Genomic DNA, 57,671 nt, shown 5'->3' on the forward strand with positions numbered 1-57,671 from the left:
AAATAAGATTTTTGTTATGGGAGATAATCGCTTAATAAGTAAAGATAGTAGAAATGGTTTAGGTTTTATTGATAGAGAAGATGTGTTAGGAAAGTTAGCAGGCATTTATTATCCGTTTGAACATATGAAAATAATAAAGTAAAAAACCAAGCAAGTTTTAGTTTGCTTGGTTTTTTTGGTTAAACAGTAGGAGATTCGTTTGATACAAAAATATCTTCATGTTTCTTTGTAGTACTTAAAACGAATTTATGTTGTAGCAATTGTAGTTTAAATAACGCCAAAGGATCATGATATGTTTCTGGATTGCTTCTTAGCGTTGCTAATGTTTGCTCGTCTTCCTTTATCTCAAGTTGAGCTGCATCTACATTTTGTTTCAATATATTAAGTGGATCTTTGAAGAACATCATGATATCACGTTCTAATGCACCTTCAAATACTTCAAATTGAAGGAAGAATTGTTTTGAAATTGTGTGAGCAATTTCTGTATAGTCTTCTGTTTCAATATATTGTTTATATTTGTTGGCGAGCATAGATTGGTTTTTTTGCATATTACCAAATAATTTTCCGGCACTTTTTAAGAAAAACTGTGTCGGTGTAAAGCGTAATAAAATATTGATGTTCGTTACTGTAATTCGATTTGTCATTCGTACAACATCTCGATTCCAATCATCTAATAATTTGAAATCGCAAGGAAGTTTCATACGTTCTTCTTTATATAATTTATTAAACGTTTCACTCATTTCATCTAAATAAGCTTGAGCTTGAATAAATTCATTATGTGCTGTTTCAATCCATTCTTGAATAGACCCAGTAAATTTAGGAAGAAGTACCTGTTGTACATGCTTTTGAACTCGTTCATTCATTGCAGCATTTAATTCTTCATGAACTAATTTGAAATCACTATCTTCTTGAACAAGATCAGAGCAGCTCTGTAATAATTCAGGAATTTGAGAATGTATATCTCGTGTAATTTCTTCTTTCGTTAAAAGATAGGATTCGGTAATAGAACGAATTTTATCTTTTTCAAGAGCAGTAAGGTTATTAATAAATCCAGTAAGTTTCACTGAGATGTGTTTATTCCAGCGTACGGATTTTACTAATGTATTTTCTAATTCCACACGTTCATTTATGAGATAAGCAATTGTCTTTTGCGTAAACCATATTAGCTTTTCTATACGTTCTTTTTCTATATCGCGTTTTGCAAGATTAGAAAGAATAGATTCTGTTACATCTCCAAGTTGCTGGCTACTCTCTTGCGAAGGAGAGTATGGGAAGAATTGTGCATCTGGAAAATGTACTTTAAGTTTACTAATTAGTTTTTCATCAGTAGTCGTATTATTTGTGTGTGATACGAAGTGAATTTGTAAGTTTGGTACTTGTTCACGTAAATAAATTAACGTATCAATTTCTTGACTATGCAATGGTGAAGAAGAATTTAATACGTATACAAGGCTATCTGCTGCTTGTAAGTATTCAAAGTGTGCATTGTTTTTATCCAATTGTCCTTGAATAGATGGTGTAATAAGAAATGTAAACTTATTTTTTCTTAAAAACCTACTTGGTAGCTTAATTTCTATACATTTTTTCTCAAGTTCTGACTGAGCAGATGTAGCCGTTATTTGATGGAATTCATCAAGGTTAGGGATATTTCTTATATCTAACTCGGTAAATTCTGTTATTTCAGTTTGACTAGCGTCTTTAAATAGAATAGGAGTTGTTAAAGTTTCAGTTAAGATGTTCTCTCCCAATATTGAATTAACAAATGATGTTTTATCATGGTCACTAGTTCCAGCTATTAGTATTGGTGTGACATTTAAATCACATAGTTCATGGACGAGTAGCGTAAATTGATGACTTAAATCTACATCATTTTTCTCAGCCCATACAGCGATTGTTTCGAATAAATGAGAAACTGTTTCCATATTTACATCTGCTTCAGCTGATGTATTAGAAAGTAAGGATCCAGCACTTTTTACGAGTAATGATTCTAAAGTTGTAGGTGAGACTTCATTCCATGCTAACACTGCTGCAGAGACAACTAGAGAATCTTTTGCTTTCGTTAAACTGAACCAATTTGTTAATAAATTTGGTACAAGTCCGTTTAATTCATGCATAAAATGATTTCCGGTAATTAATGCAAAGTATGTTTCTTGGTAGCGAGTAGAGATTTCATTCCAATCGTCATTATTGTCTGTTTCAATATGCAAGAATAAATGATTAATACTTTGAATCCAAGGAAGGTATAAGGATTCATGTTGATAGCTATTCCAAAGAGCAATAACAAGTTCTTTAAATTGAGCTTGATCAACAGCATATAGAGCTTTTAAAGACTCATAGAAATATTCAGGCTTAATATTTTTAGTAAATCCTTTGTTTATGTAATTTATTAATGTATCAAACCAGTGTAAAGATTGTGTTCGAATACCTTCTTGAACAGCTAGTTCGATAGCGTTGTTCCAATCTTCTTGTTTTTCATAGAAAGAACGTGCAATTGCAGTAATATTTGGGTAATCCGGTTGGAATGCAACAGCTTCACTAATCGTCTTAAAAGCAAGTCCTAAACGATCTTGTTCGATATAAAGAGAAAGAAGTTGTAATGAAACTTCCATCGTAAGAGTTGTATCTTCTGTTTGAATAGATTGATAAATTTCTTCTGCCTTTGGTAGGAATCCTAGTTCAAAATAAGCATCTGCAATATTTTTTGTTGCCCAAAGTGCAAGAGTATTATTAACTTTTTCCCATTTAAATATAGCTGCTTCAAAATCTTTATTTTGATAATAAAATTCACCTTGAGCAAATCGAATATTAGAAATGTTGGAGAATTCATTTTTAGATTCATTTATATATGCTTCACCGAGTACTTCCGATGCAGGAGTAGAAGTTTCTTCTGTTAAAAATGTTTTATAGTAAACTTTTTGAATAAATTGATTTTCAATGGTCATGTTCGTTCCCCCCTGTATAATTTAGAAAAATGATGTTGTATGTAAAAGGGTTCATGTTCTTTTAATAGGTAGAAGTTGTATTATATAGACCAAACTATGTTTTTGCTAGATATATCATTTTTCTTGAGAGTTAAACCGTTGCGAAAAGTAACTTTCCTTTATTGTAACAAAAAAACACGCATATGAATTTTTATTTTTTATCAGGACATTTGCAGGCAGTAAGAATCTAATCTCAAAATTAGTGAATGTAAGTGAGTTATGTGGGAGTCGGGATGTCTGTAGAAGCAAGATTGGCATAGGTTAATAATTACAAAACTCCCACTGATTAAAGTTTCACTTTATCTCTGTTAAAGGAAAGAATAGAAGTAGAGTTCATTATAAAAACAATGTATAGTGAATATGTATACCATGTTTGCCTTAAAGATAGAAAGGGTACAATGTGGAATAACGACCGTGCATAGGATGTGTCTTCCGAATGGAACAACATATTGGCGAGTTAATCGCGCATTATGGCTATTTTGGAATTGTTATAGCTTTGGCTGGTGGGATTGTTGGATTACCGATACCAGACGAGTTTTTATTGACCTTTGTTGGTTATAATGTTTCAAAAGGAGTTATGTCAGGAACTGCTGCTTTTTTAAGTGGGCTGGCTGGTGCGATGTTAGGGATCACGTTAAGCTACATATTAGGTTTAAAACTTGGGCTCCCTGTTTTAAAGAAATATGGGCCGAAAATTAGAATTAAAGAACATCATATTGAAAAAACACATATTTTATTTGAAAAATATGGGCCATTTCTTTTAATGATTGGTTATTTTATACCGGGCGTACGTCATTTAACAGCATATTTTGCTGGGGTATCAAATTTGACACTTTGGCGTTTTTGTTTGTACGCTTACGGTGGTGCGCTCATTTGGATAAGTGTTTTTATTGGGCTTGGCTGGAAGTTAGGCGAGAAGTGGCGCTTCGTTGAGTATAGTTTACATCATTATGGAATATGGATTTTATTAATTTCAGCAGTTGTTACATGTTTTGTATGGTTGTACATAAAGAAAAAGAAAAACCGCTAATAGCGGTTTTTTTAGCTGAAAGCAATAAATAATACACCAGCTGTAATAAAGACTACACCAACACCGGTCATAAAGTTTAACTTTTCACCGAGGATAATCATAGCGAGAATGATAGAAAATACGACGCTTAATTTATCGACAGGAGCTACTTGTGAAACCTTTCCTGTTTTGAGGGCAAGAAAATAAAATAGCCATGAAGAAGCACCTGCAATCCCACTTAATGTGATAAATAGCAGTGCTTTTTTATTTAGCAGTACGTCGCCGATATTTTGAAATTTACCTTGTATGATAATAACGCCTATCATAAATAATGCCATAATAATAGATCGAATTGTTGTTGCAACGTTTGCATCGATGCCGTCTAAACCAAACTTTCCAAAAATCGATACAAGGGCAGCAGCAATTGCTGATAATAGTGCAAATAAGAGCCACGAACTCATAGTAAAATTCCTCCAATCTTACAGTATTATACATGAAAATGATTCTCATGTATAAAGTTGAAGCAATTGAGCTTATAGGAAGCACGACTTCAACTTAACTTCTTGCTCCACCTGAATTTTAAGGTGGGAGTTTTACTGCCTGTAAATAGTGGGCTAAATAGCGAAATAATCCCCACCTTATATTTTTAATAAGGTGGGGATTATTATACTACTCTGCAATTTCCTCATATAAAAAGTACGTTACATTATAAATATGTTCTACTTCATCGTCTGTCATAAACAGTAATTCGTCACGCTCAATCCCTTTTTTCTTTTCAATAAACTCAATCATGTTTTTGCGTTCTTCTCTCTTCATCAATTTTATTTCTCCTCTCAATCTGTTTTAATACAGTTTATTTAAGTTAATGCTATTATATAACAGAATCTTTAGAAAATTCCACCTATTTTATTGTTTTTTTCAAAAGAACTTTTCGACAAAACAAGCCCACCTAAGGGGGGCTTGTTTTATTTTATAGTCGTAAAAACTCAGGCTCCGTCGTACCGGCACCATCGATGTAATAAATTGTGTCGGGGTTGATTTTTATCAATACGTAATTAGGGTCTTCAGGGCCGAGTAACCAACGTTTTAAGCTATTATTCCAAAACTTGTTTTTTAATGTCGAGTCTTCCTCAATTGAAGCCAATCCTTCAACTTCAATATAATCTTCATCTAATTTTTTCCCTTCTCGTCCGAGTAGTACATGGACATTAGGATTTTGTTCAATATCTGTTATCTTTTTTGATTGTCGATCTGTTGCAACATACAGTACAAAATCTTCATGGAAAAACATCATAAAGGCGCTATGAGGTTTCTCATTTCGTACTGTAGATAATACACCAGTACGTTGACCTTGAATAATAGTTGCGATTTTTTCTTTTAAGTGCATAATTTTAACCCCTTTTCACAATTTATAATTCTGTCTGTTTAAACAAGATAATTTAAATATCTTTCATACTGTTTTCTTCAATCCGATTTTTTAAACGTAATTGTGATGAAATCGGACAAGTTAGGAGAAGAATAATAATAATATTGAGGAGAAATACATACGATGGAAGGATGAAAAACATGTTTAATAAAATATTTCTTATAGTAGCGCTTATAGGTGTACCACTATCTGTACTTGGAAAAACACTTCATTGGCCAGAAACAATTATGTTCGCTGTGTATTGTGTTACGATTATCGCATTAGCTGGTTTTATGGGTAGAGCAACAGAGAGTCTAGCAATTGTTTCTGGTCCTAGAATAGGCGGATTATTAAATGCTACTTTCGGTAATGCTGTTGAACTTATCATTTCAATTTTTGCACTTCAAGCAGGGTTAATTGAAGTGGTGTTAGCTTCTTTAACGGGATCTGTACTTGGAAATTTATTATTAGTAGGAGGGTTATCCTTCTTTGTTGGAGGTCTTAAATACAAAAGACAAAGTTTTAATGTATATGATGCAAGGCATAATTCAGCTTTATTAATATTTGCTGTTGTTGTGGCCTTTGTTATTCCAGAGATCTTTTCAATGAAGATGGACGCTGGCAAGACGTATCAATTAAGTATAGGTGTTTCTATTATTATGATTATCATGTACCTTGCTGCATTACTATTTAAGTTAGTTACGCACCGTGGTGTATATCAACATAAAAGTGACGAAGTAGCGCATGAAGAAGAGCCAGAGTGGTCGAAAGGGAAGGCGCTACTTATTTTAGCGATAGCAACACTAGCGGTAGCTTATGTGTCAGAGGCACTCGTGCATACTTTTGAAACTGTTGCAAAGTCATTTGGCTGGTCAGAGTTATTTATAGGGGTTATTATCGTTGCAATTGTTGGGAATGCAGCGGAACATGCGTCTGCAATTATTATGGCTTATAAAAATAAAGTAAATATTGCAGTTGAAATTGCAATAGGCTCTACATTACAAATCGCCATGTTTGTTGCTCCTGTATTAGTATTACTATCTATGTTCTTCGCGCAAAGGATGCCTTTAGTATTTACCATACCAGAACTTGTGTCTATGATTACAGCCGTTTTCTTAACGATTGCGATTTCCAATGATGGAGATACAAACTGGTTTGAAGGAGGCACTTTACTAGCGGCGTATGTCATTATGGGAATTGGTTTTTATTTATTATGAAAAATAGGCATAACAATTGCGCTCAGAGAAAACAATAAACGAAGTAGTATATATACCTACATAGGAAGGAGCCAGACAGGTGAAACGAGTATACAGCATATGTCTTTCAACTATGGTCTCGTTTATTTTATTATTTCCTAACATGAGTTTTGCAAAGACAACAGTAGGAACAAAAATGCCTTCATCTGTTTTAAATATTTCAAAAGACAATACATTTCCAAATGATGCGCAAGATTTGCCACGTTTACAACCAAGTAAATTTGCTCAAGAGCTATTGAAAACGGCTAATATTAAAATTGAAAATCCAGACTTAATTCGGATGTTTAATGAAACGACAATTTCAAATGCGCCACTTGCAGTAGGGTATCGGGCAAAAATTTATTTAGGTCAATGGGCCTTACATTATGAATCAGTAGACACATCGATTAATTGGGAATATAAACAAGTGAATCGAAATGTGTATGATAATCGCGGAGGAGACCGTTTATATCCACTTCGCTATAAGCAAGAAACACAAAAGACGGTTGAAGGCGATTTAACAGCAGATATGAAAGATGCTGCAGATGTGAAAAAAATGATGCTTCTCAAAGCACTTGAAAAAGTACAATTACCTCTTTCGTTTAAGACAACTATTGGTTATGGTACTGGACATGAGCGTGTGTATAATATTAGTCCGAGTCAACTTGGATATTTATACGCTTATACACCAGCAGTAAATGAAAAGGGAAAAGTAACATTTGGAGAAGTGTATCTTGTATTAAAGGGAAATCAAAAAAGACTTGTTGTGAAAAATATTACTTCTCAAGGAATTGGAGCGGCAATTCCAATTCATGATCATTTGTTTTTTAAATTTATTTCTTCTTCTCACTCGCAATAACATAAAAAACGTCAGCTTATAAGCTGACGTTTTTTTTCAGAGTGTTGGGAAACCCTTTAGGGTTCCCAACACTCTGGAATCTTTTTTGATTTTAGCGAATAAAAACAACATAAAATAATAGAATTTTAAAAAATAGCCCTCCACCTGACCCTTTTTGGTCAGGTGGAGGGCTATTTTTTTCATGTTTTGACAAGCTGCGGTGAGATAAGCTTGCATTTGGACAGACTTCAGCCCTCGAAACCGGGCATAGCGGTAGCCATGTAGTTCTTTGGCGTCTGCAAAGCTTCGCTCTATAGTGGAACAGCGTACTTTATACAACCTTTTCCCTGTAGCTGTTAGCTTGTTTTTTCTAGCAATATCCTTATATTTCTCCCACACATGATGAGTGATAACTTTTTGTTTTTGTTTCTTTGAAAAGCACACCTCACGTAACGGACAAACAGCGCAGTCTTCTGGATTCGATTTGTATTGACGGTATCCTTCACGATCAGTTGTTACATATTCTAGAATACATCCCATCGGACAAGCGAAAACATTCATTTCTTCTACATATTTAAATTGGCTTTTCGGTACTTCTTTATTCCGTTTTCCAAATCGGCGATACCCCATCACCATAAATATATTCCGTTCTGATAGTTTCTTACAGATATATCCTGTAAAATAGCCAGCATCAAGGGCAACAGCTTCTACTTTGAAGTCGAATTTATCAATCTGAGCTTGGAGGCGTGCTAAATACGGCTCGGAATCTGCCATATTTCCAGCCGTTACATAGGTATCTGTAATAATATTGTACTTCGCATCAGTCGTACGATGATCCAAGAAATGAAAACCATTTGGTTTTCCATCTCTCATTAAAAATCCACTATCTGGATCCGTTGTACTTATACGAGTTTTTTTGGTAGGGGTATCACTTTCCTTTCTAGGTTTTAATTCTTTTTTCCATGTACCTCACGATCTTCGATTACCGCAGCTTCTAGCTCGTCTATATAAAACTTTGCTTTTTCTTTTTTATATTTATGTACAAATTTATTTTTATTGGCATTGGCCTTAATATGTGTAGAATCTGTCATCAGTGCACGTCCTCCTACCATCCGGTGCTCCGTCGCTTGTCTCACAATCTCATCAAAAATTTCTTCGAAAATATTTGTATGAATAAAACGAGTACGACGATTCCAACTGATTGTAGAGTGATCCGGAATAGTATCCGATAGAGAAAACCCTAAAAACCAACGGTAGGCAATATTCGTTTTAATTTCCTTTTCCAATTGACGCTCAGAACGAATACCGTAAAAATATCCAATAAACATCATCTTAAATAAAACAATAGGATGAATGGACGGGCGTCCATTGTTTTCACAGTAATAAGGGCGTAACTTCTCTTCAATAAAATCAAAACTAATTGTCGCTTCAATTGCACGAAGGAAATGATCTTGTGGAACCAACTCTTCTACAGAAACAGATACACGCTCATCACGATGATTTTTTAAAGCACCCATCATAAAAAATCTCTCCTTTTCCTCTTTTTTATCAGTGTTGACACATAAAAAGAGGTTCAGACACAAAAACAGGCTGTGGAGAAGACTTTCTCCACAGCCTGATAAAAAACGTCAGCTTATAAGCTGACGTTTTTTTTATAATGTAATGTTTGCTGTTTTTGATAAGAAATCTTCTGTCGGATAGTAGCTGTTTTTTACAAGAACATTTGGTCCAAGACATTTTACTGCAGGACAGTGGCAGCTTAATGATTTTGCTGTTTTTGAAGTGCTCCATTTTTCATACGCTTCTTGTAATGTGTGTGTTTGTATGTTTCCTAGAAGTGGAACATCACCAAAGTCCGTTACAATAATATTTCCATCGAAAATATTTACATTTAAACGAGAACGGCCATCTGGATCATTACGAACAGTTACATTTTTGCTCTCTTGCAATTTTTTAAATGTAGCTATGTCTTTTTCGTCATCGCTACAAGCATAGAAAGGTAAAGTTCCAAATAGCATCCATACATTTTCATCGCGAATTTCTAGTAAATGTTCAATCGCATCACGAATTTCAGCTTTTGTTAAAATCTCTAGATTACTCGCGAAGTCACTTGGATACATTGGATGAACTTCATGACGTTTACAGCCCATCTCTTCGACGATTTGGCGGTGAATATGTTCAATATGTGGTAGAGTTCTTTTGTTTAGCATTGTTTCGGCCGATACAAGTACACCTGCATCTGATAGAGCCTTACTATTTGTAATCATTCTTTCAAATAATTTTGCACGTTGTTCGTAAGTAGGCTTACGCTCCATCATTGCAAATCCGCCTTCAACGAAGTCATCAATTGTTCCCCAGTTATGAGATATATGCAATACGTCTAAATAAGGAATAATCTGTTCGTAACGTGCTAAATCTATAGTTAAGTTAGAGTTGATTTGAGTGCGAACGCCTCGTTCATGGGCATATTTTAAGAGTGGTGTTACATAGTTGTCGACGGATTTTTTTGAAAGCATAGGTTCGCCGCCAGTAATACTTAAAGAACGTAAATGAGGAATCTCATCTAATCGTTTTAATAAAAGATCCATCGGAAGCGGATTTGGGTCTTTCGGCTGTAACGTGTAACCAACAGCGCAATGCTCACAGCGCATGTTGCATAACGTCGTCGTTGTAAATTCAACATTTGTTAATAGTAGTTTGCCGTACTCTTCAAGGTCCATATACGCTTCCCATGGATCGTAAGAAGGAGTAATCGGCTTCATTTTTTGTGATATCGTCATATGAAATACTCCTTTGACTATTGAAATAACAATTTGTCCATTCTCTATAATAGAAGAATATGTGCTTTTTATAAAGTGAAACTTTTTAGCATGGAAAGAGAGAGGGCTTACATTATAGTGGATGACTGTGACAAAATTGATGAAATTTCATGCCCATAGCAATCGTTTTTGCGGTATAATAAAAGCAACTCGAATTAAAAGGAGAGTGCCTTCATGGGAAAAGCAATTCAAGATAAAGATACACAATTAGTATATTTAAAAGAACGTTTAAATATGTTCATTGAAGTAATTGATACAATTGAACCTGAAGAAGTTGAATTAGAAGATGTAGATCGTCTTCTTGCAATGTTAGATGAATTAGAATTAAAATGTGAGCAATTTAAAAAAGACGAATAATATATTAAAAAGGCTACCAATTCCAATTTGGTAGCCTTTTTCTGTTCGGGTAATAGAAGGACGATAGAAAAAGAGGTATAATCAAGTTGTGAAAAATTTCATTTATGCTCTAATAGCGTGAAACAAATAAATAGCTAAAGAGCATAACAATTGAATTTTCAGCTCATAACGTTTTGGTAGCGTTCACAATTGAGGGGGAAGTAACAATGGAAAAGCTTCAAGAAAGCATGTATCAACTAATTGTTGAAACGTCAACGAACTTACCGAAAGATGTTCGTCGTGCGATTCAACAAGCGAAAGAGCGAGAAAATGCAGGGACTCGTTCTGCGATGGCACTTGGCACAATTACAAATAATATTAAAATGGCTGATGATAACATCTCGCCGATTTGCCAAGATACAGGGATGCCAACGTTTAAAATTTATACACCAGTTGGTGTGAATCAATTAAAGTTGAAGGAAGCTATCTATAATGCGCTTGAGCGGGCGACAAAAGATGGTAAACTTCGTCCCAATTCTGTTGATTCTCTTTTTGGAGATAATAGTGGAAATAATTTAGGACCAGGTACACCGGTGATTAAGTTTGAACAATGGGAAAAAGATTATATTGATGCACGTTTAATCCTAAAAGGTGGTGGCTGTGAGAATAAAAATATTCAATATAGCTTACCGTGTGAACTAGAAGGACTTGGACGAGCTGGCCGTGATTTAGAAGGGATTCGTAAATGCCTTCTTCATGCAGTATATCAAGCACAAGGGCAAGGATGTAGCGCTGGTGTAATTGGTGTTGGTATCGGGGGAGACCGCACATCAGGTTATGAATTGGCAAAAAATCAATTATTCCGTACATTAGATGATGTCAATCCAGTACCAGAGTTACAACATCTTGAAGAGTACGTATTAGAAAATGCGAATAAGCTTGGCATTGGTACGATGGGATTTGGCGGAGAAACAACTTTACTTGGTTGTAAAATTGGCGTCTATAATCGTTTGCCAGCTAGTTTCTATGTATCTGTTGCGTATAATTGCTGGGCATATCGTCGCCTTGGTGTGAAAATCCATCCTGAAACAGGAGACATTATGGATTGGCTATATCAAGAAGGTGAAGATACACTTCAGCATGAAGTACAAGAAAAAACAGAGCAACGTGAGATTGTATTACAAGCACCAATTACAGAAGAGCAAATTCGTGAACTTCGCGTTGGTGATGTTGTAACAATTAATGGCATGATGTATACAGGTCGTGACGCAATCCATAAGCATTTAATGGATAATGATTGTCCAGTAGATTTAAATGGACAAATTATTTACCACTGTGGTCCAGTTGTTGTGAAAGATGAAAATGACAATTGGCAAATTAAAGCGGCAGGTCCAACGACAAGTATTCGTGAAGAACCGTACCAAGGCGATATTATGAAGAAATTTGGTATTCGCGCTGTCATTGGAAAAGGCGGTATGGGTGCGAAAACATTAGCGGCTTTAGAAGAACACGGCGGTGTATATTTAAACGCAATCGGTGGTGCAGCGCAATATTATGCTGAATGTATTAAAGAAGTGAAAGATGTTGATTTCTTACAATTTGGTATTCCAGAAGCAATGTGGCATTTACGTATCGACGGGTTTAAAGCAGTTGTAACGATGGACTCGCATGGTAATAGCTTACATGCAGATGTTGATAAAACATCACTTGAAAAATTAGCTAGCTTTAAAGAGCCAGTATTTAAGTAAATAAAAAATGCATCTCGAATGATTCGAGATGCATTTTTTTGGTATATATAGAAAAACATGTTCAGCATGAAAGAATGCGTAGCAACAGAAACTACAAGTACGATTATATATGGAAAGGAGACTATTTATGAAATATAAATGGTTATATATCGGTCTCATTTTTTCAATTATGATGGCACTTGTTCCAGTTTCAGCACTGGCTTATACAAATACTCCACATAACTGGGGAATCCCGCGTCCTAAAAATGAAACAGTACCAGATGCAGGAAAGTTATATACAGATTTACTACAAAAAAATGGCGGGTTTTATTTAGGAGATACGAAGAAAAAAGATATTTATTTAACATTTGATAATGGATATGAGAATGGATACACAGGGAAAATATTAGATGTATTAAAAGAGAAAAAAGTACCAGCAACTTTCTTTGTAACGGGGCATTACATTAAAACACAAAAAGATTTATTGTTAAGAATGAAGGATGAAGGACATATTATTGGAAACCATTCTTGGAGTCATCCTGATTTTACAGCGGTAAATGATGAGAAACTTCGTGAAGAATTAACAAGTGTAACGGAAGAAATTAAAAAAGTAACTGGGCAAAAAGAAGTGAAATATGTACGTCCTCCGCGCGGTGTATTTAGTGAAAGAACGTTAGCTCTTACGAAAGAAATGGGCTATTATAATGTATTTTGGTCACTTGCATTTTTGGATTGGAAAGTGGATCAGCAAAGAGGATGGCAATATGCGCATAATAATGTTATGACGATGATTCATCCAGGATCTATTTTATTACTTCATGCAATATCAAAAGATAATGCAGAAGCACTTGCGAAAATCATTGATGATTTGCGCGAGAAAGGGTATCATTTTAAAAGTCTAGATGACTTAGTAAAAGGCAATCAACCGTAAGCATGTATGCTTACGGTTTTCTCATGCTATAATGATGTGTAAAAAGGATGGGGAAACGTATGTGGAGCGAACATGTTACGTTAGAGTATCCGTATCATTTTGAAGAAGTATTAAAACGTTTATCTTTTGATCCTCTTAACGTCATTCAATTAGATGAGAAAGTTATTTATATCCCGCTTTGTATAGACGAGGAACAGGTTGTTGTTCGCTTACAAGGGATTGGTACTGTTCAAAATCCACAGTTTTGGATTTCTAGTCAGACAGGAGATCCAGAGAAAGTCATGAAACGAATGAGGGCCATTTTTCATTGGAATGAACCGTTTCAAGATATACAAAATCATTTTTTAAACACATCATTACGTCCACTATTTGAAACATATGCTTATACTCCAATTATTTTAGAATTTGATTATTTTGCTTGTCTGCTTCGCTGTATCATTCACCAACAAATAAATTTGAAATTTGCTACTGTGTTAACAGAACAATTTGTGAAACGGTATGGAACAGAGAAGAACGGTGTATTCTTTTTCCCCACTCCGGAAATAGTAGCAAATATTTCAATAGAAGAATTGAGAGAGCAGAAGTTTAGTCAGCGAAAGGCTGAATATATAGTAGGATTAGGTCGAAGTATTGTCAGTGGTACATTAAATTTAGCGAGTATAGAAAATGGGACGGAAGAAGACATTTCAGCACAATTGTTGCCAATTAGGGGAATTGGTGCATGGACAGTGCAAAACTTTTTAATGTTTGGGCTTGGACGGAAAAATATGTTCCCGAAAGCGGACATTGGGATTCAGCGTGCAGTGCAAGGTATATTTCAATTAGATGATAAACCTGATGATGCATTTTTAGAAAAAGTGAAACAAGAGTGTGAACCATACTGCAGTTATGCAGCGTTATATTTATGGAAAAGTATAGAGTAGAGGTGTAATAATGATACAAAAGCAACATGAGAGTAAGTTGGAAGTTGGTCAAACGTTTCCTGTGACAATTAAACGTCTTGGGATTAACGGAGAAGGCGTTGGTTATTTTAAGAGACAAGTTGTTTTTATTCCAGGGGCATTACCAGGAGAAGAAGTTGTTGCAGAAACAACGAAAATTCAGCGTGGCTTCGCTGAAGCGAAAGTGAAAAAAGTTCGTAAAGCTTCACCGCATCGTGTGAAAGCACCGTGTCCAGTATATGAGGAGTGTGGCGGTTGTCAGCTGCAACATTTAGATTATAAAGAACAATTGAATCAAAAGCGTGATATCGTTGTACAAGCATTTGAGAAGTACATGAAAAATAGTATGGAAGAGAAAATTCGCCCAACGCTTGGCATGGAAAATCCATGGCATTATCGTAATAAGAGTCAATTACAAGTGGGGCGTAAAGACGAAAAGGTTATTACAGGGCTGTATAAACAAAACTCACATCAGTTAATTGATATCGCTCACTGTATGATTCAACATAAAGCAACGAATGAAGCGACAAAAGTTGTAAGACGTATTTTAGAAAAATTAAATGTTTCTATTTACAATGAGAAAAAGCAAAAAGGTTTAGTACGCACAATTGTAACACGTACTGCAGTTCAAACAGGGGAAGTACAAGTTACACTTATTACAACAAAAGAAGAATTACCAAATAAAGAACAATTTATTGCAGAAGTACAAAAACAGATGCCAGCGGTTAAATCAATTATGCAAAATGTAAACTGGCGTAAAACATCTGTTATTTTTGGCGACAAAACATTTAAATTAGCTGGAAAAGAAGTCATTCAAGAAACACTTGGCGATTTATCATTTGAATTATCAGCACGTGCATTCTTCCAGTTGAATCCAGAGCAAACAGTTGTTTTGTATAATGAAGCGAAAAAAGCAGCTGCGTTAACAGGAAACGAGAAGATTGTGGATGCGTACTGTGGTGTCGGTACAATCGGTCTTTGGCTTGCAAATGATGCAGCGGAAGTACGTGGTATGGATGTAATTCCAGAAGCAATTGCAGATGCAAGAAAAAATGCAAAGCGTCACGGATTTACAAATACGAAATATGAAGCAGGTAAAGCTGAACAATGGTTACCGAAATGGGTAAAAGAAGGATGGCGTCCAGATGTAATTGTTGTCGACCCACCACGTACAGGTTGCGATGATAAATTACTGGAAACAATTTTAAAAGTGAAGCCGAAACAAGTTGTGTACGTGTCTTGTAATCCTTCTTCATTAGCACGTGATGTACAAGCATTAATGAAGAGCTATGAAGTGGAGTATGTGCAACCAGTTGATATGTTCCCGCATACAGCTCACGTAGAAAATGTAGTGAAGCTTGTTAGAAAGTAAAGTTTATTAATATTCCCTCATGGTATGAGGGAATATTTTCTATGAAGGAGAATATTATGCATAATTATAAATTAACGATTCAGTACGACGGCGCACGTTTTAAAGGATGGCAACGTCTTGGTAATAACGATAATACAATTCAAGGAAAAATCGAAAGTGTCATATCTGAAATGGTCGGAAAAGAAATTGAAATTATCGGTTGTAGTAGAACAGACGCTGGTGTACATGCTTTGAATCAAGTTGCTAACTTTCAAAGTGATGAGAAGTTAGTGGAACATAAAGTGAAAAAATATTTAAATCAATATTTACCTAACGATATTAGCATTACGAATGTGGAAGAAGTACATGATCGTTTCCATGCTCGTTACAATTCTAAAGCAAAAACATATCTGTATAAAATTTGGAATGAAGAGCATACAAATCCATTTATGCGTAAATACAGCATGCATGTGAATAAAAAATTAAATGTGAAAAGCATGAAAGCAGCTGCAAAACATTTAGTTGGTTCACATGACTTTACTGCTTTTTCAAATGCGAAATCAAAGAAAAAATCTATGGTTCGAGAAGTATATACACTTGATGTGATGGAAGAGGCAGGGTTTGTACAAATTAGAGTAAGTGGTAACGGCTTCCTTCATAATATGGTAAGAAAAATTGTCGGGGCATTAATTGAAGTTGGATTAGGACAATTAGATGCTGAAGCAATTCCAAACATTTTAGAGGAAAAGCAGCGCAATCAAATTAATTGTCTTGCTGAGGCAAGTGGGTTGTATTTAGAGAATGTTGAGTTTTAATGGCAAATAAAAAAATCGGGCTAAGTAGCTCGATTTTTTTAGTATTAAGAAGATTTTTCGTTTTTTATACGTATCTTCAAATTCCAAAAAGCAGCAAGCATAATAGCTGCAAAGGAGCCAAAAATTGTTCCTAATAGCTTTGCATAAGGAGAGCTGCTTACATCGGCATTAATGAATAACATCATACAGAGCATGGCAGGGAAAAAGTATAAGTATTGTAATAACTTTAATTTTTTATCATTACTCATATATATAGCCCCTTTCTAGCATGTTATATGTTTATTATAACATATTTTACCAAGTAATTTTTACACTTGGAGACATGTTTATTTCATATGTGTAAATGCAGTTTTTTAATTCGATATTGTAAGTTTTGCCTACTTAATCCTAAAAATTTTGCAGCTTGTGAGATGTTGCCATGATTCTCTTTAAGAATTTGGTTAATGTAGTTCTTTTCCATTTTTTCTATTGTGTGTTTTAAAGTTTTAGGTGCATCAGTATTGTGAGTAGTTAGTGCATGTTGCATATTGAATTCTGTTTTTATTCGTTCGCGAAAGCGAGTAGGAAGATGAAACGCTGTAATGATGGTTTCATCTTCTATCAAGTTCATGGAACCTTCAATTATATGTTCCAACTCCCGTACGTTTCCAGGCCAATCGTAGGCATAGAAAAATTCTCTTACATTTACATCTACATCGGTTACGTTGAGCCCGAATTGAGTATTATATTTTTCAATAAAGTGCTGAACAAGAGCTGGAATATCTTCTTTTCTTTCACGTAAAGGCGGAAGACATAAAGTAACGACGCTTAATCGGTAATATAAGTCTTCTCTTAATCGATTATGTGCGATGGCTTCAAAGGGATCTTCATTGATAGTTGCTATAATGCGAACATCAATTTCTTTTTCGTGTGTACCTCCGATTCTTCGTATTGTTTTTTCTTGTATAGCCCGCAGCAACTTAGCTTGAAGTATTGGGCTTAATGAATTGATTTCATCTAATAACAAAGTTCCTCCGTTTGCTTCTTCGAATAAGCCTGATTTATCTATTGCTCCTGTAAAGGCACCTCGATTTGTGCCAAATAGTAGGCTTTCCATTAAGGTATCAGGTATAGCGGCACAGTTTTGTGAAATAAAGGGTTTTGTTGAACGCTGACTTTCATTATGGATGCTTTGTGCAAATAGTTCTTTACCAGTGCCTGTTTCTCCTACTAGAAGTATGGAGGAAGATGTACGAATTACTCTTTTTCCTTCTGTAATGATTGATTGAATGGCTTCAGAATCACCAATTATGTGATCAAAGGTAAATTTAGTACTTTGTTTTCGAGAAGGACCTATTTTTATCGTTTGCTTTAAGTTACTAATTTCTTTTGATATTTCAATAGCGCCTTTAATTTTTCCATGTTCTATTATAGGGAAAGTATCGTTAATCGTTGTAATTTCTTGTCCTTTATTGTTAAAATACGTTTGTTTTATATTTTTCTTTGTTTTTCCAAATTTTAATGCCTCTATAAGAGTACTATTTTTATTTTCCTCAAATGCGAATACTTCTAAAGGACTTTTATATAGCACATCTGAGCGCTCCATTGATTCAATTTCCATCATTTTGCGGTTATAGATAATCGTCTTACTTTCCTCGTTAATAATATGAATTCCGATGTCGAGTTCATTGAGTAAAGTTTCATATAGCATATTCATTTCAATGATCTGTTTTAAATTAATTTCTTCTGTACGCATAGATTATCTTCTCCTCATTCCACCCTATGAAGACTGACTTTTTATAATTTTATTAAAATTCTTATAAAATCGCAAAAATTTTTTGCTATTTTCCTTTTAAAATCTCTGAAATGATAGAAAAATTTTGCGGTTATGAAGTTTTTTTTGAGAAACCTTCATTTTAAATAGGAATTGGAGATTGGTACGCATTTTGCATAAATAATAATTGATATATCTAAAGGAGGGATATGCAACGTTTCAGTACCAACTAATAAGAAGGAGGAGTGTATAAAGTGAAGACGGTTATAGAATGCGTGTATAGTCCTTGTTACGGGAAAGTAGAGAAGTTATTTGTTACGGAAAGTTCTTACGTATACGAGTGGGAGAAATTAGCATTAATTGAAACAATAGATAAACAGAAAGTAGAAATTAAGATAGGGATCAGTGGTTATATTGAATCATTAGAAGTAGTAGAAGGACAAGCTATTGCTGATCAAAAGTTATTAATAACAGTAAGGGATGACCTTTTAGTAACAGGCAGTGATTAATGTAAGTGACGTGTATTTTTGCTCTTTTAAATCATTATTTTTACGGTGAATAATTTTAAAAACGCTTACATTAAATGGGTTTACAAAGTGAAAAGGGGAATTAGCGATGAATCCAGAAGTTTCGCAGTTGTTAAAACAAATAGATTCAAGGAAAGAGGAATTGTTAGAACTTACAAAAACATTAATTCGTTTTGAAACACCAGCACCGCCGGCGAGAAATACAAATGAGGCACAACAATTTGTTGCAGAGTTTCTAAGAGAACAAAATTTTAGTGTTGATAAATGGGATGTATATCCTAATGATCCGAACGTTGTTGGTGTGAAAAAAGGGGCAAAAAGTGACTCATATAAAAGTCTTATTATTAATGGACATATGGATGTAGCTGAAGTATCGGCAGATGAGGCGTGGGAAACAAATCCGTTTGAGCCATTTATAAAAGATGGTTGGTTAGTTGGACGTGGTGCAGCTGATATGAAAGGGGGACTAGCCGGAGCGCTATTTGCTATTCAGCTATTACAAGAAGCTGGTATTGAATTATCTGGAGATTTAATCTTTCAATCCGTAATTGGAGAAGAAGTTGGAGAAGCTGGTACACTTCAATGCTGCAAAAGAGGTTATGATGCTGATTTTGCAGTCGTAGTGGATACGAGTAATTTACATATGCAAGGACAGGGCGGCGTAATTACTGGCTGGATTACTGTGAAAAGCCCTCAAACGTTTCATGATGCAACGCGTAGGCAAATGATTCATGCTGGAGGACGTTTATTTGGAGCGAGTGCAATTGAAAAAATGATGAAAATTGTGCAAAGTTTACAAGAATTAGAGCGTCATTGGGCAGTTATGAAAACATATGAAGGCTATCCGTCTGGAACAACAACAATTAATCCAGCTGTTATTGAGGGTGGAAGACATGCAGCTTTTATTGCGGATGAGTGCCGGTTATGGATAACAGTGCACTTTTATCCGAATGAAACACATGAACAAATAATAAAAGAAATTGAAGAGTATATCGTTAAAGTAGCAGCTGCCGATCCATGGCTAAGTGAAAATCCACCACAATTTAAGTGGGGCGGAGAATCAATGATTGTGGATCGTGGCGAAATTTTCCCTTCTTTAGAAATAGATAGTGAACATACAGCTGTAAAAACGCTTAGCTCAGTACATGAATCAATTCTTTCTAAAAACGCAATTTTAGATATGTCTGCAACGGTAACGGATGGTGGTTGGTTTAGTGAATTTCATATTCCGGCTGTTATTTACGGACCAGGCACATTAGAGGAAGCTCATTCAATAAATGAGAAAGTAGAAGTAGAGCAGTTAATTGAATTTACAAAAGTAATAACAGCATTTATATATGAATGGTGTCATATGAAAAAATAGATTAGTATGTTGAAATCGTACAGGTATGTATACTTGTACGATTTTTTAGTGAACTATTTCAGAGTTAAATAGAAACAACTGAAATAGTTCTTTATTTTTCTATGTCTTTCGTTTTAGTTCCATTAATTTCTCTTTTGCTAATTCAACAGCAATCGCATCATCTAAATAGCCAATTGGAAAGAGATAGTCGGGAATAATATCTGTCGATAAAATGAAATACAGTAATGCGCCACCAAGAACTGCACGCTCTTCTTTTGGAATCGTTTCATTGCAAAATTGTTGATACATATCTGTTAATTGTTCAATGAAAGGGCCAGCACTATCAATTTGTTCTAACTTGCTCGCGAAACTTTCATGAATGCGCTTTTCACCTTCTGTTGTTTGAGCATATCGTTCATAGTTTTCAAGTTCTTGTTTTACGCGGGTTGTTGTGTAGTCGAAATCGAATAAGTTAGAGGATTGCAGAGTTTGCTGAATGGTATCAAGAGATGTGTACATATCCGTCTTTTCTTTATTAATGTGAGGAGAATCAGGATACATTTCATCAAATAACAATTGGGGTGGAACTTGCAGACATTCTGCGAATTTTTGTAGGTGTTTTTGTTTTGGCGGTTGTTTACCATTCATAATTCTTGAGATTGTTGCGGGATCAATATTTGTAAGCATTCCGAGTTGGCGCATAGATAAGGCACGTTCTTTTAAAAGTTTTTTTATTAATCTACTAAGCCGCTCATTTGGATTTTCTTTAGGCATAGCGAAGGCACTCCTTTTTATTGTTGAAAAAATGTTGAGCATTTATTACATGTATATGAAACAGACAGGCACAGTTGCTCAACATTTTCATAAGATGCATGGAAAAGTGAGGAAAAGGGGTGGCTATTTATGAGTACGGCAGGTCTATTTTCAATTTTTTTAATCGGGATTGCTTCTAATTTAGATAATGCAGGTGTTGGGATTGCATATGGCATTCGTAAAATTAGAATTTCGTGGTTCAACAATTTTATCATCGCATTTTTGGGGTTTTTATTTACTTTATTAGCTGGATTTTTTGGGAACTGGATTGCGTTATTTATTTCAGAGTTTACAGCAAACCTGATTGGAGCGATAGTTTTAGGGATAATCGGGGTGTTTATTTTGTGCCAGCCTTTCTTGGGGCAAAGAAATACCGTAGGCTCTAAAGATGGTAATGTACTTATGGGAATTTTACGTGATCCAGAAAAAGCAGATTTTGATGGTTCTAAAACAATTAGTTTTTCAGAAGCAATTGTATTAGGGATTGCGTTGTCTATTAATAATATTGCAGGTGGATTTGATGCTGGGATAACAAATTTAAATCTTTGGCTTACAGCGACTATTTCTGGGGTGTTTAGTTTTATTTGTATTAGTGGTTTTGCGTATGTAGGAAAACGATTTTTAGCAGAATACTTAGGGAAATGGGCGACAATTATCGCAGGAGTATTATTAATTCTTATTGGGATCGATCAGTTGTTGTAAGGAGAGTAGAAAACAAGGTTCGAGTATTTCCTTGGAAATACAGCAAGGGATTGCATATATCGACGTACTTTTCTCCATACTAATACGGATTTCTTTTAAGAAAGGGGGATTTGTATGGGACGCGGGAAAGCATTTGATCATAAGAAAAAAGGGCATGATCATCAACCACCTAAAGGTGCGTTCATTCATAAAGATGTAAATGAACATACTTTGGAAGAGGAAGAGCTACCAGTAAATATTGAGGCGTATAAAAATAGTTTAAAAAAACATTAAAAGCACCTACATAGGTGCTTTTTTACCGTATATCTTCAATTAATTGTTCCGATTCTTCATGCATACTGTACTCACTTAATACTTGAATGCAAAGCCATTTTAATTCCTCAATCGTATGCTCAAGTTCTTCAGGAAGCACGTGATAAATGTCTTCAAGTCCCATCCCGAAATGAATAAGTTCAAGTACTTGATCATCGATGTTCCGATCCATTAATAATTCAAGTACTTCTAAATTGAATATGTATCGGTGAGCTTCGTCGAGTGAAACAACTTTTAACTTCAAGCTTTCTACAATACTCAATATAAAAAGAAGGATTGTTTTTTCAAGAACAGGTTGTTTTCCCATTTGAAATATTAGTTTCATCTTTCACACCTCCACATATAGCGCTAGGTTGTACTATATTATTCAGGAGGGGGGAACAAATATGCATGATATAGAGAAACTTTCAGCACTGTTTTTATAAGAAGATTGATAACTCACAAAAGTGAGGTTTTGGCGAAATAAAAAATCCTGCTAGTATAGCAGGATAACTCGCGATTAAAAAATGCTCCAACCTTCTTGAGCAGAAAGAAGTTCAAGAATTTTAAAACCAGCAATACTATTTCCGTTTGCATCTAAAGCTGGTCCGAAAATACCGATTCCCATGTCGCCTTTTACGCAGCCAAAAATACCACCGGCTACACCGCTTTTTGCAGGAATACCAACACGAATTGCAAATTCACCAGATTCGTTATACATACCACATGTGACCATAAATGTTTTGCAAATTTTTGTAATATGTTTAGGGATGATTTGTTTCTTTTTATATGGATCATATCCATCCATTGCAAAAATTAAGCCGATACGTGCTAAATCGATGCAGTTTACTTCAACTGCGCATTGACGAGTATATAAATCCATAAGTTCTTCAATATCACAATCGATAATTCCGTTTTGTTTCATATAATAACAAAGTGAACGGTTTAGGTAAGCTGTCTCTAGTTCTGAATCGGCAACTTTAGAGGAATAATTAATAGTAGGATTATCTGTTATTTCACGTACAAAATGAAGAATACGTTCCATTTTTTCTTCGTTATCTTTTCCTGCTAACATGCTTGTAATAGCTAATGCTCCTGCATTTATCATTGGATTAAGGGGTTTGGACGGACTTGTTGTTTCTAACTTAATAATAGAATTAAATGGGTCACCCGTTGGTTCCATTCCAACTTTAGAAAATACATATTCTTCACCACGGTCTAAAAGGGCAAGGGCAAGTGTAATTACCTTGGAAATACTTTGAAGAGTAAATAGTGTTTGTGAGTTGCCTGCATGGATATATTCTGTTTCTTTATGGAAAATGGCAATCCCTAAATCGTCTGGATTTGCATTTCCTAGTTGGGGGATATAAGTAGCAAGTTTTCCTTTTTTTGTATATGGTTTTACTTGTTCTAACAACTGTTGTAAGTTGTTTGTTTCAATGCACTGCATAGTACCAACGCTCCTATTTTGAATTAACTAAGTTTACTTTTCCCGATATGCTCGGAAATAAATAATAACATGAAAAAGTGGAATGATAAAACGAAAGTTCAATGTGATATAATAGGTCTTTCGTTTCGAGTATTCTGTATTTTAAAAAGGAGAATTTTCCTTTTATATAACAGTTTGGAAATAGGAGATTTATCCATAAAAAGTTCAGAAATAAAAACTACACATCTATACAACTATATGTTATTATGCTTATGTAATAGAAAGCGTTTTCTAAAGCGTACTTATAATGATAACGATTTCATAAATTTAATTAGGGGGAATTAAAATGTTGCAGTTTTTACAACGTATTGGTAAAGCTTTAATGCTTCCGATCGCAGTACTACCAGCAGCAGGATTATTGCTTCGTTTAGGGCAACCAGATGTATTTGATATTCCTGTTATGGCACAGGCCGGCGCAGCAGTTTTTGATAACTTAGCACTTATTTTTGCAATTGGTATTGCAATCGGTCTTTCAGTGGATGGTAGTGGTGCAGCAGGTCTTGCAGGTGCAATTGGTTATCTTGTTATGAAAAATAGTATTGATGCACTTAGCAAAGGGTATTCAACTGCTGAATTACAAGGTAAATTAGGTAAAGTCCAAGATTTAATAGGTAATAGCGCAAATGTAGATCCATCTAAGCTTGCAGATACAATGACACAAGTATCTAAGGCTGCTGAATTATCGACTAAAGTAGATATGAAAGTTTTAGGTGGTATTATTGTTGGTGTTATAGCAGGACTTCTTTATAATAAATTCCATAAGATTAAACTTCCAGAATGGTTAGGTTTCTTTGCTGGAAAACGTTTCGTTCCAATTGTTACATCAGTTGTGATGCTGATATTAGGAATTCTATTTGCACAAATTTGGCCAACAATTCAAAATGGTATTGATGCATTAGCTCATGGAATTGTTAATTTAGGTGCAATTGGTTCAGGATTATTTGGTTTATTAAACCGTTTATTAATCCCAATTGGTTTACACCACGTAATGAACACATACTTCTGGTTTGTATTTGGGGACTTTACAAATGCAGCAGGTAATGTTGTTAATGGTGATATTGCTCGTTTCCTTGCAGGTGACAAAACAGCAGGTATGTTTATGACTGGTTTCTTCCCAGTTATGATGTTCGGTTTACCAGCAGCATGTTTCGCAATGATTGCAGCTGCTAAACCAGAAAAGCGTAAAGCAGTTACTGGTATGTTAGCTGGTCTAGCATTAACTTCATTCTTAACTGGTATTACAGAGCCTATTGAATTCTCATTCATGTTCTTATCACCAGTATTATATGGTATTCATGCTGTACTAACAGGTCTTTCTTTATTCATTACAACATCACTTGGCATTCATGATGGTTTCTCATTTAGTGCCGGTGCAATTGATTATGCTTTAAACTTCGGTATTGCAACAAAACCAGTCTTACTAGCAGGTATCGGTTTAATTTACGCAGCAATTTATTTCATAGTATTCTACTTCTTAATTAAGAAGTTCGATTTAAAAACTCCTGGTCGTGAAGATGACGATGAGTTAGTTGAAGATGGTGATGCACCAGTTGCAGGTTCAATTGGTGAAACTTACGTAGCAGCTTTAGGCGGAAAAGAAAACTTAACAGTTATTGATAACTGTGCAACACGTCTACGCTTACAAGTAAAAGATGCTGGTCAAGTAAATGAAGCAGCATTAAAACGTGCTGGTGCAAAAGGTGTTATGAAATTAAGTAATACTAGTGTACAAGTTATCGTAGGTACAAATGTTGAATCTGTTGCCGATGATATGAAAAAACACGTATAAATAATGAGATAAGAGGATGTCCCAAAAGATTGATAACATCAATTTTTTAGAGGATATCCTCTTTTTTTTGTTAATAATTTAACGGGAATCTTACTTTTGTAAATTTTCTTTTTCTTTTTTGTACATATAGGTTGGTAATATGTGCAGTGCGTGATAAAGTAGGGATGATATAGAATGGATTATCCATAATCTACTAAAACGAATCTTTAGTAGAGGAATTAAATTATTGGTGAGTAAGGGGAAAAAAGCAATTATGGATCAGGAAAAAAATAATGCGAATGGGAAAGCACATCGGCCGATTGTATACATAAAAAGAACAATCATTCTCGTCTTACTATTATCACTTGTATATTTCATGTATACAAAAATTGTTGCGCATAATAAGAAAGAAGAAACTTTAAAAGCGGCAGCAGAAATGAAGAAACAAGAAGAGTTAAAAAAGAAAGAAGAAAAAAAGAAACAAGAAGTACAGAAGCAAAAACAAAAAGAGCAGGAAGAACAAATGAAGCAAGCGCAAGCAGCGGAGAAACCTGCTGAAGGACCACCTCAAGAAATTAATGAAAACGCTCAATTGGACCAGTATTTACAAAACGCAGGATTTAGCGGGACAGCTGTTATTGTGAAGAACGGAAAAGTTCTTCTGAATAAAGGGTACGGTATGGCAAATAAAGAGCAGCAAGTACCGAATAATTCAGAGACGACTTTTTATATTGGTTCTATTTCAAAGGCGTTTGTAGCAACTGCTATTATGCAATTGAAAGATCAAAATAAATTACAAGTAGAAGATACTGTTGCGAAGTATATTCCAGATTTTCCACAAGGTAATAATATTCAGCTAAAACATCTATTAACACATACATCAGGGATTCCCGAATATGAGCAGGGAAAAGAAGATATTTCTCATGAAGAACTGATAAAGCGGATAGGAAATCAAAAGCGTATTGGTGGTCCGGGAGAGAAGTGGAAGTATTCTGACTCGAACTACTCTATACTTGCTTATATTGCAGAGAAGGTAAGTGGGCAGTCACTCGAAGAATATATTAAACAACATATTTTTGCTACTGCGGGTATGAAACATTCTGGCTTTGACACAGCGTTAGAACAAACAAGATTCCCATCAACGGGTTATAAAATAGTAAATAATAATATGACAACACCTAATATTCCAAGCATGTCACAACTTTATGGTTGTGGTGATATATATACGAGTGCACATGATTTATATTTATTTAATGAGGCGTTATACTCTGGAAAATTAATTTCAAAAGAGAGTTACGATCAAATGTTTACGGGTGGAAAAAAGGATTACGGGTTTGGATGGTACGTAGACCCAGGAAGCTATTCGAATCATGGTGTAATGCCAGGTTGGAATTGCTTAAACGGATTTAGTAAAAATGGCAGTGTATATGTTGTTTTATTATCTAACATTCAAAATAATATTAAATCATTTGGTAAAGTGAATAATGACATTTATTCGATATTGCGGAATATTGAAGTGTAAGAAACTATCCTTTTGGATAGTTTTTTTTATGCTCTGAAACAAATATTTCTTTTAGAAAATGTATGTCTTACCTATCACAAAAATATCCATTTTGTATACATTAAGATGTATGGATGTAAAATTTTATAATCTAAAAATAATAGGAGGAGAAGTGTATGTGTCTGTTCAGAAAATATTGGCATAAATTATCAAGATTGTTTAATAGACAATTAGATTATTTTTTAGATAATAAGTTATTGCCTGCTGTGGAAAGACTTTTATTTTCACAAAACTTCGCGAGATTTATTCAAAGAAACTCTAAGCAAGCTACGGAAGAAGTTATTGAATCAAGTAGATTTCAATCTATTATTTGTAACATTTTAAAAGAATGCAATACATCACCTTTTAAAGAAATTGCAAAGCAGTATTTAGGTAAAAACGTAGAAATTACGGTGACAGTTGGACAATTAACAGGTGTTATTGTAGCAGTTGGTGATGACTTCTTAACATTGCAAGAAGGAATAGGAACAGAGGTTTTATTACCATTTATAAGTATTATATCAATTAAAGAAGCGTAAGAAAGGAGACTTATATATGTTATTTACTGATGAATTACGTAACCATGTTGGCGAACTAGTGCAAGTTGTGACAGCTGTAGAAATCATTGCAGGCGTTCTTTTATCTGTGACGGATGGGGCAGTAATTGTTCGTACTTCTCCTTCTTATGGACCACCAGAAGATGTAGTTGTGCGTATTCCTATTATTGCTTATGTTCGCTTGGAAGGGTAAGAGTGATACAAGTATGAGAGTGTCAGTTGTTATTCCAGTGCATAATGAAGCAAGTACTTTATCAAAAGTTTTAGTAGAGGTAAGAAAACTCGAACCATATGAAGTTATCATAGTAGATAATGGATCTACAGATGGGACGAAGGAAATAGCATTACAGCATAATTGCCGTGTGATTTATTATAGAGATTCTCTTGGTAATGATGTGGGACGGGCAATTGGTGCTAGAGAAGCAAAAGGTGAGATTGTTTTGTTTTTAGATGGTGATATCGTCATGAAAAGTGAAGAATTATACAATTTTATTAAAGGAATACGACAAGGGCATGAGATTGTTTTAAATAATTTAACATGGTCCGTTTACTTGAAGATGAGACCGCATTATACGACGGTTGGAAAATATATGTTAAATCGTTATTTGAACAAGAAAGAGTTTGTTGTAGGATCTTTAATTGCAATACCACATGCGATAAGTCGTAAAGTGATTGAAAAACTGGGGTGGTGGAATTTAGCAGATCCAGCATTATTTCAAGCGATGGCGATGTCTAGAGGAGTAGATATTTCTGATATGGCTTCAGTTGATGTCATCTACACAAATAAAGTTCGACCTGTGCATACTGGTACATCACCTGGCTCTCCTTATCCGAAAGCGACTAGTCGTATTATGGGTGATCATTTGCGAGCTTTACAATACGTAATCGAAACATATGGTAAACGCGGTGGTTTTTCAGAGAACAATAGAGATAGAGAGTTTGTAGGAAAGTATAAACCAGTTTTATTACAAAAGAATAAAGCGAAATATAGTGCCATTATCCCAGTATCAGAAGAGAAAATAACCATAAGGTCTGTTATAAAAGAAGTGAAAGAAGCAGGTGTAGATGAAATTATAGTTGTCGCGAATGGAGCAGATGTTGAGACTGTTAAACAGGCAAAGCTAGAGAATGTTATTGTTGTTGAATTTACGAAGGCGCTTGGACATAATGTAGCAAGAGCAATAGGTGCCATGCATGCTACGGCAGATATTTGTTTATTCGTTGATAGTGATCTTGTTATTCCAGCAAAAAAACTCACTCTATTTTTACATGCTGTTGAAGATGGAAATGACGTGGTGTTAAATGATTTACAATGCTTATTAGATATGTTTCATCCAGCAGATCCAATTAGTATGGGAAAATACTTTGTGAATTTGATAGCGAAACGACCAGATTTATGGAATAACTCACTAACTGCTGTACCACATGCCATTCATAAGAAGGTAATAGAGAAAATAGGATATGATTCCCTTATCATTCCGCCATTAGCACAAGTGAAAGCTATTTTAGAAGGATTCTCTATTACAACAGTAGAGTTAGTAGATGTTATAAAAACAAATCGCGTACGTCCAGAGCAACACGAATTTGTAAATGGGCGTATTTCAGCATTTGATCGTATTTTCGGTGATCAACTTGAAGCGGTTGCGTATTTATTACAATGTACGGACGAACGTGGTGGTTTTACAGATGGAGATAGAGATAGAGATGTAATTCAACAATTGAGAAGGGAAGAAGAGAATACAAATGAATAGTAGTAAAGTAGCTATTATTGGGCTAGGGTATGTTGGCCTTCCTTTAGCGGTACATTTTGCAGAAAGAGGGCATACAGTACTTGGATTAGATAAAGATATTAGAAAAATAGACTCAATTATAAAAGGAGAAAGTTATATTCCGGATGTTTCTTCTAAAGAGTTACAAAGTTTATTGACGAAAAAAAAATTAACAGTAAATACACCGGATCAAGGCATTGCTGATTTTCAAAATAGTGATTATGTTATTGTCACTGTCCCGACTCCAATTAATGAACAAAGAGAACCAGACTTAAGTGCCCTCATTTCAGCTTCGCATTATATACAACAAAACCTTCAAAAAGGACAAACCTTCATTTTTGAAAGCTCCACATATCCAGGCACACTTGAAGAAGTCATCCTACCTATTATTTCTCAAAATGGTAAAAAGGTAGGGGAAGATTTCTATATCGGATATTCCCCTGAGAGAATTGATCCAGCAAATAGTCAATATTCAGTTCAAGCTATTCCAAAAGTTATTAGTGGACAAACAGAAAAGTGTAAACAAAAGGTAAAGGATTTATATAGTACCATTTTTGACGAAGTTGTACCTGTTAGCTCTCCGAAAGTAGCAGAGATGTGCAAGCTATTTGAAAATATTCAGCGCTTAGTTAACATTTCTTTAGTAAATGAACTAAACACACTATGTGAAAGTTTAGGCATTGATTTTTATGAGGCCATTGAAGCGGCATCTACAAAACCATTTGGGTTTACTCCGTATTGGCCAGGGCCAGGGATAGGGGGACACTGTATTCCCGTAGACCCTTTATATTTTCAATGGAGAATAAAAAAGAATGGGGCAATTAGTCAATTAATTGAGGCTGCACATATAATTAATGAAGAAATGCCAGAGAAAATGGTCCGCAAAGTAAAAAGTGTGGTGCAATCACCCGCAACGGTGTTAATTGTAGGGATTGCGTATAAAAAAGATGTAAATGATTTGAGAGAATCACCAGCGTTACCGATTATTCAATTATTAAGAAATCAAGGATACGAGATAGAATATCATGATCCTTATATTTCTTTCGCGGAAATTGGAGATAAGGTGTACCAATCTGTTTCTTTAGATGAAGAAAAAGTTAAAAAAGCGGATTGTATTTTAATTTTAACGGATCATTCTAATATTGATTGGAAGCTTTTTAAAGGAATGGATCGAGTAATAGATACACGCGGGATTGTAAAGAAGGTGAGTAAATGAGTAAGAAATGTTTAATTACAGGTGGGGCCGGATTTATCGGGTCGCATTTAGCTGAAGAGTTGATGAGAAGAGGTTATGAGGTCACTGTTGTGGATAACTTTTATAAAGGTAAAAATAAGTACCATAAAGAGTTAATGAAAGAAATCCGTGTTATTCCAATAAGTGTTTTAGATAAAAATTCTATTTATGAATTAGTAGATCAGCATGATGTCGTGTTTCATTTAGCAGCAATTTTAGGTGTGAAAACAACAATGGAAAAAAGTATAGAGCTCATAGAAACGAATTTTGATGGGACAAGAAATGTTTTACAAGCAGCGTTAAAAGGAAAGAAGAAAGTAGTTTTTGCTTCTACTTCAGAAGTATATGGTAAGGCCAAGCCGCCTTTCTCTGAAGAGGGAGATCGATTGTACGGGGCAACTTCTAAAATTCGTTGGAGTTATGCAGTTTGTAAAACGTTGGAAGAGACATTATGTTTAGGGTACGCATTAGAAGGTTTACCAGTAACGATTGTTCGATACTTTAATATTTATGGTCCAAGAGCGAAAGATGGTCCATATGCAGGAGTAATCCCGCGATTTATCCGCGCGGCACTGCAAGGAGAAGACATTCTCGTATATGGAGATGGAAAGCAGACACGTTGTTTTACGTATGTAAGTGATGCGGTAGAGGCAACAATTCGGGCAATGGATGAGAAGGTAAATGGTGAGATTATTAATATAGGTTCTGAGAATGAAAAGAGCATAAAAGAAGTAGCAGAAGTAATTAAAAAATTAACGAATTCTTCTTCGAAGATTGTCCAAGTGCCTTTTGAAGAAGTATATCCTCATGGTTTTGAAGAAATTCCAAATAGAAGACCAGATGTAACAAAATTAAAAGAGCTTGTTCAATTTCAGGCGAAAGTAACGTGGGAAAACGGATTGAAGGAAACGATTAAGTGGTTTCGTGAACAAAACAATGGCTAAGTCATTATCTGTTATTATTCCTGCATGTAATGAGGTCGATACGATTTCAGACGTTATTCAATCGGTAAGACCATTAAATCCAGTAGAAATCATTGTAGTAGCAAACGGTTGTAATGATGGAACAGAAGATGTTGCAGATCGTTTAGGGTGTAAAGTAATCAAGCATACAGAGCTACTAGGGAACGATGTTGTACGTGCAGTCGGCGCAAAACATGCGATAGGTGATGTATTACTATTTATAGATGGTGATTTTGCTATTCCAACTTCAAAATTAAAATTATTCCTTAATCCGATTTTATACGATCAGGCAGATGTAGTTTTAAATAATTTGGATGCATTATTTTTAAAAAGGCAAAAAACCACTTCTATTACAGTATGGCGCCAAATATTAAATGCAATGTTAGAGCGTGAAGAATTAAAAATGAATTCTTTATTAGATGTACCTCATGCGCTGACGAAAGAAGTCGTTCAAAGCATCGGATATGAATGTTTTGTTAATCCTATTGTGGCTCATTTACGCCTAGTTCAAAGTAAATGGAGAATTAGTCGTCATTGTGCTATTGACGTTATTACGCCGAATAAATTTCGTCCATTCCAGCATGCTGCATATGGGACAAATCTTTCCCAATCTGAAAAAAGAATGATAGGTGATCATATAGAAGCAGTAGCAGAACGGATATTAAGCAGTGATGAGCGCGGAGGATATTATGATGGAAATAGGAAAAGGGATAGTGTCTATCATACTTTAAGTTTTGAAGAGTTTTATCAAGGGTGGGGTGTTACATCTGATTTCTATAAAGGAAAGCAACTATCGGTTGTTATTCCCGTACAAGATGAAGAGAAAACAATTGGAAACGTTATAGAAGAGCTTCGCAAAATTGAACCCTTCGAAATTATCGTTGTCGTAAATGGTTCGTCAGATAAAACGAAAAAAATTGCAAAAGACAAAGGGGCAACGACAATTGTATATAAAGAAGCACTCGGAAATGATGTGGGGCGCTCACTTGGAACGTATTTTGCAAAAGGAGAAATTGTGTTATTTATAGATGGCGATTTTGTTATTCCAGCGAGTGAGCTATATCCTTTTGCGAAAGCTATTGCAGATGGAACAGATGTTGCATTAAATGATCTAAATCATTATTTAGATTTAAGAGTACCGCTTCATCTTGTAACTGCATTTAAATATGCATTAAATTTAGCTTGTGATAGAAAAGATCTAGGCGTAGGCTCTCTTATCGCTGTACCGAATGCGTTTAGCCGTAAGTGTTTGAAAGAAATTGGGTATAGATCTTTACTGGCGCCGTGTGTAGCCCAAGTGAAAGCTATTCTTTCAGGATTTGAAGTTGCATGTGTAAGTCGTGTTGAGGTCGATAAGATGAACCGTATTCGTCCCAGTGAACATTTTGCTAAAATAGGTCATCCACCAGCTGTACTTCGAATTATAGGTGATCATATAGAAGGACTAGATCAAATAATTGCATTAACAGACAATCGTGGCGGATTCTATGATGGCAATAGAAAAAGAGATGTTTTATAGAAGTAACAAAAAAAGTGTACAACATGTGTACACTTTTTTGTTCTGTTATAAAAACTATAACAGATTAGGAGATAAGAGTGTTACAGCTCTACAATGGGTATTGTTCTTATATTACAAAATAGGACTCGTATATAAGGATACCAAAAAAATACAATTAAGGAAAGGGTTAATTTTAAAGACTTTTAAATGAAGTTAACACTATATATATAGTAGTTTGCTCAACATTTCACAAACATGTCACAACTATTTCGTTCACTTTCGTAAAAAAGTAGTATTCTAAGTGTGTAAGCTGTTATATAAAAAATCTTAGTCCTGTACTAATCAAAAATGGAGGAGATTAGGATGACTCAAGTATTAGAAAATGTTAAAAACGCATGGGAAAACTTTAAAGGTGAAAAATGGAAAGCAGAGATTGATGTTCGCGATTTCATTTTAAATAATGTAAACGTTTTCGAAGGGGACGAATCTTTCTTAGCAGAAGCAACTGAAGCAACGAAACAACTTTGGGATCAAGTAATGGATTTAACAACGAAAGAACGTGAAAACGGTGGCGTTCTTGATATGGATACAAAAATTGTTTCTTCTATTACATCACATGACCCAGGATACTTAAATAAAGATATTGAAAAAGTAGTCGGTTTCCAAACTGATAAACCATTTAAACGTTCTTTACAACCATATGGTGGTATTCGTATGGCAGAACAAGCTTGTGAATCTTATGGATACGAAATGGATAAAGAACTTAGTCGTATTTTTAGAGAGTGGAGAAAAACTCATAACCAAGGTGTATTTGATGCATACACACCAGAAATGAGAAATGCACGTAAATCAGGTGTTATTACTGGTCTTCCAGATGCATACGGACGTGGACGTATTATCGGTGACTATCGCCGAGTAGCGTTATATGGTATTGATCATTTAATTGAAGCGAAAAAAGCTGATTTGAATTTAACTGGTGGTGTAATGAGCGAAGATACAATGCGTTTACGCGAAGAGTTATCCGAGCAAATGCGTGCACTTCAAGAGTTAAAAGAAATGGCTGCTTCTCATGGCTTCGATATTTCTAAGCCAGCAACAAATGCACAAGAAGCATTCCAATGGTTATACTTCGCATACCTTGCAGCGATTAAAGAACAAAACGGAGCTGCAATGAGTCTTGGACGTACTTCTACATTCTTAGATATTTACATTGAAAGAGATTTAGCAAATGGTACTTTAACAGAAGAAGAAGTACAAGAAATTGTCGATCACTTCATTATGAAATTACGTCTTGTGAAATTCGCAAGAACACCTGATTATAATGAATTATTCTCTGGTGACCCAACTTGGGTAACTGAATCTATCGGTGGTATGGCATTAGATGGTCGTCCATTAGTAACAAAGAACTCATTCCGTTTCTTGCATACATTAGATAATTTAGGACCAGCTCCAGAACCAAACTTAACTGTTCTTTGGTCTAAACAATTACCAGAGAACTTTAAAAACTACTGTGCGAAAATGTCTATTAAAACATCAGCAATTCAATATGAGAATGATGACATTATGCGTCCTGAATACGGCGATGATTACGGTATTGCATGTTGCGTATCTGCAATGAGAATCGGTAAACAAATGCAGTTCTTCGGAGCTCGTGCAAACTTAGCCAAAGCATTATTATATGCGATTAACGGTGGCAAAGATGAAAAGTCAAAAGCACAAGTTGGTCCTGAGTACGCACCAATTACTTCTGAAGTATTAAATTATGAAGAAGTTATGCATAAGTTTGATATGACAATGGAATGGTTAGCGGGTCTATATTTAAACACATTAAATGTTATCCATTACATGCATGATAAATATAGCTATGAACGTATTGAAATGGCACTTCATGATACAAACGTTCTTCGTACAATGGCAACAGGTATCGCTGGTCTATCTGTAGTAGCAGATTCATTAAGTGCAATTAAATACGCAAAAGTAAAACCAATTCGTGATGAAAATGGTATTGCAGTTGACTTCGAGATTGAAGGAGATTTCCCTAAATACGGTAACAATGATGATCGTGTAGATGAGATTGCTGTAAATCTTGTAAAAACATTTATGAATAAACTTCGTAAACATAAAACATACAGAAACTCTGTTCATACAATGTCAATCTTAACAATCACATCTAACGTTGTTTACGGTAAGAAAACTGGTAATACTCCAGATGGCCGCCGTACAGGAGAACCATTTGCACCAGGTGCGAACCCAATGCATGGACGCGATACAAAAGGTGCATTAGCTTCATTATTATCTGTGGCTAAATTACCATATGAAGATGCACAAGATGGTATTTCTAATACATTCTCTATTATTCCGAAAGCACTTGGTAAAGAAGATGATGTACAAGTACGTAATTTAGTATCAATGCTTGATGGCTATGCAGTAAAAGAAGGGCACCACTTAAATATTAACGTATTTAACCGTGAAACATTAATGGATGCAATGGAACATCCTGAGAAGTATCCACAATTAACAATTCGTGTATCTGGTTATGCTGTAAACTTTATTAAATTAACTCGTGAACAACAAATTGATGTAATTAACCGTACAATGCATGAAAGCATGTAAATGAAAAAAGGTGTCCCTTCGCTCTTAATATATAGCGAAGGGAGGCTGTTTCAATAAAGGAGGAAGTAACATGGTAAAAGGAAGAATACATTCTGTAGAGTCTTGTGGTACTGTTGATGGCCCGGGGATTCGTTATGTCATATTTACACAAGGGTGTTTATTACGTTGTCAATATTGTCATAATGCTGATACGTGGGAAATCGGTAAAGGTAAAGAAATAACAGTTGAAGAAGTGATGCAGGATGTGACATGTTACCTTCCATTTATTGAAGCTTCCGGAGGCGGTATAACAGTTAGCGGTGGAGAGCCATTATTACAGCTAGACTTTTTAATTGAGTTGTTTAAAAAGTGTAAAGCGGCTGGTATCCATACAACAATCGATTCTTCTGGTGGTTGTTATTCTGAGGAACCAGAATTCCAAAATAAGCTAGATATTTTAATGGATTATACAGATTTAGTTTTATTGGATCTGAAACATATCGATTCCAAAAAGCATCGTAAATTAACAGGGAAACCAAATGAACATATTTTACAATTTGCTCGTTATTTATCGGATAAGAATAAACCGATTTGGGTACGACACGTATTAGTTCCTGGTGTTACGGATAATGAAGAGGATCTACAAAAACTATCTAGCTTTATTCAAAGTCTGTCTAATGTTCAAAAAGTTGAAGTGTTACCATATCATAAGCTTGGTGTATATAAATGGGAGGCGCTTGGACACAAGTATCCACTCGCAAATGTAGAACCACCTACTGAGAAAAATGTAGAACATGCTAAATATATTTTACAAGCGGTCTAATCCAAATATTGGATTAGGCTTTTTGCTTTCTTTACAATAAAATCTAGAGTATATATTGATAAAAGAGTATACTGAAAGTAGAATATCCATAATTTTGTACGGAATAAATGGAGAAATTTACATAATTGTAAAGGGAAATCAAAATAGTAAAAAGAATTAAGAAGTAAAAGAGTGAGTATCATGGAATAGAGAACATTTGTAAGTTATTGCGAAAGCTCTTATAGGAAAGTATAATGTAAAGATATGAGCACAGATAGGATTAAGGGGTCAATCTTATATGCTTTGCATATCCACGACAGGTACATAGCTGAAAGGGAATTATTAGAATCTGTTTATGTAATTTTTAAGGAAAATGTTTTTCCTATTGTCGTATATGCAATATGGAGAAACAAAAAGCTAGGAGTGGATTTGTTTGATAAAAAACCCCAAGGTTTTAATATTAACTGCACATTACGGTAATGGTCATGTGCAAGTAGCAAAAACATTAGAACAAACATTTCGCCAAAAAGGAATTGAAGATGTTATTGTATGCGACTTGTTTGGAGAATCACATCCATTTATAACTGACATTACAAAATATCTATATTTAAAAAGTTATACAATAGGAAAAGAATTATATCGTTTGTTTTATTACGGGGTAGAAAAAATTTATGATAAGAAAATAGCATCTTGGTATGCGAACTTTGGAAGAAAACGTTTGAAAACACTATTACAGGTGGAGAAACCAGATATTGTAATTAATACATTTCCAATTATCGCTGTACCAGAATTGAAGAAACAAACAGGTATTTCAATTCCTGTCTATAACGTATTAACGGATTTTTGCGTGCACAAAATATGGATTCATCGAGAAGTAGATCGTTATTTTGTTGCAACGGATCATGTGAAAGAATTGATGGTTGATATCGGTGTACCTGCGGAACAAATTGTTGAAACAGGAATTCCAATTCGGAGTAGTTTTGAGTTAAAGGTAAATCCAGAAATCATATATACTAAATATCAGTTATGTAAGAATAAAAAGATTTTACTAATTGTAGCAGGTGCTCATGGGGTATTAGGAAATGTAAAAGAACTATGCCAATCATTTATGTCAGTGCCTAATTTACAAGTAGTTGTTGTTTGTGGGAAAAATGAAGCTTTAAAACAGGATTTATTAAGTTTACAGAAGCAAAATTCCGATGCATTAAAAGTGTTTGGGTATGTTGAAAATATTGATGAATTATTCCGTGTTACTTCTTGTATGATTACGAAGCCAGGCGGAATAACATTAAGTGAAGCAGCAGCGTTGCAAGTACCTGTCATTTTATATAAGCCTGTTCCAGGACAAGAAAATGAAAATGCGATGTACTTTGAAAGAAAGGGAGCAGCAGTTGTCATTCGCGATGATAGTGAGGTTTTTGCAAAAACAGAGGCATTATTACAAGATGATGTGAAGCTTCTTCAAATGAAAGAAGCAATGAAAAGCATCTATCTTCCAGAGCCAGCTGGTCATATTGTAGATGCAATTTTGGCAGAAAATCATGCAGAACCGCGTCATATACCTATTAAATCACCTGCTCTTGCACAATCTTTTACTTAATATGAAACCCTCTTTGTATATGTAAAGAGGGTTCTTTATTATTTTCAAAGAAAATTCAGCCAGTTATCCACAAAAGGATTGCGCTTTCATTAAACAGTAAAGTCGGAATATTAACAACTATATCCACATTGTCTACAATTTTTAGAAAAATATCCACAATTAAAACAGCTGATATATGCTTTAATATAGAAAAATATTAAATATTTTTGAAAATTACTAACAATTCTGTTGGTTTTGTGGATAAAGTTGTCCACAGCAAAAAAGCCCCTTATGTATAAGGGGCTTTTTTGCTTACTTTTATCGTAACTACTCAGCCACCTTTCGGTGTCTTTTTTAAATTTTACTAGTTTCATATGCCTCCCATTTGTAAATACTGAGTATATCAAACAGGGGAGGTGAATCTTATGGTCGATCGAAAAATTATTTTAGATACATATAAAAAAGGACCTGAAGCTGTTATTTCTTTATTTGAAGAAACATTTTCTAAGTTAGAAAAACGTATACAAGAACTAGAAAATGCTTCAAAAAAAAACTCCAAAAATAGTCATAAGCCACCTTCTACAGATAGTTTGGGTAAGCCCGTTACAAAAAGTTTGCGCAAACCGTCTCATCGTCAAACGGGTGGCCAGTTGGGCCACAAGGGACATACTCTTGGTTTGACAGCGACTCCAGATCATACGATTACACATTCTCCTACATATTGTACTTGTTGTCATACTTCCTTGAACCACGAGCCTGTAAAAGGGTATCGCATTCGCCAAGTGTATGACTTACCACCTATTCAGATCGAAGTGACAGAACATAAAGTAGAACAGAAAGAATGCCCACATTGCCATTCTATCCAAGAAGCCCAATTTCCTTCGACAGTATCTCGTCCTGTTCAATATGGTCCAAATATAAAAAGACTGATTCCCTATTTAACGCATTATCAATGCATTTCTTTGAAGCGAACAAAAGAATTCTTTCAGGATTGTTTTGGACATTCTATAAGCGAAGGAACCCTGGTAAATCATACACAGGCTTTCGCTTCTCAATTGCAGCCATTCATAAAAGAAGTAAAGGAAAAGATTCTGCAGTCTCCTGTTGTCCATTTTGATGAAACTGGTATGCGTGTAGAAAACAAAACACAATGGTTACATACTGCCAGTACACCGGAGGTGACATTGCAACATATTCATCAAAAACGTGGAAAAGAAGCAATGGATGCTGGAGAAATCTTGCCATCTTTTTCTGGAATTGCGATGCATGATGGTTGGAAATCGTATGATGCGTATACAGATTGTCGTCACGTTTTATGTAATGCCCATCTCTTACGAGATTTACAAGGAATTATAGATAGTACTGGAGAACAATGGGCACAACAGATGCAGAAATTTCTAACGCAAGCGTTGACGATGAAAAAGCAATCCGAAGGTACCATGCCAAAAGCGACGCAAAAGAATCTGTTTATTATGTATCAATCCATATTGAAAGAACAACAGATTCTTTCCACGAAACAAAAGAAGAAAGGAAAGCAGACGCCTTCTCAAAATTTATGGAATCGCTTCGTCAAGTATTCTGACAGAATTCTAGCGTTTTTAGAACATCCAGCCATTCCATTTGATAACAATCAAGCAGAACGGGATATTCGGATGACGAAAGTAAAACAGAAAGTGTCTGGGACTTTCCGAAGTAAGAAAGGCGCAGAATCTTTTTGTCAGATACGAAGCTTTATGAGTACCATGAAAAAACAAAAACAATCGGTCTTACAAGCGATAAACCAAGTCATAGAAACTAGAACGGTTCCTTGGAATAACACGACTTCATAAGAGAATTTCTCTATTTGGCATAGATTCTTTCCCTGATTGGAGTATTTTCTTTTCATGTTTTCGAATCGGAAACATGTATTTGGCCTGTTTTTTTATTTGAAGAAGCTGAGTAGTTACCTTTTATCAATCGAGAAAATTATGTAATGAAAATGAATAATTAGGGGGGAAACTTCTAATTATTCATTTTCACTTTAAATGCTTTTCGAGCGATATCCTGCTGCACGATCTGCTTTTTGAAATTCGCGTTGATAGAGAACTTCTTGTGTACTAGATAATGTGTTTTTTGCTTTATCACGTTTCTTTTTATCCATTACAAATCACCTCGTGTCTTAAAGTTACTATTTATCGTTTCCAAAGACATGAGGGGATATACGCATATGGAAAATGTTAATGATTGATTATCATTTCAGAAAATTTAGATTATGCTTCTTTTAATTGATGAGCATCTTGGAAGGTTGTATCTCGCATTGTAGCAAGTGTGTATTGATCTTTTGGAATTTCATATAAGTTATATACTTCTTCGTTTGCGTTAATTTCATCATATACGGCTTTTCTTGTTTCGTTTGCTAGATTCACATATTGCAGTTTTTCTGCAGCTTTAATAGAACGAATATTTATTTTACGAATACGCATGAAAATTGTTTCAATATCTAATTCATAGAAAAGTTCACTAAAAAATGAATCTTTTGCCAATTTATTATAGCCTTTTCCATGATATGGTTTGCCAAGCCATGTCCCGAGAAATCCAGCTTTTTCTTGCACATCAAATAAAGTAATTGTTCCGATAGGGTTACCCCATTCATCTAAAATTGTGCGTGAAATTAATTCACCACGCTCTTCAGCTTCAATCGTTTGTTTTGTTAAGAATAAATATTCTTCATAAGAATAAGCCTTTTGACGCACAAAAGGGAAGACAGCTGGATCCACCATTAACTCGTATAGAACGTGGCTGTCGTGTAAGTCGCGTTTTTTCAACATACTAACTCCTCCTCACACGAGGGTAGCATGACGAAAAAACACCCCACCCTCGAAATTTTTATATCAATCTTTAAAAAATTTCGGGGTGGGAATCGAACCCACTAGAACCAGTTTCTAACGCTGGTGGCGCACCATTTGCCTTCCCCATTCATCAATTTGAAAATGATAATCACGACACAAATTGATTATGGTTTCATTCAGTTTATAATCGTATAATACTTTATCTAGTCAAAAAAATAAACTAGTTTTTTTTATTTTTTTTGTAAATTATTTTTCCATCAATCATAGTTAGTACAGGCTTGGCTAAATAATGGAAAGGATGATGAGTCCATAACACGAGATCGGCGTCTTTTCCAACCTCGATGCTTCCAATTCTATCCTCTAAACGCAAATTTCGCGCTGGGAATATGGTAATTCCTTCTAGTGCTGTTTTCTCGTCTAATCCTTCTCTTACTGCGACAGCGGCACAAATATTTAAATATTGAATGGGTGTATAAGGATGATCTGTTGTTATAGAAACTTCCACACCATTTTTAGATAATATATGGTAAGTATCCCATGTCTTGTTTTTTAGTTCGATTTTAGAACGACGTGTCAGAGTGGGACCAACTGAAACCTTCAAATTATGTTTCGAAAGCTCTTCAACAAGAAAGTGTCCTTCTGTACAATGTTCAATACGTAGATCGAGGTTGAATTCCGTTGCAAAGCGTAGCGCAGAACTAATATCATCTGCTCGGTGAGCGTGGATACGTACGGGTATTTCACGACGTAATGCTTTTAAAATAGGAAGCATTCGAAAATCAGCTTCGTGCCCGTAGTGTTGTGCTTCATAGAATGATTCCCGAAGTAACCCCATAATCCCCATACGTGTAATGGATTCTTTTGTTCCATTACTATGGACTTTTTTAGGATTTTCTCCAAAGGCAATCTTTAAACCAGCAGGTTCTTGAATAATCATATGATCAATACAAGTTCCAGCTGTTTTTATTACACAAGTAGTCCCCCCGATAATATTTTGACTGCCAGGCATAACGTGGACGGTTGTAATTCCGTTTTGTACAGCGTCTTGAAAGGCGATATCCAAAGGGTGGATTCCATCTAAAGAACGAATATGTGGTGTTGAAACTTCAGATGTTTCATTGGCATCATTTCCAGCCCAACCAGTGCCTTCATCATAGAGACCAAGGTGAGTATGGACATCAATAAAGCCAGGTAAGAGATGGAGTGCTCGTGCATCTATAACGGTCATATCTTGAGTAGGTTGAATAAAAGGTTTGACCTCGGTAATTCGCTCTCCTGTAACGAGTACATCGCCTTGAAACTTTTGAGATGTAATAGGGTATACAATGGCTTGTTTGAGCAATATTTTCATAGGTACCTCATTTCTGTTACTTTATAATGCTAATGGAAGTTAAGGGAAAGTAACTGAAAGGTTATTTGTATGGTAATGCTTCGGATCCTAGAAAATGAAAGTTTTGAAAGAGCCCATGTAAAATTGTGTTTTAGAAGTACTACATTGTATGCGAAAGTATATTTTGTAATGCATGGTCTATTGCCGGAAATGTGTATTGGTATCCATGTTCAATTGCCTTAATGGGTAATACACGTTGCCCTTCTAGTACAAGTATGCTCATTTCACCTAATAAAGTTTGAATGATAAATGAAGGTACAGGCAACCAATGAGGCTTGTTCATTATAGTTGCAATGTTTTCTCCAAATTCCTTCATTCTTATGGGTGTTGGTGCTGTCATATTAAGAGGACCATCAATTTCTTTTTTGTGTATGATGAAATCCATCATACGAACGACGTCGTCTATATGAATCCATGATAACCATTGCTTCCCAGAACCAATGGTGCCGCCGATATAGAATTGATAGGGAAGTAGCATTTTTGGAAGAGCTCCTCCATTTGCACCTAATACGACTCCAAATCTTGCGTAGATTGTTCGTATTCCGAGAGAACGTGCTTTAGATGCTTCTTGTTCCCATGAATATACTGTATTTGCTAAAAAGTCATTTCCAGGAGTCTCATGCTGTTCTGTAAAAGACTCTATTTCAGATGTTCCGTAGTATCCAATAGCACTTGCGTTAATAAATGTGTGTGGCTTTGTATGGAGTCCCTGCAATTGTTTAATGAGTCCTTTTGTTGTTTGAATTCTACTGTTTAAAATGGCTTTCTTTTGTTGCTTTGTCCATCTACTATTAATAGACTCTCCGGCTAGATTAATAACTACATCAATAGAAGAGAGGGGGAAGGTTTGTAAATCTGGTGTCCATTGAACATACTGAAGGTTAGGGTCGGAAGTTTCAGTAGTTTTTTTTCGTGTGAGAATGTAAACAGTATATCCTTTTTGAATAAAAAAAGTAGAAAGGGATTTACCGATAAAGCCTGTACCACCAGAAATTGCGATTTTCACAAGTATTTCCTCCTCATTATATATATTCTTGAAAAGAAAAAATGTTCCTCGACTATGTTAAAATAATAGAGAGGTGAGAGTATGGCTGTCATTACAAAAATAGAAGTACAAAAACGATCGAAAGAACGATTTAATATTTATATTGATAAAGGTCAAGGCGAAGAGTACGGATTTAGTGTGGATCAAGTAATCTTAATAAAACATGGATTACAAAAGGGCTTAGAAATTGATGAAATCGAGTTAGGGAATATTTTGTACAATGAAGAAGTACAAAAAGCATATTTACAAGCAATCTCCTATTTATCCTATCAAATGAGAACAAAACAAGAAATAGAAGATTTTTTACGAAAAAAAGAAGTGGGACAGGCCATCATCTCTGAAGTCGTTTCGAAATTATTACATGACCGATATATTAATGATAAAGAGTATGCTGTTTTATATACGCGAACGCAAAGTAATGTGAATCGAAAAGGTCCAACTGTTATTAAAAGAGAGTTATTAAATAAAGGTGTTCAGGATTTAATTATTACACATAGTTTACAAGAATATCCGAAGGAAAAGCAAATTGAGAATGCCTTGTTTCTCATAGAGAAGAAGAAAAAATCTTATCAAAAACATTCTTTTTTACAAATGAAACTAAAGTTAGATGAGATGCTTGTTCGAAAAGGATATTCTAGAGAAGTAATTCAAATTTGTTTGGAAGAATTGAAAGACGAAAAAGATGACGAAAAGCAACAAGAAGCGTTACACTATCATGGGAATAAATATTATGAGAAATATAAGAAGCATGATGGATGGACATTTGAAAACAAGATGAAACAAGCGTTATATCGAAAAGGATTCTCTATTGATGAAATCGAGATATTTTTGCAAATGAAACGCGAAGAGGAATGAGGAGAATAAGATGAATATGCCAAAACGCTACAGTGAAATGACACCGCATGAGCTAAGGGAAGAAATTGGCGCTTTGAAGGAGCAAGCAGTAAAAGCTGAGCAGCTTGGGATTGTCAATGAATTTGATGTATTAATGAGAAAAATGGCAATGGCTCGTGCTTATATGACGGATATAAACAAGTTCCATATTGGTGAAACATATGAATTAGTAGAAGAACCTGGTGTATTATTTAAAATTACGTATTTCAATGGGGTATTTGCTTGGGGATATAAGCAAAATGATAATGAAGAGATTGGCATACCAATTTCCTTATTGCAAGAAAAATAAAAACCAGAGAGCACATATCTCTCTGGTTTTCATCTTTGGTAGGCGTTAAAGGAGATAGGAGATTCTAAAATTGGCGTTTTTTACATTCATTTGCCAATATAATGAGAGACTGGGTTTGTTGCGTCTGTCCGTTAACTTGCGCTTTCGCATGTTTTGGACGAGTCCACGTATGGTTAAATAATTCAGAACGACTATCTAAGCGATCACGGTAGCTCATCTTTATCACCTCGTGTAGGAAGTTAATTTAATTTGTACTACTCTTCCTGCTGATTTGCAGCACGCATACGTTCTTGTGGGTGCGTGTTAATTGTGCCGTTAGGTCGTTTCGAAGCGAAGCGTGATTTCGCTTTCGGTTGACCGTCGATTTTGCTGTTGTTTTTTGACTCAGACCAAAATTCGGCTTGTTTACCCATTGCGAACGCCCTCCTCATTATCGGTTGATACCTTTTTAAGAAGTATCAATTATAGAATGTGCAAAATTGAAGAAACTATCCTTTAGAAATGAAGGGATAAATAGGTAAAAGGAGATTATAATATGAATGATATTTATGAAACATTAACGAAAGAATTATTAGACAAGAATGACAAGCTTTCTTACGCACAAGCTCGTGCGTGGGTTGAGTTACTATGGGAAGATTTTCAAACAACTTATGCAAAATCAGGTCGTTATCAAGGCGATGAAATGACGGAACAAGTGGTACGATCATGGATTAATAATCATGGTGTACGCCTTCATGAAATGCGGACAAATAATCCGAAGTATAGTCATTTAATTAATCAAGAAGATCATTTGAAACATTAAAAAAAGCGACTTAAGTCGCTTTTTTTAATGTGGAAGTAATTCCAGTTTTTTTCGAAGCTTTTCTTCACTAAAGATCCATCCTGTATAGGAATTAATAATATTTAAATTGTGGTCGAGCTGAACGATTGCAACAAATGGATAATAATCTTTACTTCGATATCGTAAATCAATGAATCGTACTTCATAATAATGGTCATGATCAAAAATATCCCAGCGATATACAGGAGAGAAAGATAGGAAGGCTGAGATGTTTTCATCTTGTTTAGCTGCTCGCATAATATTGTTGTCTGGGAACGGTACCCGATCGAACTTGTCATATATCATGATGTTACCACGGTGCCATCTCGCAACGTAGTAATAATCAGCCGTAACGACTGCTAAATGGTAATGATAAAATCGGTAAGAAGGAGAAATGATAATCTTTTCGACATTTTTGAAACGTTTGTGTACAACGCTTCTTATATTTCTGTGCATCATAATCCGTCCGATATAGTAAACAATCATTAATATATATGCCGCTAAAGCTGTATATCCCTTATGAGAACCGACGAGCATGCAAGCAATTGCAAGTATATGGATAAAGAAAATTACGGTATCGAATGTATTAATTATGCCAAGTGCGACCCATTTTTTTGTGAAAGGTCGTAATGCTTGTGTACCATAGGCGTTGAAAATATCTACAAAGACGTGAAGAAAGACGGCAATAAATGACCAAAGTAGTAGATGAAGATATGGAGCTTCTGAAAAGAAGGCGAAAGAGATGCCACTTATAAGGAATGACCAAAGAATTACCGCGGGAATAGAATGAGTAATCCCACGATGATTTCTTATATATTTAGCGTTATTACGCAATTTTAGAACTGTGTCAATGTCAGGAATGTTGGAACCAGCAATTGTAGCAAGCATAACAGCTTGGGGGCCAATATCACTTTGTGCTATGGCTGGATCTAATGTTGCTAAGCTACCTAAAGTGATACCCATAACAAGGTGAGTGGCTGTGTCCATAGAAATCCACCTCCGTTTTTTATTAATGTAACTCTTTTTATTCGATACCTCAAGTCCTTTGCCTTCTATTTCCTATGTCATCTTACTTAAATTTTTTCCTAAAATCTTTATAATAGTACTTATATGCAAAAAAATGAGGGGGATCAAGTTTGACACTTGAAATACTAAACAATTTTAATATAGAGCAGTTTCAAAATGATTTAATTGGTTGGTTTGAAGAAGAACAGCGTGACTTACCGTGGAGAAAGAATAAAGATCCATACCGTGTTTGGGTTTCTGAAATTATGTTGCAGCAAACAAGAGTAGAAGCTGTAAAACCATATTACGCAAATTTTATGGGGAAGTTTCCTACACTTGAAGCGTTAGCGAACGCAGATGATGAAGAAGTATTAAAAGCATGGGAAGGTTTAGGATATTATTCTAGAGCACGTAATTTACATGCGGCAGTAAAAGAGGTAAAAGAAGTATACGGCGGGGTTGTACCAAGTGATGTAAAGAAAATTGAAAAGTTAAAAGGAGTAGGACCATATACAAAAGGTGCTATTTTAAGTATCGCATATGGTATACCAGAGCCGGCAGTTGATGGAAATGTTATGCGTGTATTATCTCGTATTTTATCAGTATGGGATGATATTGCAAAACCAAAGACTCGAAAAGTTTTTGAAGAGATTGTGCGTGAAATTATTTCAGTAGAAAACCCATCTTATTTTAATCAAGGATTGATGGAATTAGGTGCATTGATTTGTATTCCTAAAAATCCATCGTGCTTACTTTGTCCTGTGCGTGAGCATTGCAGAGGATATGCTGAAGGTGTTCAAAAAGAATTACCAGTAAAAAGTAAAGCGAAAGCTCCTAAAATGGTACCTATTGTTGCAGGCGTACTTCAAACTGAAGACGGTCGTTACGTTATTAATAAACGTCCAAGTACAGGTTTGTTAGCTAACATGTGGGAGTTTCCTAATGCTGAACTTGGAGAAGGTATTCGAAATCAGAAGGAACAGCTTATAGATTATATGAAAGAAAAATTTGAGCTCGAGGTTTCTATTGATGAATACGCAATGAATGTACAACATACGTTTACACATCGTACTTGGGATATATTTGTATTTTACGGAAAAGTAACCGGTAATATTGTTGATACAGATACATTAAAATTTGTATCGAAAGAGGTATTTGAGCAATTACCTTTCTCAAAATCACACCGTACTATTTATGAAAATTGTGTGGAGAAAATTACAATGCAATAAATAAAAAAGTGTTCCCAATCTAGGGAACACTTTTTTAATCGTAAGAAATTTTTGTCCCATGAGTCCAACTAGCTTCACCTTCTTGTAAGCCGCCTCTTGATTCAATTTCTACTACAATTTCTTTGTAAATACTCTGCCCTTCTACATTTAAATAAGGCAGAACCTGTTGTAGTGAGTGATGAAAATAAGCTAATTCATCTTCTTTCCATTCATTTTTTGAAATCATCGTTAGTTCAGTCATATCGCGTCCTATATACATATTTCCACCTCCATTTCTTATAGTTTGAATAAGTAACAAAAGATATATGCGGAAATTATTCAAAAGAAAATTACGGATAGCTTCTAAGTGAATTGGTTACATTATTGATTGTGGAGGTGAGAAAGATGAGTAAAAAACAACAAGGTTATAACAAGGCAACTTCTGGTGCTAGCATTCAAAGTACAAATGCTAGTTATGGTACAGAATTTGCTACTGAAACAAATGTACAAGCAGTAAAACAAGCAAACGCACAATCAGAAGCAAAGAAAGCACAAGCTTCTGGTGCACAAAGTGCAAACGCTAGTTATGGTACAGAATTTGCAACTGAAACAGACGTGCATGCTGTGAAAAAACAAAATGCTAAGTCAGCTGCAAAACAATCACAATCTTCTAGCTCAAATCAGTAATGAAAGAAAAACACTTCTCTAATTCGGGAGAAGTGTTTTCTTTTTGCGTGGATCGTTGTAATGAAAAGAAAGCGAACGACATAACTTCTAATAAGTCAACAAATGTAGTCAAAGGAGAAGGAAGTTAACAATTAGAATTATGTAATTAGGAATAATAACTGATGAATAAGTCCAAAAGGGGGTAAGTAATGAACGATTTTGATAAGTTGGTAGGGGAGCAATTAGAAACGATGGATGAATTGTTAAAGTTACAAGCACATCTAGAGAAGTATCAACAAATTGAAATGAATGAAAAAGATACGTGCGATAAAAAAGAACTGCATTTTATCCGCCAGGAAATATATAGAACAGAAGTAGCGTTGAAGATGTTACATGAGAAATTTGAAGAGCAAACGAATAGTGTAATTCAATCTTTTGCAACTGAAAAAATGATTTCAAATTTAGGATAAGATATATTGTTATCTTTAGGTGAAAAGTCCTTCTTTGTATGGAAATAGAGAAGGGCTTTTTCTATTACATGTCCTCGCTTATAAATAATACAGTACAATCCTTTTATCTCCTAAGAAGCGGTGGGGCATAGTATTCAACGATAAACCTCCTACATATTCAGTTTGAAAAATAGAGTCTTATCCCTTTAGTTTTAAAATTTCGACAAAAAAGTTATAATAGAAAAAAAGTGAATGCCGTTCAAAGGGCATTTGCAGTTGAAAGAAGGGAGCATATATGGGATTTCCCAAAGAAGGAGAAAAAGTACAAATACATAGTTATAAACATAATGGCTCCATTCATAGAATGTGGGAAGAAACAACAATTTTAAAAGGGACACAGAGTCTTGTAATCGGAGCGAATGATCGTACAGTAGTTACAGAATCGGATGGCCGAACATGGATTACTCGTGAACCAGCAATTTGCTATTTTCATGCCAACTATTGGTTTAATGTGATTGGGATGCTTAGGGAAGATGGCGTATATTATTATTGTAATTTAAGCTCACCTTTTGCGTATGATCCTGAAGCATTAAAGTATATTGATTATGATTTAGATATTAAAGTATATCCAGATATGACATATACGCTTCTAGATGAAGATGAGTATGAAAAACATAGTGAAATTATGCAGTATCCACCTGTTATTGATACAATTTTAAAACGAAATGTAGCACATTTAACACAGTGGATTCATCAAAGAAAAGGTCCATTTGCACCAGATTTCGTAGATATGTGGTATGAACGATATTTAATGTACAGAAATTAAAACAAACCTGCAGGGGGCTTCCCGGCAGGTTTGTCCTATTAGAGGGGGGATTATGTGCAAGGCATAAAAAGATATTTACAATTTGTTAAACCATATCGGTGGCTTATTGCTATTACAATTATTATTGGACTAGTTAAGTTCGGTATCCCACTTATTATGCCGTGGTTATTAAAGTATATTATCGATGATGTAATTCAAGGCGCTGGCTCACTTCAAGATAAAACATCTCAATTAATAACAGCGATTGGAATTGCTTTCTTTATTTTTGCGGTATTAAGACCACCGATTGAATATTATCGTCAATATTTCGCCCAACGTATCGCAAATACAATACTGTATGATTTGCGGAAGCATATTTTCGGTCACTTACAAAAGTTAAGTTTACGTTATTACTCCAATACAAAAACAGGGGAGATTATTTCGCGTGTCATCCATGATGTAGAACAAACGAAAGATTTTGTAATTACTGGTTTGATGAACGTCTGGTTAGATACTGCAACAATTGCTATTGCTATCATTGTTATGTTTTCTATGAATATAAAATTAACATTTGTTGCGTTATTGATTTTACCTATTTATGTAATTGTAGTGAAATATTTTTTCGGACGTCTTCGGAAATTGACGAAAGAGCGTTCACAAGCGTTAGCGACGATGCAAGGGTATTTGCATGAACGTATTCAAGGAATGCAAGTGACACGTAGCTTTGCGTTAGAAGAGTATGAGGGGAAGCAGTTTGAAAAAAGAAATAATGAATTTTTAACGAAAGCATTAACCCATACAAGTTGGACGGCAAGAACATTTTCGGCAGTAAATACGTTAACCGATTTAGGTCCGTTACTTGTGATTGGTTTTGCAGCATATGAAGTAATTCAAGGACAGTTAACGCTAGGAACGATGGTAGCTTTTGTTGGATATATGGATAGTTTATATAGTCCGCTTCGCCGCCTTGTTAATTCATCTACAACATTAACACAATCTTTTGCATCGATGGACCGTGTGTTTGAACTGTTAGATGAAAAATACGATATTGTTAATGTGCCAAATGCGGTACAAACGAAAAAATTAAATGGAGAAATTGTATTTGACAATGTTTCTTTTCGTTATAATGTAGATGAAAAAGAGATATTACACAACTTGTCATTAACTATGCAGCCTGGAGAGAAAGTAGCGCTTGTAGGAGCAAGTGGGGGAGGAAAGTCATCTCTTGCTAGTTTGATCCCGCGTTTCTATGATGTTTCTGAAGGCACGGTTTATGTAGATGGCATAGATGTAAGAAAGTATAATATGAGAAATTTGCGTAGTCATATTGGAATTGTACTGCAAGATAATTTATTGTTTAGCGATACAATTGGAGCTAATATTTTATATGGAAATCCGAAGGCTACAGAGAAAGAGGTGATTGCAGCTGCTAAAGCTGCGCAAATTCATGATTTTATTATAGACTTACCAGATGGTTATAATACTGTCGTTGGAGAACGTGGTGTGAAGCTATCGGGCGGGCAAAGACAACGCGTGGCAATTGCACGAGTGTTTCTAAAGAATCCTTCGGTACTTATATTAGATGAAGCAACTTCAGCATTAGATTTAGAAAATGAAAGGTATATTCAAGAGGCGCTTCAGACGTTAGCTGCTGACCGGACAACGATTATAATTGCGCATCGATTAGCGACGATTACGCATGTTGATACGATTATTTACATTGAAGACGGTGAGATTAAAGAGACTGGTTCTCATGAAGAGTTAATGCAAAAAAGAGGATTTTATTACAATTTATATCAACTTCAACATATAACAGAAACAGCTCCTTTAGCATAAAAGGAGCTGTTTTTTTATTCGTCTTCTTTTTTATCATCGATTTGGAGTTCTTTTTCTGGTTTATGGTATGTGTAGAAGCTATCTACAAGCAAATCTAAATGCTCTACTTCTTCACTATAGTTAATGATGGAAGAAATAAGAGGGAAGAGATGTAACCATGTTTTATATGCTTCTTCATCGTCTTTATTTTGATATTCCATAAAGATATCAATTAATTCTTGTTTACCTGTTTCAACTTCATCAAGCATTTCGACTGATTGTTGTTTTTTTGCCTTACCAATAAATTTTAATAAAACTTGTTCATGATAATGCGTTAATGAGTCAAGTTCGTTTTGGATAGATTCCTGAAATTCTTCCGGCATATAGCGCAGTTCATTTTCAGTACGGTGTAATGATTTTAACGTACTTAAAGCACGGCTTGTTGTCGCTAACATTTGTCTGAATAAAACGAGCTTACGAATTTTTGCGAACTTTACTTTTTTCGTGTAGCTTCTTTCTTCTTTATACAGCAAATAGTAATGGTTTAGTTTGATCATTTTTTCTTTCATACGATCAATATCAGTTTTTAGCGTTGTAAAATCAGAAGCCTGCCTGCTATTCATTCGAATCCATTTTACAATTTCTTCTGTATTATCAACGATACGATGATAAAGTTTTGTTTCATATTTTGGCGGCATAAATACTAAATTTACAAGTGAAGCCGCAATAATACCAATCATAATCGTCGCAAATCGAAGTAAGGCAAAACTAAAGAAATCTTCGCCTTGATACTCCATAATCGCGATAACTGTTACTAAAGCAATTGATATTGTGTTTTCTAATCGTAATTGTAATGTAAGAGCAATTACTAATATACATGTTAATCCAATAATAAAAGGATTATGTCCAAAAGCAGTAGCAAATGCGATAGCAAATATCGCACCAATTACATTTGCTTGAATTTGTTCAAGTGCTGTTAAATAAGAACGGTATACAGACGGTTGAACAGCAAAGATAGCTGAAATTCCCGCAAATACCGGACTCGGTAATTGAAGTAAAATACAAGCAAATAAAGCTAACGTGATGGCAATACCCGTTTTTAAAATGCGAGCACCAAGTTTCATACCCTTAATAAGATCCTTTCTCTTGTCATAATGAATGTACAACATGATACTATACATTCATTACAATATGTTAGCAAGTGATATTTTAGTGACGTTAAAAGAAATTAGTGTTCATTTTATCCCGCTAATTGTGAGTAGTAAGATTCATGCCTCAAAATTCAGAAGCTGGATGCCGGTAAACGTCCGATTGGTGTAGGCTAATTAAAGTTTCACTTTATAATTTTTCCTAATTCCTTTTAAACATCAGTTTTTAGTAAAAAAACCTGCTGAATTTCAGCAGGTCTCAAATTGTTACTATAGATTACTATGAGAAGCGTACTTCGTCAATTTTTTCTTAATAATGAAAATTACTCATTTTACTCTGTTGAGATAGATGGATCTGCCTGTTCTTTTTTCGGGATAATCTCAAAAAACTTGTTCTGTATATCATCTAATAATGGTGTTAACAAAGCAACTTCCTCATATTGCTCGTGCTCGTTTAGTACACGAATATAGTCTAGCAATAATTCAGTTACATCTTTCAAACCATTTTTACTAATTGGTTGTAATGTAACATTTGCGCCTTTTGCGATTCTTCTTTTTAAGGCCTGTTCTGTTAAGCCTAAGTTTGAATCACGACGCAAATAAACAACACCGCCAGTCATGCCAGCGCAAATCCATGGACCAGGGTCACCTAAAACAAGCGCTCGCCCGTTTGTCATATATTCAAAAGCAAAACCTTTAATATTGGAGTATGCACCTATATTTCCTTGCTCTTTTTCACGGAGTGGTTTTGTTATTCTACCTCCAATTATCATGTCTGCCCCAGAAAGGCGAATGCCAGCGCGAGCATCAGCGTTCCCTTGTACGTATAGTGCCCCTTTTTGTGCACCATATCCAAATCCTTTTCCGACAGAACCGTTATAATATACTCCGTCTTTTCCTTTTGATTTCGTTATATAAATCCCACCACCAAAGGAAGTTTTACCAATGCCATCTTGTGCGCCGCCATTTACGTGTATAAATAAATTTTCACTATTGTAAGCACCTAACCCATTTCCGGGAATAGAACCATTCGTATACTTTAATGTAAGTGGTTCAAGTTGAGTAGCTTCATATAGTTTACTGCGAACGCGATAACATGATTCTAGACCACCCATAACGCGTTGCTCTACACCAACGCCTACCAATTCTTTTGAGTCAGCGGAATGAACTGTCTTAAATTGTTTTTCCGGTACGCCTTCTGTTGTTGTAACAGATGGATGTTCTATTATTTGTAGTAAATTACGTAAGTTTAATAAATTTTCGCCTCGAACTTGCTCTAATAAATCAGAACGCCCAACAATTGCTTGTAAATTTGTATAACCAAGCTGTCCTGTTAATCGTTTTAGTTCTACACCGAAAGAGGTGAATAAATTTAGCAGGCCAGCAACTGCGCTTTCTAATTCGCGTGGGACGAAGCGACGTAACCCATGTTCTTTTGCTTGTGCTTCAGACTCGATTTGTGTCGCAATTCCAACATGGCAAGTATCTAGATGGCACCCACGGCAAGTAGTACAGCCGATTGCAATCATTGATAGTGTGCCAAATCCAATACGGTTTGCTCCGAGGAGCATGATTTTCAAGGCATCATTTACACTTCGAATACCACCATCTGCCCAAATCTCTACTTTATGTCTCATGCTTGCTTCTAATAAAGCGTTGTGAGCGGCTTTAACACCAATTTCTACAGGGAGACCTACATGCTGCAATGCGTGAATACGTGCAGCGCCTGTTCCGCCATCGAATCCGCTAATGTTAATAAAATCAGCGCCAGCTTTGGCGATACCGACAGCAATTGTTCCGATATTAGGAACAACAGGGACTTTCACGGCTACTTTGGCAAGTTGATTAGCTGTTTTAATTTCTGTAATCATTTGAGCTAAATCTTCAATTGAATAAATATCATGGTTATTAGAAGGCGAAATTAAATCTGAGCCGATTGTCGCATTACGTGCTTCAGCGATTTTGGCTGTCACTTTTGAACCAGGTAAATGCCCACCTTCCCCAGGCTTTGCGCCTTGACCGATTTTGATTTCAATTAAGTTTGATGAGTTTAGTAGTTCGGCATTTACTCCAAATCGCCCAGATGCTACTTGTTGTCCACGTGTATGTGGATATTTTCCAATCATATCTTTAATTTCGCCGCCTTCACCGTTCAAGCTAATCATATTTAGCTGATCGGCTGCTTCTGCATATGCGCGAAAGGCAATTTCGTTTTGAGAACCAAATGACATAGAACTAATAATAAATGGTAAATTATGATTTTTGATGCCGATAGATACTTCTTCAGTTGGAACGACATGTTTTGTTTGTTTCGTTTGAACAAGGTGTCTGATTGCGATTGGATTATTCTCTTCTAGTTCACTTAACTTGTCACGGTAATCATCATAAGAATTTCCTTTTGCAACATCGCCGATTGCTTTCCAAATTCGCGGGAATATATGAAATGATTTTCGCATTCTAATTTTAGGATTGTTATAATCCTCTGCTCGTATTTTTGCATCTTCAACAAGTGATTCAAGTGAAAAGGCTAAATCATTTGAACCGAAGAAATTTGTAATCTGTAATATATTTGCGATTTCTTCATGTAATCCAATAGATGAATAGAGACGTCCGTAACCACGTAACTCATGAATTCCAATTGTTGAAATGACTTTTTCTAATCCTTTATTAAGTGCATTATATAGATTCGTAATTGGTGTTTTTGTTCCATCATTTACAGTCGCGAATAATAAATATGGATTAATACCATCTGCTCCTAATCCATATAGCGTGACAATGTCATGTAAGGAGCGAAGAGCACCAGAACGTATAACGAGAGAACAATTGCGGCGTAATTTATTTTCACTTAATGCTTGATGTACTTTAGCAGTAACTAAATGTGGATCAATCCACAATCGTTCATTTAGATGGGCTTTGGCGTCATCTAATACTAGTAGGGAAGCGCCATTGTTAACAGCAGCTATCGCTTCAGAACTAATGCGGCTTAATGCGCATTGCAGAGTTTCTGACGAGCTGAATGTAGCAGAGATTGTGGCGATAGAGTTATGAGTCTTAAATAGCTCTATGAGTTGTTCGTACGTAATTGTGTGTAATTCCTCTGCAATAGGTTGTGCCACGCTGCCTTCTAAAATAATTGGTGAAAGCATTTCAACTACAAATGGCCGTTTTGCGCCGCTTAATAAACTTGGACGCTCTCCAAGTACAGTACGTGTAGAGAAGTGTTCAATTTCACGGTCACGGTCAATTGCAGGGTTTGTAACAACAGCTACACTTTCTTTAATAAAGTCAGCGATATTTCGTCTATCAGTATCGAGTGCGGCAAGTGGTGAGTCATGCCCAAGTGAGCGTATTGGCTCAACGCCTTTTGTTGCCATCTGTTCAAGAAGTTGAATATGTTCTCGGTCCCATCCCAAAGCGACGTATTGTTTCGTTTCAACTTGAACAGAATCACATAGCCCTTGGATTTTTTTCGTTTCAGGGATAGATAAATTTAAATGGTAATTGGTAGTATCAATTCGCTTTTTAAAACGGTTATATACTTGGATTTGATATTTGTCATATTCATAAAGAACAAGTTCATCTTGTTCATTCCATTTTAATCCGACTTTTTCTCCAGGAGCGAGTGGTTTTGGTTCTGCTACATATTTAGTTGGTGATACAACTCCAGGTTCAGAAGAGAAAATATAAGAGCTCTCTGTCTCTACTTTCCATACTGGGCGTAATCCAAGGGAATCAACGCTGAAAACAGCTTCATCTTTAAAACGGGAAATGATGCCAGCTGGTCCTTGTGCAAAATGTCCCCATGCTTCACGTATATACGTATATAAATCTTGTAAAGGTGTTTCATAAAGTTTAATTTCATTAATAATTGGTGGGAATAGAATTTCCATTGCTTCAAATAAGCTGTAGCCGTATTGAACAAGTAGGGTTTCTAAGGTGCGGTTTAAATCTTGAGAGTCACTGCCTCCTGCAGTAAGTGGTACATCAATCATTTCAGCTTGATCGCGTAATTTCGCAATTGTGTTAATTTCACCATTATGTCCGAGAATGCTAAATGGTTGTACACGAAAAAAATTAGATAATGTATTAGTAGAGTAGCGGTTATGTCCTAATGTCATAGTTGAAGCGATAAGCGGATGTTGTAAATCATTATAGTAGGCAACAAGCGTATCACCAGCACCTAGAACTTTATATACAACATGATCATGACTTAATGAAGCAACATGAATTGCTTCGTTTTCCTCTATTTTTATTGTGACAGAAAATAATGTTTGCTCAATATTTATAATTTCGTTTTCTGCGATAAGGGCAACTTGCCAAAATAAAGGTTCTTCTTGTTTACCAAGTGGACCGAGCGCATCTGAGTTTGTTGCATCGTCACTTTCGAAAATAATAGTAAAGTTTTTGTTGTTTAATTGCGTACGAATATAATCTTTTAAGGCAGTAATGTTTTCTTTTTTATTTAGAAAAAAATGTCCAACGATAAAGTGGGGATGATCCACAATCGTTGGATTATATCCGCTACTTTTTAGTTTTTCATTCCAAAGTGTTTTTGGTATATCAATGTGAATGCCGATGCCATCGCCCTCGCCATTAATGAAACCAGCTCTATGATTCATTTTGACGAGTGATTGTATGCAAAGGTCAATGTTTTCTTTTGTAGCAATTTTTCGTTTCTCCATAACGGAAACGATTCCACACGCATCATGTTCTGCATTTCTATAATCTCGAAATAAAGACGGTGTCCATGTATTTTTTTTATTGAGCATCCGTCAATCCCCCCTCTTGTAAAAGTTAGAATAATCTTACTATTTAAGGCGCAAATCACCTTGTACACAGAGATAGTAATGCTGTAAAAGAATATAAAACAGATAATTATGAATAATTATACTATTAATACGTAATTTATGAAATAGAAAAAAGGAAAAAAGAAAGGTGAGCTTTCTTTTTTCCTTTTAATGACGGGATTATTTATTGTCTGCTAGGGCAGCAAATGCTCTGCCGACAGCTTCGATTGTATATTCAATATCTTCTTTTGTATGTTCTGTAGTTAAGAACCATGCCTCGTATTTAGAAGGTGCTAAGTTAACTCCTTCTTGAAGCATAAGCTTGAAGAATTTACCGAACATTTCACCGTCTGTATCTTGTGCGGCATCGTAATCTTCAATTGTATTAGTTGTGAAGTATACAGTTAAAGCCCCTGTTAGACGATTTAATGTAATGTCGATATTATGTTTCGCTGCTTGCTCTAAAATTCCTTTTTCAAGCATTGCACCAAGTTCATCTAACTTCTCATAAAGCCCTTCTTGTTGAAGTACTTCTAGACAAGCGATACCTGATGCCATAGAAGCAGGGTTTCCTGCCATTGTACCAGCTTGGTATACAGGTCCAAGCGGAGCAACTTGTTCCATAATTTCTTTCTTACCACCGTAAGCACCGATTGGTAAGCCACCGCCAATAACTTTACCAAGCGCTGTTAAGTCAGGTGTAACACCAAGTAAGTCTTGAGCACCGCCGTACATAAAGCGAAAAGCAGTAATAACTTCATCATAAATTACTAGTGCGCCAGCTTCGTGAACAAGTTCATTCACTTTTTCAAGGAATCCAGGTTTAGGCTCTACAATACCGAAGTTTCCAACGATCGGTTCTACAAGGATAGCTGCTACTTCATGACCCCATTTATCTAAAGCTTCTTTTAAAGTT

The 57,671-nt window shown here is 35.3% G+C and carries 56 protein-coding genes and 2 pseudogenes (2 of these 58 cut by a window edge); 36 read left to right on the forward strand and 22 right to left on the reverse strand.

Annotated features, from left to right (window positions below):
• A protein-coding gene (gene lepB / locus AC3WVZ_RS00290) for a signal peptidase I (RefSeq protein WP_233935857.1) crosses the window boundary here: on the forward strand, window positions 1-142 show its final stretch. It extends 395 nt beyond the left edge of the window; only the last 142 of its 537 coding nucleotides appear in the window; the start codon falls outside the window, past its left edge; its stop codon occupies window positions 140-142.
• Window positions 143-179: 37 nt separating this feature from the next.
• Here the strand turns inward: lepB and AC3WVZ_RS00295 are convergent, their stop codons facing one another.
• Complete coding sequence (locus AC3WVZ_RS00295; RefSeq protein ID WP_233935858.1) at window positions 180-2,942, reverse strand: tetratricopeptide repeat protein; 2,763 nt, start codon at window positions 2,940-2,942, stop codon at window positions 180-182.
• A 475-nt stretch (window positions 2,943-3,417) separates the two neighbouring features.
• On the opposite strand from AC3WVZ_RS00295, the gene AC3WVZ_RS00300 reads away from it, so the two are divergent.
• On the forward strand, window positions 3,418-4,011 hold the full coding sequence (locus AC3WVZ_RS00300; protein ID WP_000434872.1) for a DedA family protein: 594 nt from the start codon (window positions 3,418-3,420) through the stop codon (window positions 4,009-4,011).
• Window positions 4,012-4,022: 11 nt separating this feature from the next.
• Here the strand turns inward: AC3WVZ_RS00300 and AC3WVZ_RS00305 are convergent, their stop codons facing one another.
• From AC3WVZ_RS00305 to AC3WVZ_RS00315, 3 genes are all read right to left on the reverse strand, one after another.
• Complete coding sequence (locus AC3WVZ_RS00305; protein ID WP_000100295.1) at window positions 4,023-4,451, reverse strand: EamA family transporter; 429 nt, start codon at window positions 4,449-4,451, stop codon at window positions 4,023-4,025.
• A gap of 208 nt (window positions 4,452-4,659) precedes the next feature.
• Complete coding sequence (locus AC3WVZ_RS00310; RefSeq protein WP_000817786.1) at window positions 4,660-4,806, reverse strand: BH0509 family protein; 147 nt, start codon at window positions 4,804-4,806, stop codon at window positions 4,660-4,662.
• 154 nt (window positions 4,807-4,960) lie between these two features.
• Window positions 4,961-5,377 carry a pyridoxamine 5'-phosphate oxidase family protein gene (locus AC3WVZ_RS00315; protein WP_000550220.1) on the reverse strand — a complete coding sequence of 139 codons (417 nt, stop codon included), beginning with the start codon at window positions 5,375-5,377 and terminating at the stop codon, window positions 4,961-4,963.
• A 179-nt stretch (window positions 5,378-5,556) separates the two neighbouring features.
• Between AC3WVZ_RS00315 and cax the strand changes: the two genes are divergently transcribed.
• Together cax and AC3WVZ_RS00325 are read left to right on the forward strand one after the other, a co-directional pair.
• On the forward strand, window positions 5,557-6,612 hold the full coding sequence (gene cax, locus AC3WVZ_RS00320; protein WP_000482137.1) for a calcium/proton exchanger: 1,056 nt from the start codon (window positions 5,557-5,559) through the stop codon (window positions 6,610-6,612).
• Between the two features lie 79 nt (window positions 6,613-6,691).
• Window positions 6,692-7,489: a YfkD famly protein gene (locus AC3WVZ_RS00325; RefSeq protein ID WP_002083605.1), complete on the forward strand. Its 798-nt coding sequence runs from the start codon at window positions 6,692-6,694 to the stop codon at window positions 7,487-7,489.
• 129 nt (window positions 7,490-7,618) lie between these two features.
• Here the strand turns inward: AC3WVZ_RS00325 and AC3WVZ_RS00330 are convergent.
• Window positions 7,619-8,988: pseudogene (locus AC3WVZ_RS00330) on the reverse strand (IS1182-like element ISBth7 family transposase); the annotation flags it as partial.
• Window positions 8,989-9,120: 132 nt separating this feature from the next.
• Window positions 9,121-10,248: a radical SAM/CxCxxxxC motif protein YfkAB gene (gene yfkAB, locus AC3WVZ_RS00335; RefSeq protein ID WP_033695428.1), complete on the reverse strand. Its 1,128-nt coding sequence runs from the start codon at window positions 10,246-10,248 to the stop codon at window positions 9,121-9,123.
• Between the two features lie 213 nt (window positions 10,249-10,461).
• Here yfkAB and AC3WVZ_RS00340 point away from each other — a divergent pair, with 213 nt between their 5' ends.
• The 6 genes from AC3WVZ_RS00340 (at window position 10,462) to truA (ending at window position 16,388) form a co-directional block, all read left to right on the forward strand.
• Window positions 10,462-10,644: an SE1561 family protein gene (locus AC3WVZ_RS00340; protein WP_000513558.1), complete on the forward strand. Its 183-nt coding sequence runs from the start codon at window positions 10,462-10,464 to the stop codon at window positions 10,642-10,644.
• Window positions 10,645-10,850: 206 nt separating this feature from the next.
• On the forward strand, window positions 10,851-12,371 hold the full coding sequence (fumA, locus tag AC3WVZ_RS00345) for a class I fumarate hydratase (protein WP_000413523.1): 1,521 nt from the start codon (window positions 10,851-10,853) through the stop codon (window positions 12,369-12,371).
• A 127-nt stretch (window positions 12,372-12,498) separates the two neighbouring features.
• Window positions 12,499-13,281: a delta-lactam-biosynthetic de-N-acetylase gene (gene pdaA, locus AC3WVZ_RS00350; RefSeq protein ID WP_000875956.1), complete on the forward strand. Its 783-nt coding sequence runs from the start codon at window positions 12,499-12,501 to the stop codon at window positions 13,279-13,281.
• 59 nt (window positions 13,282-13,340) lie between these two features.
• Window positions 13,341-14,204 carry a DNA-3-methyladenine glycosylase family protein gene (locus tag AC3WVZ_RS00355; RefSeq protein WP_000269422.1) on the forward strand — a complete coding sequence of 288 codons (864 nt, stop codon included), beginning with the start codon at window positions 13,341-13,343 and terminating at the stop codon, window positions 14,202-14,204.
• A gap of 10 nt (window positions 14,205-14,214) precedes the next feature.
• Window positions 14,215-15,594 carry a 23S rRNA (uracil(1939)-C(5))-methyltransferase RlmD gene (gene rlmD / locus AC3WVZ_RS00360; protein ID WP_000615206.1) on the forward strand — a complete coding sequence of 460 codons (1,380 nt, stop codon included), beginning with the start codon at window positions 14,215-14,217 and terminating at the stop codon, window positions 15,592-15,594.
• Between the two features lie 56 nt (window positions 15,595-15,650).
• A complete protein-coding gene (truA, locus tag AC3WVZ_RS00365) occupies window positions 15,651-16,388 on the forward strand; it encodes a tRNA pseudouridine(38-40) synthase TruA (RefSeq protein WP_000553118.1) in 738 nt (245 codons plus the stop codon).
• Window positions 16,389-16,432: 44 nt separating this feature from the next.
• Here truA and AC3WVZ_RS00370 read toward each other — a convergent pair whose 3' ends face one another.
• Together AC3WVZ_RS00370 and AC3WVZ_RS00375 are read right to left on the reverse strand one after the other, a co-directional pair.
• Window positions 16,433-16,636: a hypothetical protein gene (locus AC3WVZ_RS00370; RefSeq protein ID WP_000063860.1), complete on the reverse strand. Its 204-nt coding sequence runs from the start codon at window positions 16,634-16,636 to the stop codon at window positions 16,433-16,435.
• A gap of 83 nt (window positions 16,637-16,719) precedes the next feature.
• Window positions 16,720-18,123, reverse strand: a complete 1,404-nt coding sequence (locus tag AC3WVZ_RS00375; RefSeq protein ID WP_063219947.1) for a sigma-54 interaction domain-containing protein — start codon at window positions 18,121-18,123, stop codon at window positions 16,720-16,722.
• A gap of 272 nt (window positions 18,124-18,395) precedes the next feature.
• Between AC3WVZ_RS00375 and AC3WVZ_RS00380 the strand changes: the two genes are divergently transcribed.
• Both AC3WVZ_RS00380 and AC3WVZ_RS00385 read left to right on the forward strand, forming a co-directional pair.
• Complete coding sequence (locus AC3WVZ_RS00380) at window positions 18,396-18,650, forward strand: biotin/lipoyl attachment domain-containing protein (RefSeq protein WP_000859480.1); 255 nt, start codon at window positions 18,396-18,398, stop codon at window positions 18,648-18,650.
• A gap of 106 nt (window positions 18,651-18,756) precedes the next feature.
• Window positions 18,757-20,031 carry an acetylornithine deacetylase gene (locus tag AC3WVZ_RS00385; protein WP_233935860.1) on the forward strand — a complete coding sequence of 425 codons (1,275 nt, stop codon included), beginning with the start codon at window positions 18,757-18,759 and terminating at the stop codon, window positions 20,029-20,031.
• A gap of 99 nt (window positions 20,032-20,130) precedes the next feature.
• On the opposite strand, the gene AC3WVZ_RS00390 is transcribed toward AC3WVZ_RS00385, so the two are convergent.
• Complete coding sequence (locus AC3WVZ_RS00390) at window positions 20,131-20,784, reverse strand: helix-turn-helix domain-containing protein (RefSeq protein WP_001123718.1); 654 nt, start codon at window positions 20,782-20,784, stop codon at window positions 20,131-20,133.
• A gap of 129 nt (window positions 20,785-20,913) precedes the next feature.
• Between AC3WVZ_RS00390 and ytaF the strand changes: the two genes are divergently transcribed.
• Complete coding sequence (gene ytaF, locus AC3WVZ_RS00395) at window positions 20,914-21,525, forward strand: sporulation membrane protein YtaF (RefSeq protein ID WP_016121798.1); 612 nt, start codon at window positions 20,914-20,916, stop codon at window positions 21,523-21,525.
• Between the two features lie 114 nt (window positions 21,526-21,639).
• Complete coding sequence (locus tag AC3WVZ_RS00400; RefSeq protein ID WP_000532409.1) at window positions 21,640-21,798, forward strand: hypothetical protein; 159 nt, start codon at window positions 21,640-21,642, stop codon at window positions 21,796-21,798.
• Between the two features lie 22 nt (window positions 21,799-21,820).
• Here the strand turns inward: AC3WVZ_RS00400 and AC3WVZ_RS00405 are convergent, their stop codons facing one another.
• Complete coding sequence (locus AC3WVZ_RS00405; protein WP_000766604.1) at window positions 21,821-22,162, reverse strand: DUF3969 family protein; 342 nt, start codon at window positions 22,160-22,162, stop codon at window positions 21,821-21,823.
• A gap of 174 nt (window positions 22,163-22,336) precedes the next feature.
• A complete protein-coding gene (glsA, locus tag AC3WVZ_RS00410) occupies window positions 22,337-23,266 on the reverse strand; it encodes a glutaminase A (RefSeq protein ID WP_233935861.1) in 930 nt (309 codons plus the stop codon).
• A gap of 69 nt (window positions 23,267-23,335) precedes the next feature.
• On the opposite strand from glsA, the pseudogene AC3WVZ_RS00415 reads away from it, so the two are divergent.
• The 14 genes and pseudogenes from AC3WVZ_RS00415 to tnpC all read left to right on the forward strand — a co-directional run bounded on the left by AC3WVZ_RS00415 (window position 23,336) and on the right by tnpC (window position 39,435).
• Window positions 23,336-23,450: pseudogene (locus tag AC3WVZ_RS00415) on the forward strand (transcriptional regulator).
• 141 nt (window positions 23,451-23,591) lie between these two features.
• A complete protein-coding gene (nagE, locus tag AC3WVZ_RS00420; protein ID WP_000938900.1) occupies window positions 23,592-25,094 on the forward strand; it encodes an N-acetylglucosamine-specific PTS transporter subunit IIBC in 1,503 nt (500 codons plus the stop codon).
• Window positions 25,095-25,347: 253 nt separating this feature from the next.
• Window positions 25,348-26,595 carry a serine hydrolase domain-containing protein gene (locus AC3WVZ_RS00425; protein ID WP_233935862.1) on the forward strand — a complete coding sequence of 416 codons (1,248 nt, stop codon included), beginning with the start codon at window positions 25,348-25,350 and terminating at the stop codon, window positions 26,593-26,595.
• Window positions 26,596-26,750: 155 nt separating this feature from the next.
• The gene (locus tag AC3WVZ_RS00430) at window positions 26,751-27,152 is read left to right on the forward strand and encodes a hypothetical protein (protein WP_000335530.1); all 402 of its coding nucleotides are present in this window, start codon (window positions 26,751-26,753) and stop codon (window positions 27,150-27,152) included.
• Window positions 27,153-27,168: 16 nt separating this feature from the next.
• Window positions 27,169-27,363 carry an LSm family protein gene (locus AC3WVZ_RS00435; RefSeq protein ID WP_000899469.1) on the forward strand — a complete coding sequence of 65 codons (195 nt, stop codon included), beginning with the start codon at window positions 27,169-27,171 and terminating at the stop codon, window positions 27,361-27,363.
• Between the two features lie 13 nt (window positions 27,364-27,376).
• Window positions 27,377-28,921 carry a glycosyltransferase family 2 protein gene (locus AC3WVZ_RS00440; protein WP_001266466.1) on the forward strand — a complete coding sequence of 515 codons (1,545 nt, stop codon included), beginning with the start codon at window positions 27,377-27,379 and terminating at the stop codon, window positions 28,919-28,921.
• Window positions 28,914-30,155 carry a nucleotide sugar dehydrogenase gene (locus tag AC3WVZ_RS00445; RefSeq protein ID WP_001088921.1) on the forward strand — a complete coding sequence of 414 codons (1,242 nt, stop codon included), beginning with the start codon at window positions 28,914-28,916 and terminating at the stop codon, window positions 30,153-30,155. Before AC3WVZ_RS00440 ends, AC3WVZ_RS00445 begins: the two co-directional genes overlap by 8 nt.
• Window positions 30,152-31,117 carry a UDP-N-acetyl-alpha-D-glucosaminuronate decarboxylase gene (locus tag AC3WVZ_RS00450; RefSeq protein WP_000037020.1) on the forward strand — a complete coding sequence of 322 codons (966 nt, stop codon included), beginning with the start codon at window positions 30,152-30,154 and terminating at the stop codon, window positions 31,115-31,117. Before AC3WVZ_RS00445 ends, AC3WVZ_RS00450 begins: the two co-directional genes overlap by 4 nt.
• Window positions 31,110-32,654: a glycosyltransferase family 2 protein gene (locus AC3WVZ_RS00455; protein ID WP_233936546.1), complete on the forward strand. Its 1,545-nt coding sequence runs from the start codon at window positions 31,110-31,112 to the stop codon at window positions 32,652-32,654. Before AC3WVZ_RS00450 ends, AC3WVZ_RS00455 begins: the two co-directional genes overlap by 8 nt.
• Entirely contained in the window at window positions 32,623-32,844 is a 222-nt protein-coding gene (locus tag AC3WVZ_RS00460; RefSeq protein ID WP_047792121.1) for a hypothetical protein, read from the forward strand. The genes AC3WVZ_RS00455 and AC3WVZ_RS00460 overlap by 32 nt, the downstream gene beginning before the upstream one ends.
• A gap of 152 nt (window positions 32,845-32,996) precedes the next feature.
• Window positions 32,997-35,246, forward strand: a complete 2,250-nt coding sequence (gene pflB, locus AC3WVZ_RS00465) for a formate C-acetyltransferase (protein WP_000195471.1) — start codon at window positions 32,997-32,999, stop codon at window positions 35,244-35,246.
• Between the two features lie 70 nt (window positions 35,247-35,316).
• Complete coding sequence (gene pflA, locus AC3WVZ_RS00470) at window positions 35,317-36,048, forward strand: pyruvate formate-lyase-activating protein (protein WP_000238458.1); 732 nt, start codon at window positions 35,317-35,319, stop codon at window positions 36,046-36,048.
• A gap of 412 nt (window positions 36,049-36,460) precedes the next feature.
• The gene (locus tag AC3WVZ_RS00475; RefSeq protein ID WP_000594691.1) at window positions 36,461-37,627 is read left to right on the forward strand and encodes a diglucosyl diacylglycerol synthase; all 1,167 of its coding nucleotides are present in this window, start codon (window positions 36,461-36,463) and stop codon (window positions 37,625-37,627) included.
• A 404-nt stretch (window positions 37,628-38,031) separates the two neighbouring features.
• Window positions 38,032-39,435: an IS66 family transposase gene (gene tnpC, locus AC3WVZ_RS00480; protein WP_233935435.1), complete on the forward strand. Its 1,404-nt coding sequence runs from the start codon at window positions 38,032-38,034 to the stop codon at window positions 39,433-39,435.
• Between the two features lie 191 nt (window positions 39,436-39,626).
• Here tnpC and AC3WVZ_RS00485 read toward each other — a convergent pair whose 3' ends face one another.
• From AC3WVZ_RS00485 to AC3WVZ_RS00500, 4 genes are all read right to left on the reverse strand, one after another.
• Window positions 39,627-39,746, reverse strand: a complete 120-nt coding sequence (locus tag AC3WVZ_RS00485; protein WP_000358482.1) for a YfhE family protein — start codon at window positions 39,744-39,746, stop codon at window positions 39,627-39,629.
• 109 nt (window positions 39,747-39,855) lie between these two features.
• Window positions 39,856-40,413 (reverse strand): GNAT family N-acetyltransferase, encoded by a 558-nt coding sequence (locus AC3WVZ_RS00490; protein WP_000914737.1) that lies wholly within the window; start codon window positions 40,411-40,413, stop codon window positions 39,856-39,858.
• Between the two features lie 241 nt (window positions 40,414-40,654).
• Entirely contained in the window at window positions 40,655-41,785 is a 1,131-nt protein-coding gene (locus AC3WVZ_RS00495; RefSeq protein WP_000698319.1) for an amidohydrolase, read from the reverse strand.
• A 139-nt stretch (window positions 41,786-41,924) separates the two neighbouring features.
• Window positions 41,925-42,830, reverse strand: a complete 906-nt coding sequence (locus tag AC3WVZ_RS00500; protein ID WP_000684382.1) for a TIGR01777 family oxidoreductase — start codon at window positions 42,828-42,830, stop codon at window positions 41,925-41,927.
• An 81-nt stretch (window positions 42,831-42,911) separates the two neighbouring features.
• Here AC3WVZ_RS00500 and recX point away from each other — a divergent pair, with 81 nt between their 5' ends.
• Both recX and AC3WVZ_RS00510 read left to right on the forward strand, forming a co-directional pair.
• Window positions 42,912-43,724 (forward strand): recombination regulator RecX, encoded by an 813-nt coding sequence (gene recX, locus AC3WVZ_RS00505; protein ID WP_000268502.1) that lies wholly within the window; start codon window positions 42,912-42,914, stop codon window positions 43,722-43,724.
• Window positions 43,725-43,734: 10 nt separating this feature from the next.
• A complete protein-coding gene (locus AC3WVZ_RS00510; RefSeq protein ID WP_001057020.1) occupies window positions 43,735-44,052 on the forward strand; it encodes a YfhH family protein in 318 nt (105 codons plus the stop codon).
• Between the two features lie 64 nt (window positions 44,053-44,116).
• Here AC3WVZ_RS00510 and AC3WVZ_RS00515 read toward each other — a convergent pair whose 3' ends face one another.
• On the reverse strand, window positions 44,117-44,269 hold the full coding sequence (locus AC3WVZ_RS00515; RefSeq protein WP_000122093.1) for a YpzG family protein: 153 nt from the start codon (window positions 44,267-44,269) through the stop codon (window positions 44,117-44,119).
• Between the two features lie 37 nt (window positions 44,270-44,306).
• Window positions 44,307-44,465: a small, acid-soluble spore protein K gene (locus AC3WVZ_RS00520; protein ID WP_000517891.1), complete on the reverse strand. Its 159-nt coding sequence runs from the start codon at window positions 44,463-44,465 to the stop codon at window positions 44,307-44,309.
• Window positions 44,466-44,587: 122 nt separating this feature from the next.
• On the opposite strand from AC3WVZ_RS00520, the gene AC3WVZ_RS00525 reads away from it, so the two are divergent.
• Window positions 44,588-44,854: a YfhJ family protein gene (locus AC3WVZ_RS00525; protein ID WP_000998166.1), complete on the forward strand. Its 267-nt coding sequence runs from the start codon at window positions 44,588-44,590 to the stop codon at window positions 44,852-44,854.
• 24 nt (window positions 44,855-44,878) lie between these two features.
• Here the strand turns inward: AC3WVZ_RS00525 and AC3WVZ_RS00530 are convergent, their stop codons facing one another.
• Window positions 44,879-45,859: a metal-dependent hydrolase gene (locus tag AC3WVZ_RS00530; RefSeq protein ID WP_000379111.1), complete on the reverse strand. Its 981-nt coding sequence runs from the start codon at window positions 45,857-45,859 to the stop codon at window positions 44,879-44,881.
• A gap of 149 nt (window positions 45,860-46,008) precedes the next feature.
• On the opposite strand from AC3WVZ_RS00530, the gene mutY reads away from it, so the two are divergent.
• Complete coding sequence (gene mutY / locus AC3WVZ_RS00535; RefSeq protein WP_000171397.1) at window positions 46,009-47,106, forward strand: A/G-specific adenine glycosylase; 1,098 nt, start codon at window positions 46,009-46,011, stop codon at window positions 47,104-47,106.
• A 34-nt stretch (window positions 47,107-47,140) separates the two neighbouring features.
• Here the strand turns inward: mutY and yfhS are convergent, their stop codons facing one another.
• Entirely contained in the window at window positions 47,141-47,365 is a 225-nt protein-coding gene (gene yfhS / locus AC3WVZ_RS00540) for a mother cell protein YfhS (protein WP_000275436.1), read from the reverse strand.
• 125 nt (window positions 47,366-47,490) lie between these two features.
• Between yfhS and AC3WVZ_RS00545 the strand changes: the two genes are divergently transcribed.
• From AC3WVZ_RS00545 to AC3WVZ_RS00560, 4 genes are all read left to right on the forward strand, one after another.
• On the forward strand, window positions 47,491-47,772 hold the full coding sequence (locus tag AC3WVZ_RS00545; protein WP_000039035.1) for a gamma-type small acid-soluble spore protein: 282 nt from the start codon (window positions 47,491-47,493) through the stop codon (window positions 47,770-47,772).
• 188 nt (window positions 47,773-47,960) lie between these two features.
• Complete coding sequence (locus tag AC3WVZ_RS00550) at window positions 47,961-48,221, forward strand: YgaB family protein (protein WP_000997575.1); 261 nt, start codon at window positions 47,961-47,963, stop codon at window positions 48,219-48,221.
• A gap of 274 nt (window positions 48,222-48,495) precedes the next feature.
• Window positions 48,496-49,026 (forward strand): nucleoside tri-diphosphate phosphatase, encoded by a 531-nt coding sequence (ntdP, locus tag AC3WVZ_RS00555; protein ID WP_000506622.1) that lies wholly within the window; start codon window positions 48,496-48,498, stop codon window positions 49,024-49,026.
• A gap of 54 nt (window positions 49,027-49,080) precedes the next feature.
• Window positions 49,081-50,841 carry an ABC transporter ATP-binding protein gene (locus tag AC3WVZ_RS00560; protein WP_233935863.1) on the forward strand — a complete coding sequence of 587 codons (1,761 nt, stop codon included), beginning with the start codon at window positions 49,081-49,083 and terminating at the stop codon, window positions 50,839-50,841.
• A 14-nt stretch (window positions 50,842-50,855) separates the two neighbouring features.
• Here AC3WVZ_RS00560 and AC3WVZ_RS00565 read toward each other — a convergent pair whose 3' ends face one another.
• The 3 genes from AC3WVZ_RS00565 to hemL form a co-directional block, all read right to left on the reverse strand.
• Window positions 50,856-51,944, reverse strand: coding sequence for an aromatic acid exporter family protein (locus tag AC3WVZ_RS00565; RefSeq protein ID WP_000765787.1), 1,089 nt, complete (start codon window positions 51,942-51,944; stop codon window positions 50,856-50,858).
• Window positions 51,945-52,300: 356 nt separating this feature from the next.
• Entirely contained in the window at window positions 52,301-56,737 is a 4,437-nt protein-coding gene (locus AC3WVZ_RS00570) for a glutamate synthase-related protein (RefSeq protein ID WP_229175090.1), read from the reverse strand.
• A 198-nt stretch (window positions 56,738-56,935) separates the two neighbouring features.
• On the reverse strand, window positions 56,936-57,671 hold the 3' portion of the coding sequence (hemL, locus tag AC3WVZ_RS00575) for a glutamate-1-semialdehyde-2,1-aminomutase (RefSeq protein WP_233935864.1). Its footprint extends 563 nt past the window's final position; the window shows 736 of its 1,299 coding nt (coding positions 564-1,299); the start codon falls outside the window, past its right edge; the stop codon is at window positions 56,936-56,938.

This window comes from Bacillus sp. CPT56D-587-MTF, assembly GCF_058792335.1.

Excerpts from the sequence above, each read along its gene's own strand:
- AC3WVZ_RS00295 (WP_233935858.1), bottom strand. The coding sequence starts at position 2,942 with ATGACCATTGAAAATCAATTTATTCAAAAAGTTTACTATAAAACATTT.
- AC3WVZ_RS00300 (WP_000434872.1), top strand. The coding sequence starts at position 3,418 with ATGGAACAACATATTGGCGAGTTAATCGCGCATTATGGCTATTTTGGA.
- AC3WVZ_RS00305 (WP_000100295.1), bottom strand. The coding sequence starts at position 4,451 with ATGAGTTCGTGGCTCTTATTTGCACTATTATCAGCAATTGCTGCTGCC.
- AC3WVZ_RS00310 (WP_000817786.1), bottom strand. The coding sequence starts at position 4,806 with ATGAAGAGAGAAGAACGCAAAAACATGATTGAGTTTATTGAAAAGAAA.
- AC3WVZ_RS00315 (WP_000550220.1), bottom strand. The coding sequence starts at position 5,377 with ATGCACTTAAAAGAAAAAATCGCAACTATTATTCAAGGTCAACGTACT.
- cax (WP_000482137.1), top strand. The coding sequence starts at position 5,557 with ATGTTTAATAAAATATTTCTTATAGTAGCGCTTATAGGTGTACCACTA.
- yfkAB (WP_033695428.1), bottom strand. The coding sequence starts at position 10,248 with ATGACGATATCACAAAAAATGAAGCCGATTACTCCTTCTTACGATCCA.
- AC3WVZ_RS00340 (WP_000513558.1), top strand. The coding sequence starts at position 10,462 with ATGGGAAAAGCAATTCAAGATAAAGATACACAATTAGTATATTTAAAA.
- fumA (WP_000413523.1), top strand. The coding sequence starts at position 10,851 with ATGGAAAAGCTTCAAGAAAGCATGTATCAACTAATTGTTGAAACGTCA.
- pdaA (WP_000875956.1), top strand. The coding sequence starts at position 12,499 with ATGAAATATAAATGGTTATATATCGGTCTCATTTTTTCAATTATGATG.
- AC3WVZ_RS00355 (WP_000269422.1), top strand. The coding sequence starts at position 13,341 with ATGTGGAGCGAACATGTTACGTTAGAGTATCCGTATCATTTTGAAGAA.
- rlmD (WP_000615206.1), top strand. The coding sequence starts at position 14,215 with ATGATACAAAAGCAACATGAGAGTAAGTTGGAAGTTGGTCAAACGTTT.
- truA (WP_000553118.1), top strand. The coding sequence starts at position 15,651 with ATGCATAATTATAAATTAACGATTCAGTACGACGGCGCACGTTTTAAA.
- AC3WVZ_RS00370 (WP_000063860.1), bottom strand. The coding sequence starts at position 16,636 with ATGAGTAATGATAAAAAATTAAAGTTATTACAATACTTATACTTTTTC.
- AC3WVZ_RS00375 (WP_063219947.1), bottom strand. The coding sequence starts at position 18,123 with ATGCGTACAGAAGAAATTAATTTAAAACAGATCATTGAAATGAATATG.
- AC3WVZ_RS00385 (WP_233935860.1), top strand. The coding sequence starts at position 18,757 with ATGAATCCAGAAGTTTCGCAGTTGTTAAAACAAATAGATTCAAGGAAA.
- AC3WVZ_RS00390 (WP_001123718.1), bottom strand. The coding sequence starts at position 20,784 with ATGCCTAAAGAAAATCCAAATGAGCGGCTTAGTAGATTAATAAAAAAA.
- ytaF (WP_016121798.1), top strand. The coding sequence starts at position 20,914 with ATGAGTACGGCAGGTCTATTTTCAATTTTTTTAATCGGGATTGCTTCT.
- AC3WVZ_RS00400 (WP_000532409.1), top strand. The coding sequence starts at position 21,640 with ATGGGACGCGGGAAAGCATTTGATCATAAGAAAAAAGGGCATGATCAT.
- AC3WVZ_RS00405 (WP_000766604.1), bottom strand. The coding sequence starts at position 22,162 with ATGAAACTAATATTTCAAATGGGAAAACAACCTGTTCTTGAAAAAACA.
- glsA (WP_233935861.1), bottom strand. The coding sequence starts at position 23,266 with ATGCAGTGCATTGAAACAAACAACTTACAACAGTTGTTAGAACAAGTA.
- nagE (WP_000938900.1), top strand. The coding sequence starts at position 23,592 with ATGTTGCAGTTTTTACAACGTATTGGTAAAGCTTTAATGCTTCCGATC.
- AC3WVZ_RS00425 (WP_233935862.1), top strand. The coding sequence starts at position 25,348 with ATGGATCAGGAAAAAAATAATGCGAATGGGAAAGCACATCGGCCGATT.
- AC3WVZ_RS00430 (WP_000335530.1), top strand. The coding sequence starts at position 26,751 with ATGTGTCTGTTCAGAAAATATTGGCATAAATTATCAAGATTGTTTAAT.
- AC3WVZ_RS00435 (WP_000899469.1), top strand. The coding sequence starts at position 27,169 with ATGTTATTTACTGATGAATTACGTAACCATGTTGGCGAACTAGTGCAA.
- AC3WVZ_RS00440 (WP_001266466.1), top strand. The coding sequence starts at position 27,377 with ATGAGAGTGTCAGTTGTTATTCCAGTGCATAATGAAGCAAGTACTTTA.
- AC3WVZ_RS00445 (WP_001088921.1), top strand. The coding sequence starts at position 28,914 with ATGAATAGTAGTAAAGTAGCTATTATTGGGCTAGGGTATGTTGGCCTT.
- AC3WVZ_RS00450 (WP_000037020.1), top strand. The coding sequence starts at position 30,152 with ATGAGTAAGAAATGTTTAATTACAGGTGGGGCCGGATTTATCGGGTCG.
- AC3WVZ_RS00455 (WP_233936546.1), top strand. The coding sequence starts at position 31,110 with ATGGCTAAGTCATTATCTGTTATTATTCCTGCATGTAATGAGGTCGAT.
- AC3WVZ_RS00460 (WP_047792121.1), top strand. The coding sequence starts at position 32,623 with ATGATGGCAATAGAAAAAGAGATGTTTTATAGAAGTAACAAAAAAAGT.
- pflB (WP_000195471.1), top strand. The coding sequence starts at position 32,997 with ATGACTCAAGTATTAGAAAATGTTAAAAACGCATGGGAAAACTTTAAA.
- pflA (WP_000238458.1), top strand. The coding sequence starts at position 35,317 with ATGGTAAAAGGAAGAATACATTCTGTAGAGTCTTGTGGTACTGTTGAT.
- tnpC (WP_233935435.1), top strand. The coding sequence starts at position 38,032 with ATGGTCGATCGAAAAATTATTTTAGATACATATAAAAAAGGACCTGAA.
- AC3WVZ_RS00485 (WP_000358482.1), bottom strand. The coding sequence starts at position 39,746 with ATGGATAAAAAGAAACGTGATAAAGCAAAAAACACATTATCTAGTACA.
- AC3WVZ_RS00490 (WP_000914737.1), bottom strand. The coding sequence starts at position 40,413 with ATGTTGAAAAAACGCGACTTACACGACAGCCACGTTCTATACGAGTTA.
- AC3WVZ_RS00495 (WP_000698319.1), bottom strand. The coding sequence starts at position 41,785 with ATGAAAATATTGCTCAAACAAGCCATTGTATACCCTATTACATCTCAA.
- recX (WP_000268502.1), top strand. The coding sequence starts at position 42,912 with ATGGCTGTCATTACAAAAATAGAAGTACAAAAACGATCGAAAGAACGA.
- AC3WVZ_RS00510 (WP_001057020.1), top strand. The coding sequence starts at position 43,735 with ATGAATATGCCAAAACGCTACAGTGAAATGACACCGCATGAGCTAAGG.
- AC3WVZ_RS00515 (WP_000122093.1), bottom strand. The coding sequence starts at position 44,269 with ATGAGCTACCGTGATCGCTTAGATAGTCGTTCTGAATTATTTAACCAT.
- AC3WVZ_RS00520 (WP_000517891.1), bottom strand. The coding sequence starts at position 44,465 with ATGGGTAAACAAGCCGAATTTTGGTCTGAGTCAAAAAACAACAGCAAA.
- AC3WVZ_RS00525 (WP_000998166.1), top strand. The coding sequence starts at position 44,588 with ATGAATGATATTTATGAAACATTAACGAAAGAATTATTAGACAAGAAT.
- AC3WVZ_RS00530 (WP_000379111.1), bottom strand. The coding sequence starts at position 45,859 with ATGGACACAGCCACTCACCTTGTTATGGGTATCACTTTAGGTAGCTTA.
- yfhS (WP_000275436.1), bottom strand. The coding sequence starts at position 47,365 with ATGTATATAGGACGCGATATGACTGAACTAACGATGATTTCAAAAAAT.
- AC3WVZ_RS00545 (WP_000039035.1), top strand. The coding sequence starts at position 47,491 with ATGAGTAAAAAACAACAAGGTTATAACAAGGCAACTTCTGGTGCTAGC.
- AC3WVZ_RS00550 (WP_000997575.1), top strand. The coding sequence starts at position 47,961 with ATGAACGATTTTGATAAGTTGGTAGGGGAGCAATTAGAAACGATGGAT.
- ntdP (WP_000506622.1), top strand. The coding sequence starts at position 48,496 with ATGGGATTTCCCAAAGAAGGAGAAAAAGTACAAATACATAGTTATAAA.
- AC3WVZ_RS00565 (WP_000765787.1), bottom strand. The coding sequence starts at position 51,944 with ATGAAACTTGGTGCTCGCATTTTAAAAACGGGTATTGCCATCACGTTA.
- AC3WVZ_RS00570 (WP_229175090.1), bottom strand. The coding sequence starts at position 56,737 with ATGCTCAATAAAAAAAATACATGGACACCGTCTTTATTTCGAGATTAT.